47 protein-coding genes and 1 pseudogene (1 of these 48 running past the window's edge) are annotated in these 57,671 nt (G+C 43.4%); 20 read left to right on the top strand and 28 right to left on the bottom strand.

The features are described 5' to 3' along the window. The 5 genes from GCHA_RS00570 to rluF all read left to right on the top strand — a co-directional run. Nucleotides 1–748: the 3' portion of an alanine/glycine:cation symporter family protein gene (locus GCHA_RS00570; RefSeq protein WP_007984010.1), read on the top strand. Its footprint begins 926 nt before the window's first position; the window shows 748 of its 1,674 coding nt (coding positions 927–1,674); its start codon lies off the left edge, out of view; it ends in the stop codon at nucleotides 746–748. A 94-nt stretch (nucleotides 749–842) separates the two neighbouring features. Beyond that, nucleotides 843–1,169 (top strand): zinc ribbon domain-containing protein, encoded by a 327-nt coding sequence (locus GCHA_RS00565; protein WP_007984009.1) that lies wholly within the window; start codon nucleotides 843–845, stop codon nucleotides 1,167–1,169. Next, the gene (locus GCHA_RS00560) at nucleotides 1,169–1,450 is read left to right on the top strand and encodes a YeaC family protein (protein ID WP_007984008.1); all 282 of its coding nucleotides are present in this window, start codon (nucleotides 1,169–1,171) and stop codon (nucleotides 1,448–1,450) included. The genes GCHA_RS00565 and GCHA_RS00560 overlap by 1 nt, the downstream gene beginning before the upstream one ends. Beyond that, the gene (locus tag GCHA_RS00555; RefSeq protein WP_007984006.1) at nucleotides 1,440–4,238 is read left to right on the top strand and encodes a DUF349 domain-containing protein; all 2,799 of its coding nucleotides are present in this window, start codon (nucleotides 1,440–1,442) and stop codon (nucleotides 4,236–4,238) included. Before GCHA_RS00560 ends, GCHA_RS00555 begins: the two co-directional genes overlap by 11 nt. A gap of 85 nt (nucleotides 4,239–4,323) precedes the next feature. Further along, nucleotides 4,324–5,244: a 23S rRNA pseudouridine(2604) synthase RluF gene (gene rluF / locus GCHA_RS00550; RefSeq protein ID WP_083881805.1), complete on the top strand. Its 921-nt coding sequence runs from the start codon at nucleotides 4,324–4,326 to the stop codon at nucleotides 5,242–5,244. Between the two features lie 123 nt (nucleotides 5,245–5,367). Here rluF and GCHA_RS00545 read toward each other — a convergent pair whose 3' ends face one another. The 7 genes from GCHA_RS00545 to putP form a co-directional block, all read right to left on the bottom strand. Beyond that, nucleotides 5,368–7,095 (bottom strand): SLC13 family permease, encoded by a 1,728-nt coding sequence (locus GCHA_RS00545; protein ID WP_007984001.1) that lies wholly within the window; start codon nucleotides 7,093–7,095, stop codon nucleotides 5,368–5,370. 18 nt (nucleotides 7,096–7,113) lie between these two features. Continuing rightward, nucleotides 7,114–8,523 (bottom strand): sulfate adenylyltransferase subunit CysN, encoded by a 1,410-nt coding sequence (cysN, locus tag GCHA_RS00540; protein WP_007983999.1) that lies wholly within the window; start codon nucleotides 8,521–8,523, stop codon nucleotides 7,114–7,116. Nucleotides 8,524–8,525: 2 nt separating this feature from the next. After that, the gene (cysQ, locus tag GCHA_RS00535; protein ID WP_007983997.1) at nucleotides 8,526–9,314 is read right to left on the bottom strand and encodes a 3'(2'),5'-bisphosphate nucleotidase CysQ; all 789 of its coding nucleotides are present in this window, start codon (nucleotides 9,312–9,314) and stop codon (nucleotides 8,526–8,528) included. After that, nucleotides 9,314–9,910 carry an adenylyl-sulfate kinase gene (gene cysC / locus GCHA_RS00530; protein ID WP_007983995.1) on the bottom strand — a complete coding sequence of 199 codons (597 nt, stop codon included), beginning with the start codon at nucleotides 9,908–9,910 and terminating at the stop codon, nucleotides 9,314–9,316. Before cysC ends, cysQ begins: the two co-directional genes overlap by 1 nt. Then, complete coding sequence (gene cysD / locus GCHA_RS00525; protein ID WP_013754073.1) at nucleotides 9,910–10,824, bottom strand: sulfate adenylyltransferase subunit CysD; 915 nt, start codon at nucleotides 10,822–10,824, stop codon at nucleotides 9,910–9,912. Before cysD ends, cysC begins: the two co-directional genes overlap by 1 nt. Before the next feature lie 142 nt (nucleotides 10,825–10,966). Further along, a complete protein-coding gene (locus GCHA_RS00520; RefSeq protein ID WP_007983990.1) occupies nucleotides 10,967–12,187 on the bottom strand; it encodes an EAL and HDOD domain-containing protein in 1,221 nt (406 codons plus the stop codon). A 20-nt stretch (nucleotides 12,188–12,207) separates the two neighbouring features. Beyond that, nucleotides 12,208–13,743, bottom strand: coding sequence for a sodium/proline symporter PutP (putP, locus tag GCHA_RS00515; protein WP_007983988.1), 1,536 nt, complete (start codon nucleotides 13,741–13,743; stop codon nucleotides 12,208–12,210). A 104-nt stretch (nucleotides 13,744–13,847) separates the two neighbouring features. Between putP and GCHA_RS00510 the strand changes: the two genes are divergently transcribed. Continuing rightward, nucleotides 13,848–14,300, top strand: coding sequence for a GNAT family N-acetyltransferase (locus tag GCHA_RS00510; RefSeq protein ID WP_007983986.1), 453 nt, complete (start codon nucleotides 13,848–13,850; stop codon nucleotides 14,298–14,300). 108 nt (nucleotides 14,301–14,408) lie between these two features. Here GCHA_RS00510 and GCHA_RS00505 read toward each other — a convergent pair whose 3' ends face one another. The 8 genes from GCHA_RS00505 to GCHA_RS00470 all read right to left on the bottom strand — a co-directional run bounded on the left by GCHA_RS00505 (nucleotide 14,409) and on the right by GCHA_RS00470 (nucleotide 22,994). Further along, on the bottom strand, nucleotides 14,409–15,116 hold the full coding sequence (locus GCHA_RS00505; RefSeq protein ID WP_007983984.1) for a DUF3379 family protein: 708 nt from the start codon (nucleotides 15,114–15,116) through the stop codon (nucleotides 14,409–14,411). Further along, nucleotides 15,109–15,666, bottom strand: a complete 558-nt coding sequence (locus GCHA_RS00500) for a sigma-70 family RNA polymerase sigma factor (RefSeq protein WP_007983982.1) — start codon at nucleotides 15,664–15,666, stop codon at nucleotides 15,109–15,111. The genes GCHA_RS00505 and GCHA_RS00500 overlap by 8 nt, the downstream gene beginning before the upstream one ends. A 146-nt stretch (nucleotides 15,667–15,812) precedes the next feature. Next, complete coding sequence (locus tag GCHA_RS00495; RefSeq protein WP_007983979.1) at nucleotides 15,813–17,555, bottom strand: BatD family protein; 1,743 nt, start codon at nucleotides 17,553–17,555, stop codon at nucleotides 15,813–15,815. 5 nt (nucleotides 17,556–17,560) lie between these two features. Next, nucleotides 17,561–19,549 carry a VWA domain-containing protein gene (locus GCHA_RS00490; RefSeq protein ID WP_007983977.1) on the bottom strand — a complete coding sequence of 663 codons (1,989 nt, stop codon included), beginning with the start codon at nucleotides 19,547–19,549 and terminating at the stop codon, nucleotides 17,561–17,563. Further along, a complete protein-coding gene (locus GCHA_RS00485) occupies nucleotides 19,546–20,562 on the bottom strand; it encodes a vWA domain-containing protein (protein ID WP_007983975.1) in 1,017 nt (338 codons plus the stop codon). Before GCHA_RS00485 ends, GCHA_RS00490 begins: the two co-directional genes overlap by 4 nt. Then, the gene (locus GCHA_RS00480) at nucleotides 20,555–21,058 is read right to left on the bottom strand and encodes a DUF4381 domain-containing protein (protein ID WP_007983973.1); all 504 of its coding nucleotides are present in this window, start codon (nucleotides 21,056–21,058) and stop codon (nucleotides 20,555–20,557) included. The genes GCHA_RS00485 and GCHA_RS00480 overlap by 8 nt, the downstream gene beginning before the upstream one ends. Then, complete coding sequence (locus tag GCHA_RS00475) at nucleotides 21,055–22,026, bottom strand: DUF58 domain-containing protein (RefSeq protein WP_007983972.1); 972 nt, start codon at nucleotides 22,024–22,026, stop codon at nucleotides 21,055–21,057. The genes GCHA_RS00480 and GCHA_RS00475 overlap by 4 nt, the downstream gene beginning before the upstream one ends. Before the next feature lie 11 nt (nucleotides 22,027–22,037). Continuing rightward, nucleotides 22,038–22,994 (bottom strand): AAA family ATPase, encoded by a 957-nt coding sequence (locus tag GCHA_RS00470; RefSeq protein WP_007983970.1) that lies wholly within the window; start codon nucleotides 22,992–22,994, stop codon nucleotides 22,038–22,040. Nucleotides 22,995–23,402: 408 nt separating this feature from the next. Here GCHA_RS00470 and fadI point away from each other — a divergent pair, with 408 nt between their 5' ends. Continuing rightward, complete coding sequence (gene fadI, locus GCHA_RS00465; protein WP_007983968.1) at nucleotides 23,403–24,713, top strand: acetyl-CoA C-acyltransferase FadI; 1,311 nt, start codon at nucleotides 23,403–23,405, stop codon at nucleotides 24,711–24,713. A 10-nt stretch (nucleotides 24,714–24,723) separates the two neighbouring features. Next, nucleotides 24,724–26,874 (top strand): fatty acid oxidation complex subunit alpha FadJ, encoded by a 2,151-nt coding sequence (fadJ, locus tag GCHA_RS00460; RefSeq protein WP_007983966.1) that lies wholly within the window; start codon nucleotides 24,724–24,726, stop codon nucleotides 26,872–26,874. A 204-nt stretch (nucleotides 26,875–27,078) separates the two neighbouring features. Here fadJ and GCHA_RS22970 read toward each other — a convergent pair whose 3' ends face one another. The 3 genes from GCHA_RS22970 to GCHA_RS00450 all read right to left on the bottom strand — a co-directional run bounded on the left by GCHA_RS22970 (nucleotide 27,079) and on the right by GCHA_RS00450 (nucleotide 35,084). Further along, nucleotides 27,079–27,231: a hypothetical protein gene (locus GCHA_RS22970; protein ID WP_007983961.1), complete on the bottom strand. Its 153-nt coding sequence runs from the start codon at nucleotides 27,229–27,231 to the stop codon at nucleotides 27,079–27,081. A gap of 368 nt (nucleotides 27,232–27,599) precedes the next feature. After that, on the bottom strand, nucleotides 27,600–32,114 hold the full coding sequence (locus GCHA_RS00455; protein ID WP_052017955.1) for an EAL domain-containing protein: 4,515 nt from the start codon (nucleotides 32,112–32,114) through the stop codon (nucleotides 27,600–27,602). A 189-nt stretch (nucleotides 32,115–32,303) separates the two neighbouring features. Then, nucleotides 32,304–35,084, bottom strand: coding sequence for an insulinase family protein (locus tag GCHA_RS00450; protein ID WP_007983954.1), 2,781 nt, complete (start codon nucleotides 35,082–35,084; stop codon nucleotides 32,304–32,306). 118 nt (nucleotides 35,085–35,202) lie between these two features. Between GCHA_RS00450 and sixA the strand changes: the two genes are divergently transcribed. Both sixA and GCHA_RS00440 read left to right on the top strand, forming a co-directional pair. Next, nucleotides 35,203–35,664, top strand: coding sequence for a phosphohistidine phosphatase SixA (gene sixA, locus GCHA_RS00445; RefSeq protein ID WP_007983953.1), 462 nt, complete (start codon nucleotides 35,203–35,205; stop codon nucleotides 35,662–35,664). A gap of 69 nt (nucleotides 35,665–35,733) precedes the next feature. Further along, nucleotides 35,734–35,925 (top strand): hypothetical protein, encoded by a 192-nt coding sequence (locus GCHA_RS00440; RefSeq protein WP_007983951.1) that lies wholly within the window; start codon nucleotides 35,734–35,736, stop codon nucleotides 35,923–35,925. Nucleotides 35,926–35,946: 21 nt separating this feature from the next. On the opposite strand, the gene GCHA_RS00435 is transcribed toward GCHA_RS00440, so the two are convergent. Both GCHA_RS00435 and GCHA_RS00430 read right to left on the bottom strand, forming a co-directional pair. Next, the gene (locus tag GCHA_RS00435; RefSeq protein WP_008303054.1) at nucleotides 35,947–37,236 is read right to left on the bottom strand and encodes an HlyC/CorC family transporter; all 1,290 of its coding nucleotides are present in this window, start codon (nucleotides 37,234–37,236) and stop codon (nucleotides 35,947–35,949) included. A gap of 104 nt (nucleotides 37,237–37,340) precedes the next feature. Continuing rightward, on the bottom strand, nucleotides 37,341–38,129 hold the full coding sequence (locus GCHA_RS00430) for a cytochrome C assembly family protein (RefSeq protein ID WP_007983947.1): 789 nt from the start codon (nucleotides 38,127–38,129) through the stop codon (nucleotides 37,341–37,343). A 232-nt stretch (nucleotides 38,130–38,361) separates the two neighbouring features. Here GCHA_RS00430 and ffh point away from each other — a divergent pair, with 232 nt between their 5' ends. The 3 genes from ffh to GCHA_RS00415 all read left to right on the top strand — a co-directional run bounded on the left by ffh (nucleotide 38,362) and on the right by GCHA_RS00415 (nucleotide 41,716). Then, the gene (ffh, locus tag GCHA_RS00425; protein WP_007983946.1) at nucleotides 38,362–39,738 is read left to right on the top strand and encodes a signal recognition particle protein; all 1,377 of its coding nucleotides are present in this window, start codon (nucleotides 38,362–38,364) and stop codon (nucleotides 39,736–39,738) included. Between the two features lie 370 nt (nucleotides 39,739–40,108). Further along, the gene (locus tag GCHA_RS00420) at nucleotides 40,109–40,354 is read left to right on the top strand and encodes a Rho-binding antiterminator (RefSeq protein ID WP_007983945.1); all 246 of its coding nucleotides are present in this window, start codon (nucleotides 40,109–40,111) and stop codon (nucleotides 40,352–40,354) included. 165 nt (nucleotides 40,355–40,519) lie between these two features. After that, nucleotides 40,520–41,716 (top strand): GAK system CofD-like protein, encoded by a 1,197-nt coding sequence (locus tag GCHA_RS00415; RefSeq protein ID WP_007983944.1) that lies wholly within the window; start codon nucleotides 40,520–40,522, stop codon nucleotides 41,714–41,716. Nucleotides 41,717–41,742: 26 nt separating this feature from the next. Here the strand turns inward: GCHA_RS00415 and GCHA_RS00410 are convergent, their stop codons facing one another. Further along, a complete protein-coding gene (locus tag GCHA_RS00410; protein WP_007983943.1) occupies nucleotides 41,743–42,651 on the bottom strand; it encodes a LysR family transcriptional regulator in 909 nt (302 codons plus the stop codon). Nucleotides 42,652–42,806: 155 nt separating this feature from the next. Between GCHA_RS00410 and GCHA_RS00405 the strand changes: the two genes are divergently transcribed. Next, nucleotides 42,807–43,805: an NADP-dependent oxidoreductase gene (locus GCHA_RS00405; RefSeq protein WP_007983942.1), complete on the top strand. Its 999-nt coding sequence runs from the start codon at nucleotides 42,807–42,809 to the stop codon at nucleotides 43,803–43,805. 108 nt (nucleotides 43,806–43,913) lie between these two features. Here the strand turns inward: GCHA_RS00405 and GCHA_RS00400 are convergent, their stop codons facing one another. From GCHA_RS00400 to GCHA_RS00380, 5 genes are all read right to left on the bottom strand, one after another. Continuing rightward, nucleotides 43,914–44,813: a LysR family transcriptional regulator gene (locus GCHA_RS00400; protein WP_007983941.1), complete on the bottom strand. Its 900-nt coding sequence runs from the start codon at nucleotides 44,811–44,813 to the stop codon at nucleotides 43,914–43,916. Nucleotides 44,814–44,891: 78 nt separating this feature from the next. Continuing rightward, the gene (locus GCHA_RS00395) at nucleotides 44,892–45,587 is read right to left on the bottom strand and encodes a pirin family protein (RefSeq protein ID WP_007983940.1); all 696 of its coding nucleotides are present in this window, start codon (nucleotides 45,585–45,587) and stop codon (nucleotides 44,892–44,894) included. A 146-nt stretch (nucleotides 45,588–45,733) separates the two neighbouring features. Further along, nucleotides 45,734–46,183 carry a DoxX family protein gene (locus GCHA_RS00390; RefSeq protein ID WP_007983939.1) on the bottom strand — a complete coding sequence of 150 codons (450 nt, stop codon included), beginning with the start codon at nucleotides 46,181–46,183 and terminating at the stop codon, nucleotides 45,734–45,736. Between the two features lie 533 nt (nucleotides 46,184–46,716). Beyond that, nucleotides 46,717–48,096 (bottom strand): M28 family metallopeptidase, encoded by a 1,380-nt coding sequence (locus GCHA_RS00385; RefSeq protein WP_007983938.1) that lies wholly within the window; start codon nucleotides 48,094–48,096, stop codon nucleotides 46,717–46,719. Between the two features lie 217 nt (nucleotides 48,097–48,313). Continuing rightward, a complete protein-coding gene (locus tag GCHA_RS00380) occupies nucleotides 48,314–48,991 on the bottom strand; it encodes a hypothetical protein (protein ID WP_039991890.1) in 678 nt (225 codons plus the stop codon). A gap of 292 nt (nucleotides 48,992–49,283) precedes the next feature. Between GCHA_RS00380 and GCHA_RS00375 the strand changes: the two genes are divergently transcribed. Together GCHA_RS00375 and GCHA_RS00370 are read left to right on the top strand one after the other, a co-directional pair. Next, nucleotides 49,284–50,852, top strand: a complete 1,569-nt coding sequence (locus GCHA_RS00375) for a GGDEF domain-containing protein (protein ID WP_007983934.1) — start codon at nucleotides 49,284–49,286, stop codon at nucleotides 50,850–50,852. A gap of 71 nt (nucleotides 50,853–50,923) precedes the next feature. Beyond that, on the top strand, nucleotides 50,924–51,751 hold the full coding sequence (locus GCHA_RS00370) for a phytanoyl-CoA dioxygenase family protein (RefSeq protein WP_007983932.1): 828 nt from the start codon (nucleotides 50,924–50,926) through the stop codon (nucleotides 51,749–51,751). Nucleotides 51,752–51,759: 8 nt separating this feature from the next. Here the strand turns inward: GCHA_RS00370 and GCHA_RS00365 are convergent, their stop codons facing one another. Continuing rightward, nucleotides 51,760–52,035 carry a peptidylprolyl isomerase gene (locus GCHA_RS00365; protein ID WP_007983930.1) on the bottom strand — a complete coding sequence of 92 codons (276 nt, stop codon included), beginning with the start codon at nucleotides 52,033–52,035 and terminating at the stop codon, nucleotides 51,760–51,762. Between the two features lie 334 nt (nucleotides 52,036–52,369). Here GCHA_RS00365 and GCHA_RS00360 point away from each other — a divergent pair, with 334 nt between their 5' ends. The 3 genes from GCHA_RS00360 (at nucleotide 52,370) to GCHA_RS00350 (ending at nucleotide 55,966) form a co-directional block, all read left to right on the top strand. Beyond that, entirely contained in the window at nucleotides 52,370–53,137 is a 768-nt protein-coding gene (locus GCHA_RS00360; protein WP_007983926.1) for a class II aldolase/adducin family protein, read from the top strand. A gap of 49 nt (nucleotides 53,138–53,186) precedes the next feature. Further along, the gene (locus GCHA_RS00355; RefSeq protein ID WP_007983924.1) at nucleotides 53,187–54,362 is read left to right on the top strand and encodes a mandelate racemase/muconate lactonizing enzyme family protein; all 1,176 of its coding nucleotides are present in this window, start codon (nucleotides 53,187–53,189) and stop codon (nucleotides 54,360–54,362) included. A gap of 281 nt (nucleotides 54,363–54,643) precedes the next feature. Then, nucleotides 54,644–55,966 (top strand): aminotransferase class V-fold PLP-dependent enzyme, encoded by a 1,323-nt coding sequence (locus GCHA_RS00350; RefSeq protein ID WP_007983920.1) that lies wholly within the window; start codon nucleotides 54,644–54,646, stop codon nucleotides 55,964–55,966. A gap of 119 nt (nucleotides 55,967–56,085) precedes the next feature. On the opposite strand, the gene GCHA_RS00345 is transcribed toward GCHA_RS00350, so the two are convergent. Next, entirely contained in the window at nucleotides 56,086–56,637 is a 552-nt protein-coding gene (locus GCHA_RS00345; RefSeq protein WP_007983914.1) for a hypothetical protein, read from the bottom strand. Between the two features lie 496 nt (nucleotides 56,638–57,133). On the opposite strand from GCHA_RS00345, the pseudogene GCHA_RS22830 reads away from it, so the two are divergent. Next, nucleotides 57,134–57,283, top strand: a pseudogene (locus GCHA_RS22830) (aminotransferase class V-fold PLP-dependent enzyme); the annotation flags it as partial. Nucleotides 57,284–57,671 lie beyond the last annotated feature (388 nt).

The following is a 57,671-nucleotide window of genomic DNA, read 5'->3' as shown; positions in this document are numbered from 1 at the left end:
TGACACCATTATTATTTGTACTATCACAGGTTTGGTTATTTTGTCGTCAGGGGTGTGGAAAGAAAAGCATCAAAACGTCTTTGACCGCAGTGATATGATGATAGTAGCTGGCACTTACACGGATACGGATGACAGTGATCGCCAAGCCTTGTATGCGTATATCAATGATCTTAATACCTCAACCGTCGAGCCTTTTAATGGCGAGATTCAAATCGTTAATGGTAAATCCATTAGCAGTGGCTATACGTTATTGAACGCACGCTCAGTAGCTGAAGAGGTTAAATTTACTTTCGGTGAAGATGAAGATTTATTCACTGGTAAATTGAAAGTCGTTGATGGTGGCCTGATTAAAGACAACATAGTCGTCTCGGGTAAGTCGCTGATCCATTCAGCGAGTCTTACGGCTCTGGCATTTACCAAAGGGTTCTTTGGTGAATCAGGAAAATACATTGTATCGATTGGCTTGTTATTGTTCGCGTTTTCAACGGCGATAGCGTGGTCCTATTACGGTGACCGCGCGATGACCTATTTATTAGGGCCGCGATCAGTCATGCCATATCGAGTGGTGTACGTATTCGCCTTTGTTTGGGCGGCCGTATCAGATACCACTTTGGTATGGACACTTTCTGCCGTCGCCATAGTCGTAATGACATTACCGAACTTATTAGGCATATTTTTACTGCGTAAAGAAATGAAAGAATCAGTCAATCAATACTGGGATGATTTTAAGAAAGAACATAAATCGTAATTAGTGTGATAGTGCACCAAGCGCGGCATTGTCCGCGCTTTTGCGATCTGATGTTAAGGTCAAATAGTTAACCATAAAAGTAGTGGAGTGAATAATGGCATTAATTGATTGCCCATCGTGCAATAAAAAAGTCTCTGATAAAGCCGAAGAATGTAACCATTGCGGTTTTGCTTTAGGCCAAGCAAGCGAAGAGGACATTGCTCGTAAACGCAATTTACAGAAATACTTGAAGTCACAAAAAATTCAAACCCAATCAATGATAGCCATGCTCATGTTTGTAACAGGGTTTGGTTTTATGTATTGGGGCGGGGCTGTACCAGGTGAATTGCAATATAACATTGCAGTGGGCGTGGCAGTCATTGGCTTTGTTTGGTACATCGTTAATCGTGTGCGTCTCGTTTTCGTCAAGAAGTCTAATTAATGAACCCAGAAATGTTACTTAGATCGATGACCCCAGAGGTTTATCAAAAATTATTGCAAGCGGTTGAAACCGGTAAATGGCTGGATGGCAACCGATTAACCGAAGCACAGCGCGAAACGACTATGCAGGCTGTGATGTTATATCAAGCGAAAGTGCTGAAATCTGATCAGCATATGACGGTCGGTGCAAGCGGTGAAATAGTGCAAAAAAGTCGCCAGCAATTCAAGCAAGAGCTTAATGACAAAAACACCATAGCGCGGTTTACCGAAAATGATATTTAAAAAACTGTTTCGCCCTAAGCACCAAGACCCTAAACCCGCGGTGCGGATTGCTGCAATTGATTCTTTGTCTGGTGAGGTGCCAGAACAAAAGTCGATTTTACATGAACTGGCCTTTAATGATGAAGATGTGAACGTTAGTTTGGCTGCTTTAAGCAAGTTAAACAGCTTCGTGCTCTGGTATAAAATGTCTGAAATTGCTAAGAGCGAACGCGTCTTAAAGCGCGCTCAGCAAATGGTCGAAAATACCTTATTTGGCGATGATGAAAGTGTGTTAAGCCAACAAAAAAAGCGCGAGTTTGCGTATGAATGCAAAAACAATAAGCTACTAGAGCGCTTGATTAAACAGCCTTGGGTGCAGCAAGAGCCTAAATTAGTGCTGCATATTTTGTCAGTGTTGAACAAGCCGCAATTAGCATTACCTATATTATTAGCAAGCCAAGATAGTGATTTGCAACAGGCGCTACTGGTATACGCTGATAGCCCGGCAAGCTTACAAAAAATCATTAAAAAGGCGCCTGGTGAGCATATTAAGTCTTTAGCAAAAAACAAACTCGAGCAAATAGAGTTTGCCAAAACACAGCCTGTTGCCGTAGAAAAGAGCACTCGCCTTGTGTTGTCGCGCTTGCTGGCCCTTAGAGATCAGCGCGATTATGCTAAGTTGCTGGACACACGCAGTAAACTAAATCAAGAATATGCCCTATATTCAGCTCAATTTGATTGTCTTTCAGCTGATAAACGCCAAGAGTTTATAACGAAATTCGATGAGCTTAGTAGCAAGTTAGACATTTTGGATGCAGAGCTGGCACCCTTGTACCACGCAGAACAAAAGAAACGTAACCTAGCAGACGCTGTTCAACATGCCACTGCCGATACGCAAGCCATGCAGGTTTGGTTGTCTGACATGCTCGCAGGGGATATTTCGAGTATTACCCTGGCACAAACTGAGCAAGCGCAAACAGAGATTCAAAACCGCACTGGCCGAATTGAAAACTTGATACTGGAAGCTGATTCAGTGGGCATGGCATCACAAAAGGCTGCGTTAAATTCGTTGCTTGTTGCATTGCAAAAGCGCCAGCATACCTTTAATCATCTTCCCGCATTTCAAGACTCACTGAAACAAGCCGATGCCTTAATAACGGAATTTGCTCAAATGGCGGTTCCCGAGCAAGCGATTGACGTGCAACAAGCGCAACACGTGCTTAAAGAAAAGCAGGGGCAATGGCGTAAATTGCGTGAGTCATATCAGGACAGCTGGCCTAAAGCACTAGATAAACAATTTAGCGCTTTGCAGCAAACCTGGCAAAGCGCAATTAAAGCTCTGACTGTTGGCATCTCAAAAGAGGTTAGTCGTATTCGTAGCAAAGCCAAAGCCATCGAGGTACTTATCGAACAAGGTAAGTATAAAGCGGCAATAGGACTGTTTGCTAAGGTGAGTAAGTGGTTTGATGCCTTACCTGAGCAAGAAAAAAAGCGTAACGAACGTACGTATGAGCAGGTTAGTAGCAAAATAGAAGAGTTGAAGTCGTTGCAGGCCTATATTGCTATGCCACGCAAACCCGCCTTACTTGAAGAGGCAGAAGCGTTAGTGAAAGCAAACCTGTCGGTGTCACTTCGCGCAGAACAAGTCAGAGAGTTACGCCGGCGATGGAATAGCTTAGGGGTGTTAAATACCCCAGAGGATGATGCGTTAAACGCGCAGTTTGACACGTTAATTGAGCAAGCGTTTGCACCTTGTCGTGAGCATTTTGAAAAGCAACAAGCTCAGCGCGAGAGCAACCTTGTGCAAAAGCAAGCATTGATCGTTGAGGTTACTGACCTAGCAGAGCAAAGCTTAGAAGCAAGTGAGTTGAGCAAAGTGGTTCAACAGCTGCAACAAAAATGGCAAAAAATCGGCGATGTAGACTTCACTGTTAAGACAGAATTAAACAACGCATACCGTCAAGCACTGGCCCCCCTTAAAAAGCAAATTGAGGTGTATTTCAATGAAAATGCTGCTCAAAAGCAGGCATTGATTACCCAAGCTCAAGGGTTAAGCTCAGTAGACGATGTCACGCAAGCCATCGAACAGGCAAAGGCGTTACAGGAAAAATGGAAGCAAGTAGGGCAGGTACAACGTAAGTCTGAAAATTTGCTGTGGAACCAGTTTCGTGAAGCTAACGATGCCGTGTTTGCGAAGCGAAAAGCACACAATCAACAACAGAAACAGGCCAATGACGCCCAAGTTTCAGCGGTCAATGGGTTATTGGCAAATATGCAGCAGTCAGTCAACGCCGCACAGAGCATCAGTGAACTGGATGAAACGCGCGCTGCTGAAGCTGAGTTAGAAGCACAACTATCAGCGTTACCTAAGGGCCTAAGCTCAGGTTTGTATCGTCGTTTAACAGGGCTGGGTGAGGAGCGCCAAGCAAAACGCGCCAGCTTAGAGCTACAAGCGAAGACACAAAGTTTTCGCAAGTTGTTTGATGTGTTGAAACGCTGGGAAACTCCTGCTTTACCTGAGGAAATAGATAGCTTACCTAGCCAGTGGCAGCAATCGTTTAAAGCGTTAGCGCAACATGATGTTCCGCGGCTGAATTTAACATTGATGCTTGAGATCGTTAGCGATGTTCCATCACCCCAGACGGACGATTCATTACGCAAAGAAATACAGTTGCAACTGATGGCGGATAAACTGCAACAAGGTGTTGAGTATGATAAGGCGTCCTTATTAAAACGTTGGATACAACATGGTCCTGTTGCTCAGCAAGAGCAGGTTTTATTAACTCGTGCCCAACGATGCTTTGCGTAACTTATCTTTTCTAAGGTTTCACATTCGTTTTGCCTAGCCAGCCTGGGCAAAACGAATGGCATTAACCAACATATAGTGAAATAAATTGAATACTTCGAATACAACCTCTTCCAGCATTCGTTTGAACAAGTTCATCAGTGATTCTGGTTTTTGCTCTCGCAGAGAAGCAGATAAATTAATTGATAGCAACCGAGTGACTATCAATGGTGTTATTCCCGAATTAGGCACTAAGGTGTTGCCAGGTGACGAAGTACGAGTGGATGGCAACTTGGTTAAAGCAAGTGCAGAAAATAAGTCAGACAGAGTATATTTGGCTTATCACAAGCCGGTTGGTATCACCTGCACCACAGAGCGCCATGTGAAAGGGAATATTATTGATGCGATTGGCCATCGGGAGCGCATTTTCCCTATTGGGCGCTTAGACAAACCTTCTGAAGGGTTGATCTTTTTGACCAGCGACGGGGACATAGTCAATAAAATTCTGCGCGCCGAAAACGCCCATGACAAAGAATACATAGTGACGGTGGATAGACCGCTTACCGAGCGCTTTATACAGGCTATGGCGGCTGGTGTGCCCATACTCGACACTGTCACCAAACCCTGTACGGTAACCATGCAAAGCAAATTCGTCTTTCGAATTATTTTAACGCAAGGCTTAAATCGTCAAATTCGGCGTATGTGTGAGTACTTAGGCTATGGCGTGACTAAGCTAAAGCGCAGTCGCATCATGTCTATTCGTTTAGCAGGGTTAAAAGTAGGACAGTGGCGCAATTTAACGCCCGATGAAATGCACGAAATCAACAGTGCGGTGGCGGGCTCGACGAAAACAGCCGAGGACGCTAAGCACAAAACGGACACTGCCGTGCCAGATAAGCGTACAAATCATGTTGCAAAACGAAGCGGTAATCGAGGATTGAAGTCGGATAGAGGACCAGAGCGAAGCCAAGTGAAAAATCACTCTGCATCATCAGCTAAAACTAGCTCCCGCCGCGCGCCAAAAAGATAATAACTACACTTATATCAAGCTTAGAAAAAGACGAGAGCAGTAATGCTCTCGTCTTTTTTTGACTCAATGGTTCGCTATTTTTCAAGCGTGAGAGTGTCTATATGATTGAAGCTGTTAACAGCATTAGAGCTGGTACGTGTATTTCAACAGAGATAGCACGATAGCGGAATAACAAATCGAAATTGGCAGGCCAAATTTCACAAAGTGCTTAAATTTATAATTGCTTGCGCTAAATACCAGTAAATTTGTTTGATAACCGTAGGGTGAAATAAAGCTTGCGCTTGCAGCAAATGCGACGGCTAAGGCAAAGGGCATTAACGGCACACCTAAACTTTCTACTAAGCCATAAGCAAAGGGGAACATTAATGCTGCCGCAGCATTATTGGTGACGACTTCGGTTAATAGTAGAGTGGTGAGGTAAATAATGACCAGAGCGATAAACGGGCTTGAGCTTGTCATATAAGGCTCAAGAACGTTAGTGAGCAAGGTAATAACTCCAGCACCTTCAAGCGCACTGGCAAGGCTCAACGCGCCAACAATCACGATGATAAGCTCTAAAGGCAAGTGACGTTTTACTTCGTTCATTGACGTGACATGGGTTGCTACTAACACTGCTAGGAAAAAGAGTAATCCTGTGGCTAGTGGGACAACGCTCGCTGCCGCTAGCGCAATTGTCAAAATAAACCCACCTAGGGTTATCCACTCTTGTTTATTGAGTAGTTTTTTCGCGACCTTTTTCTCAGATAATATAAAAAAGTTCTTGGTTAAATTCTGACGCTGAACAAAGTCAGGGCCAGTGGCCAGTAATAAAAAGTCCCCAGATTGAAGTTTTATTTCCCCCAGTTTACCGGACAGTGTTTCCCCATCTCGGCGAATGGCTACAACCGCCGCGTCAAACAATGCCCTGAATCCGATGCTTTTAAGGGTTTTCCCAATAATCTGTGCGCGGTTTGAAATAATCACCTCTGTGAGGTTTTCGCGTAGTAAACCATTTGACTCAGCAAACAGAGACAAACCTTTAATGTGACTTAGGTTATCTACTTTTTGGATATCACCAGAAAAAATCAATTTATCGTTTTGTTGTATCACCAGGCCCGGATTGACTGGGCTAATGAGTTGACCGTTGCGAACCACTTCGACTAAGAATAAATCAGGTAGGTTTCGCAAGTGATTTTGTTCAACGCTTTTACCGATTAACTCAGAATCCGCTTCTACTTTAGCCTCGATAAAATAACTGTTGTATTGGCGGTTTTTATTTTCGATTGAAGGCAACATAGGGCTGAGCAGAAACATCAATAAACCACAGCTGAGACCGGCGATAAGACCATACAGCGTGAAATCCCAAAAGTTAAAGCCAGCGTGACCATGCTCACGCATAAAACTATCGACGATCAGGTTTGTTGAGGTACCAATTAGCGTTACCGTGCCACCTAGAATAGCTGCATAGGAAAGCGGGATAAGCAAACGTGAAGCAGGATGGTATTGATTCTGTTTTGTCGGGCCGATCAGGCTGGCAACCACCGCTGTATTGTTTAAAAAAGCGGATGAAACAAAAGTAAGCCCGAATAATCGCCAATAGCTGTGTTTAAAGTTTGCCACTATCAAAGTCCGGCCAAGACGTTTTACCAACGACGTTTTGTCTACGGCGGTGCTGACAATGAGCAACAGCACCAAGGTAATTAAACCTTGGTTAGTGAAATTATTCGCTATGTTTGAAAGAGACAGTTGCTGGCTCAATAAGAGCGCGAGCAGTGTACCTGCAAAAATAGAAGAAGGGCGCTTATTCGTCAGAATAAGCGCCGCTAATGTACCGGTAAATATTGCTAATACCAGAAACTGGTTTATGTCCATATAGTATCGACGTTGCGCCTACAGCTTAGTGATATCGGTAGCATTCCAATGAGGGAAGTGCTTTCTGACTAACGCGTTAAACTCAAGTTCAAATTCCGAAAATTCAGCTTTTGCACTTGATTCTTGCGCTGTGTCAATCACCATACCGGCGCCTACTGTGCTGTTAGTGAGACGGTCGATGATAATGAATGCACCTGTTTCACGGTTTTTCGTATACGGATCACAAGCGACAGACTGGGTCAGTTTAATTTTACCGACGCCAATTTCATTTAGATTAAGGCGCACTGCCTCCTTGTGTTCCATGGTGTTAACGTCAATCTGATAATCGATATTCGTTACGCTACCAGGAACAAACTTAGTGGCGAATTTGAAACCATACTGCTTGTTAGGCATTAATGGGGATTCATCCATCCAGACTAAGTTGACTTCATAGGCGCTACTTTGCAGCGGCAAGTTGTCAGACTTAACAATCATATCACCACGTGAAATATCAATTTCATCTTCAAGGGTGATTGTGGTTGTCAGCGGGGTATGTGCTATCTCTTGCTCACCTCCGAAACCAACGATAGAGCGCACCGTCGATTGCTTACCTGAGGGCAGGGCTGTGATCTTATCGCCTTTCTTGATTTGGCCAGACACCACAGTGCCAGCAAAACCACGGAAATTAAGGTTAGGGCGGTTAACATACTGTACAGGAAAGCGGAAATCATCGACATTGGCATCACTGCCGATTTCGATATTTTCCAAGGTTTTCATCAATGTACTACCTTGAAACCAAGGGGTATTTTCGCTTTTGTTAACAACGTTATCGCCATCAAGCGCAGAGATAGGGACAAACTGGATATCAGGGATATCGAGTTGCTCAGAAAAGACCAAGTAATCTTTTTTGATGTTCTCGTATACTTCTTCGCTATATTCCATCAAATCCATTTTGTTTATCGCCACAATGACATGTTTTATGCCTAGTAGAGATACTAAAAATGAGTGACGACGGGTTTGGGTTTTAACGCCAGCGCGGGCGTCAACCAATATGATCGCAAGATCGCACGTTGAAGCGCCTGTTACCATGTTGCGGGTGTATTGCTCATGTCCAGGGGTGTCAGCAATGATAAATTTACGTTTATCCGTTGAGAAGTAGCGGTAGGCTACATCTATGGTGATCCCTTGCTCACGCTCTGAGGCAAGGCCATCAACCAACAACGCTAAATCTACTTTGTCGCCAGTGGTACCAGACTTTTTACTGTCTTTAGTAATAGCGGCAAGTTGATCTTCATAAATCATTTTCGAGTCGTGTAATAAACGACCAATTAAAGTACTTTTACCGTCATCTACGCTACCGCAGGTTAAAAAACGCAGCATGTCTTTCTTTTCATGCTGCTCAAGGTACGCAAGGATGTCAGATTGTAATAACGCATTTTCACTATTCATGATCAGCAACTCACAAGAAAATAAGGGTTTAAAACGGATTCTTTTTGATTGTAACTAAGAGGTTTAGCGTGTTCGTCGAACACATTGGTGGCACTTTCAATAATCGTCACTTTACCACCTGCAGCACGAACCACTGCGTCAGCTGCACCTGTGTCCCATTCGGACGTGGGGCCTAAACGCGGGTACAAATGTGCTGCACCTTCAGCAACCAAACATAACTTTAATGAACTGCCCATGGCGACAAGCTCAGGCTCTCCGCCAAGTTTGGCAAGTAGCGCTTGAATGTCAGGGCTTTGATGTGAACGGCTGCCTACTACGCGCCACTGTTCACCTTCGCTCTTTGTTTTAGGGCTAATGGCTGTGCGACTATCGCCTTCAAGCTTATAAGCCCCTTGGCCTACTACACCGACATAGGTTTGTTTTAAAACGGGGGCGAAAACCACGCCAAAGACGGGTTCACCATTATCAATCAACGCGATATTGACCGTAAATTCGCCGTTCTTTTTAATAAACTCTTTGGTGCCATCAAGAGGGTCTACTAACCAGTATTTATCCCACGTTTGTCGCTCTGACCAAGGAATATTGGCAGACTCTTCTGACAAAATAGGTAAATCTGATACGGCTTGTAAGCCGTTCACAATACAATTGTGGGCAGCTAAATCGGCCTCAGTCAGCGGGCTTTCATCAGACTTTTCATAAATGGCGAAATCACGCTGATAGATTTCCATTATGGCTTCACCGGCTTGGTGAGCAATCTGCGTCACTTTGTCTATTAATGTGCTATCTAGCATTAGTCAATCAATCCTTTTTGCTTTAATTGAGTGAAAAGCTGCTCAGCAGACTCCTGTGCACTTTGGCCACTAAAGTTGAGGATAACCTCTGGCGACTCTGGTGCTTCATAGGGGGAGCTTATGCCTGTGAAATCGGTGATTTCTCCAGCACGTGCTTTTTGATATAACCCTTTAGGATCGCGCTTTTCGCACTCCTCTAACGGGGTATCAACAAACACCTCTACAAACTCATTTTCTTGCAATAGATTGCGGCAATAGTCACGCTCACCTTTAAACGGCGAGATAAATGCAGTAATTACAATCAAGCCTGAATCTACGAAGAGCTTAGCTAGTTCACTGATGCGACGAATGTTTTCAACGCGGTCTTTATCGCTAAAGGTAAGATCGCCATTGAGCCCATGACGCACGTTATCGCCGTCGAGCAAGTAGGTATGTTTACCATTATCCGCTAGTTTTTTTTCCAATAAATTAGCAATGGTAGATTTGCCTGAGCCGCTTAACCCTGTTAGCCATACAACACACGGTTTTTGCCCTTTAGCCTGAGCGCGGCGCTGCTTGTCGACGTCATGTTGATGCCAAACAATGTTGTTTTCCATTAGAAGTAACCTTCCATCTTTTTCTTTTCCATAGAACCAGATGAATCGTTATCAATCACGCGGCCCTGACGTTCAGACGTCTTCGTTAGCAGCATTTCTTGGATGACTTCAGGTAACGTATTGGCCGTCGATTCAACTGCTCCGGTCAGCGGATAGCAGCCCAGTGTTCTAAAACGCACTGAACGCATTTCTGGGGTTTCACCTTCTTCTAAAGGCATGCGTTCATCATCAACCATGATCAGCAAACCATCGCGCTCAACAACGGGACGCGGCTTGGCTAGATACAACGAAGGAATTTCGATATTTTCCATGTAGATGTATTGCCAAATATCTAACTCAGTCCAGTTAGACATAGGGAATACACGGATGCTCTCGCCTTTGTTAATTTGTGAATTATAGATATTCCATAATTCAGGGCGTTGATTTTTGGGATCCCAGCGATGGTTTTCATCACGGAAAGAATAAACACGCTCTTTGGCTCGTGATTTTTCTTCGTCACGCCGTGCACCACCAAAGGCCGCATCAAATTTATATTTATTTAATGCTTGCTTAAGTCCAACCGTTTTCATTATATCAGTGTGCTTAGCACTGCCATGCACGAAAGGGCTTATATTCATATCAACGCCTTCTTGATTGATATGAACCAACAAGTCTAGGTCGTGCTTCTTTGCCATTTCATCACGAAAGGCAATCATCTCATGGAATTTCCACGTGGTATCAACATGAAGCAAAGGAAAAGGAATTTTACCGGGTGCAAAAGCTTTACGGGCTAAATGCAACAATACCGAGGAGTCTTTACCTACGGAGTAAAGCATCACTGGGTTATCAAATTCAGCTGCCACTTCACGAAAAATGTGAATACTTTCCGCTTCTAGCTGTTTCAAATGTGTAACGTTTGGAATCGACGAAGTCATAGAGTTTCTCGTGCTAGGTTAATGGATATACTAAAATCTTATATGCATAGAACAATATCACGAAAACTAGACGTCATGATATATTTTTTAAAAATATATCATGACAAAGTGACAGTAGATTGAATGAAGAGTGGTGTTGCGGTTAGGTCAGCGCTTGAAGTCTTTCTTTAGCCCAAAGCTGTGAACGTTGAAACATCGCAAATGCATCATCAAAATTGACATCAAGATTTTCACACAGCCTGTTCACGTCGCTCCACTGACCATTTTCGAAAAACTCACTCAACATAAGGTATTGAGCTTGTTCTCCTTGTCGCAGCACAATGCTGTCTTTAATGGCCTGGGAAATAGGCAGTTTCGCCATAAGCTCTGCGATGTCTGCGTCTAACATGGCGTCGAGTAAAGACAGAAGCCCTACAAGAAATGCAGATGCGATACCGTCACGCTGATTAGAATATTCCGTGAGTAATTCACAGTAATGCGCGCGAGACAATGACATGACGGTTAATTCAGCCGGTTTGCCTTCGCTAAACTGGGCAGTAAACAACAAAGATACAAACCGCCTCAATTCGTTTTGGCCTAATACGACTATGGCTTGTTTGATGGTTTCAATTTGCTTTGTGCGTTTGAATATGGGGGATTGGGCATAGCGTAAGAGTTTAAATGAAAGACTCACGTCAGACTCAAACGCCTGGGAAATGAGCTTAATGTTTGGCTCTTCTTTTGCCATTTCACCCATTAATTTGGCAATCGCCATTTGCGAGGGTGTTAACGCTGTGTTTTTAATTAACTCAGGCTTACTGAAAAAGTAACCTTGGAAATAACAACAGCCGTACTCTAACGCTTGCAAATACTCTTGATGGTTTTCGATTTTTTCAGCCAGTAATTTGATATTAGGAAAGGGTTTAATCGCTTCGATAATTTGTAGAATTTGATGATGCGAGGTCTCTTGATAGTCGATTTTAATGATGTCGACATAAGGGTAAAAATGCAACCAAACATTCTGATGAATATAGTCATCGAGGGCGATGATATAGCCTTTCTTTTTCAGATCGATACAGGCGTTTAACAGCTTTTTACCTGGCTTTACCGTCTCTAATATTTCCACGACAATTTGCTCTTTAGGGAGCATCAATGGGTAGCCATCCAGTAATGAATTGTGGGTGAAATTAATAAAAGCCAGGGTATTGGGTAATAAACTGTCTAGTCCCAAGTTAAATTGCAGACTTGCCACCATTTTCGCCGTGGCTTCATCCTCGTTTATATTTGGGAAAGTGTTTTCTAAACTATCACGGAACAACAACTCATAGGCAAATAGTGATTTATCTGCATGTAATATGGGTTGTCTGGCAGCATAAAAATTCATGTTAATTTCCTATCTAAACATCAAGATGCGTTTCCGCTGCCCGAGGCTGAGCCATTTAATCTGGCTTGTACTTTTTCAAATGTAGTAATAATAGCGCTGTCAGTTTGTTTCGACATTAGGCTTAGTACCACTATGGTTAAGCTAGATAATATAAAACCCGGTACAATTTCGTATAGCCAAGCACTTAGGCTTTGACCATTAATGGTAAAGGGTAAATAAATCCATAATAACACTGTTACAGCACCCACCAACATGCCACTTATGGCTGAGACCAGCGTCATGCGTTTCCAAAATAGGCTGAATAAAATTAATGGTCCAAATGCGGCACCGAAGCCTGCCCATGCATTACTCACTAAAGATAAAATACTGCTGTTTCTGTCATAAGCAAGTAAAATAGCAACCAAGGCAACGATGACTACTGATATGCGCCCTACAATAATTAACTCATGTTGGCTGGCATCACGTCTGAAAAAGGCTTGATAGAAGTCGCTGGTTAATGAACTCGAGGTCACCAGCAATTGGGAGGAAATTGTACTCATAATAGCCGCTAAAATTGCCGCTAAAAGAAAGCCCCCAATAAGCGGATGGAAGAGTAGTTGCGAAAGGTAGATGAAGATAGTTTCAGGATCGTCCATCTGCAAACCATGCTCGGTAACATAAGCAAGGCCTAATAGACCTGTTGCCAACGCGCCGGTAATGGCCACTATCATCCAGGTAATGCCAATTCTTCGTGCTGTTTTAATATCGCTTACGCTGCGAATTGCCATAAAACGCACAATAATGTGAGGCTGGCCAAAATACCCAAAGCCCCACGAAAGCATGGAAATAATAGCGATGGTAGATATCACTTGACCACTTGACGCACTAACAAACATATCAAGATATTGACCGTCTAAACTTGTTAGCGAATTGGTCACACCTTGCCAACCGTCAAGATCGATTAATACGACAACCGGCACAAGTACTAGGGCAATAAACATAATGCACCCTTGCACAAAGTCGGTAATGCTTACTGCCATAAACCCACCAAATAAGGTATAAGCCACTACCACTCCCGCGGTGATATACAAGCCCAACTCATAGTTTAAACCAAACGACGTCTCGAACAGCTTACCGCCGGCCACAACGCCAGATGAGGTGTATAACGTAAAAAACAACACGATAACGATAGACGAGACAATACGTAATACATGGCTTTTGTCATTAAAGCGGTTTTCGAAATAATCTGGAATGGTGATAGCGTTATTTGCCACCTCGGTATATACCCGTAATCGAGGTGCCACGAGAATATAATTAAAGTAGGCACCAATGACCAAACCAATTGCAATCCACGCACTGGCAAGGCCGGTCAAATACATTGCACCAGGCAGTCCCATCAACATCCAGCCGCTCATATCGGATGCACCAGCCGACAAAGCTGTTACTTTAGGGCTCAAATTACGGCCACCTAGCATGTAGCCTTCAACGTCTGTGTTCGCTTGTTTAAATGAATACAATCCAATCGCGAGCATCGCAAGAAAGTACAAACCTAAAGAGATAAAAGTGGCTGATTCCATGTTGTCCTTCAAATATAATGCAGATTAATTATTATTGTGTACGCTGTAGCAAATTAGCGCCCATTTTATTGCTCCATGCTACCAAGCAACCTAGGAATACACTAGTGCCTGAATGTTATAAAACCCAGGTTAACGCCTTTTATCAGCTGGAACTGAACGATTTATATGCAATTTTACGCTTACGTCAGGATGTTTTTATTGATGAGCAACAAAGTATCTACAATGATATTGATAATTTTGATCAATCTAGTCTGCATATATGCATATATTGTGAAGGCGAATTAGTAGCGTATGCTCGTGTGCGTGAAGCAAAAGTAAGTGAGCTTGCTAAAATAGAGCGAGTGGTTTGTACAAAGTCCCATCGAGGAAAAGGGCTAGGTGCGACACTCATTAGAGAAAGTCTTGAGCTAATAAAAGATAGATTTTCTTGCGTAGACGTTATGTTGTCAGCGCAAACCGTCGCCAGCGATTTCTATCTGCAATTTGGCTTTCACGTGCAGGGCTTACCCTATGATGACGGAGGGATAGAGCATATAGATATGCATTTGGCCCAATAGTGTTAACTAAGATAGCGTGGATTAAGAAGTGCAAACTAAACAGCAAAAAGGAGCTAAAGCTCCTTTTTGGGCAATCACGAATGCGTTAGCGAATAAACGAGCCGCAATCTATGCAGAAAAGGTCATACGTTTAGCCAGTCTATCTTTGGTTTGCTCAACGTCATGCACATTTTCACTGACAATCACTAAACTGGTGTTCTTTAACTCTACCGCTTCCGCAGTAAGATACCCATCGCTGGCTCTATCATTTGCTTTGTAGCCTTCTTGATGAGGAATGACAAATACGGTTACTTTGCCATTTTCCCCTTGCATCACCAAATGCAGACTTTTTACACCTTGGTACACACAATGATTGGCGTAATATATTTGGCCAACCTCATCATCTATATGCCCACCATACTGTGCAAGCTTGGCGTTAACCTGTTGCAATGAAAAATTCTCATTGGCGTCAAGCGCGTGTGGGCCTTCATGATAAACATGGGCTATAGATTGCGCTGACACATCAATATAATTTTGCTGTTGCCATAAGGTAAAACTCACACCAACAACAAATGCCAATGATGCAGCTAGTGCTAAATGCACGCGTGCACGTTTTTTGTCATGTTGATGGGTTTGCATGGTTTGGCGCAAAATAAGTTTGTTTGCTAAGTCATCAGGCACATCTACTTTCATTGCAGCCTTTAAACTTGCATCAATTCTTTTTTGCTCCGCCCAAAATTCTTGCTTTGCAGGATCCTTTGCTGCCGCTTCTTTGACTCGTTCGTCATTGCAATTCGGATCAGCATAAATGGTTCTGCGAAACTCTAAATCATCCATTTTTCCGTTCTCGATTGTCATTTGATTTCTCTAGTGCCTCTTTAATTTGGCTTCGTGCCCGAAATAAACGGGTCATTACTGTATTCTTGTTTAAGTCTAATTGAGCGGCAATTTCCTCACCGCTGTACCCAAACATGATTTGCAACATAAGTGGTTCTCTGTACTCTTCACTGAGCGATGCCATGATTTCGCGTAATTCACGATGTTCAATTTCGACCTCATGGGTCAATTGATCGTCTGAAATAGACACATCATCGATATCCACCAAGTCAAATTGTTTACGTTCAAAACGGCGAGCGTTTTCCCGTCGTAAGATTGTAATCAACCAAGATTTTGCTGCTTTTTCATCCTTTAACGAATCAAGTGATTTCCAGGCACGCAAAAATGTCTCTTGGACTATGTCTTCAGCGACCGCTTTATCTTTAACCAGCCAATACGCATAGCGGAAAATATCGCCATGTAATGCTTGGACCAAGGTTTCATATCTTTTTTGTTTATCTAGCATGTCACTAGAGACCGAGGCTTTTTTAAATTGCTTTCGCAAATTCATTATTTAATTCCGCCTTTATTATTTGTTCTTATTATTCGTTAAAGGAACACATTGTGCAATTCGTCCTTTGTTGCATTTAATGGCGAGCATTAGCGCAAAGTAGATGTTTATCTACTTTGCGCTTTTAGTGTGTATACTTTCGTACGTTAATAAAGGGGAGGGAGCTCACCTTTTGATTGGTCAACTGGGATGTTTTGACGAAGGGATTTTAATGTTGATATCAGTTCTTCACGCTGCCACTGGGTACTCTGCTGACTGAATTTAGCCCCATACAAAGCATTCACTGCTTTGTTCAATGATTCATTGTGTAGGCGTTGCTGTATAGCACTCAGAGACTTATTCGTGCTACCCAGTAAGGTATTTAACCAGATGGTTAATGCCTCAATGATGACATTACTATCTTGCTTCTCAATTGCCTTTTGTAGTTGTTTCCAAGCCTGATTTTCAGAGGTGTTTTTCGTTGCTGGAGTATTCAACTTTTGTGATGTTGCAGAGGCATTTACGTTATTCACTGAACCGCGACGACTAACATGTAATATCCAACCCAATAGGGTCAAAAGCCATAATGCGAGTAATATCCAGCTGCTCATCGACCACCAATTCTCTTTGTACACTACTCCTGTGCCATCAGTTAATGCCTTTGAGGTGGGAGCGGAATCTGTTGTTGGCCCTACAGTAGCGTCTTCATCTGGCTCAGACAAAGGCGATGAAGCCGCAGGAGAAGTACCTGAGGCAGCGGTAACCGTAATAGTACGCTTAGGCAAAGTAGCATATTCGACTTGTTCACTGACAATGTTAAACCACGGAACTTTCACCTCATCAATAGTGAACTGTCCTGCTTGACTGGGGATAATGGCAATGGTTTCTGTACGCTGGGCAATTAACGTTTCATCTTTTTCAATGGTTGTGGTGTTAGGTTGGTTGGGATACACCTTCACCCCTGACGGGTATTGGCTGTTTATTGCGGGTAATTGCGCTTCGTCTACTCCTACAGCAGTCAGTGTCAGGGTGCGCGTGATTGGCTCGCCTACAGTAAAATCGCCCGAATCTGGTTGCCACTCTTCATGTAACTCTACATATTCGCTGGGTAACCATGATCCAGAATAATTATCTGGGATTGGCTTTACGCTAATTTCTTGTGGTGGTCCAACACGATTAATCGTTTTGCTTCGGCTGAAAAAACCGAAACTTTGTTGTCTGTCTTGAACGACCTCTCCTTCAAAAACCGGCCCTTGGATGGTAAACGTGCCACTTTTTTGCGGGATCACAGAAAATGTACGTTCTATCACGCGATAGCGCTTTCCATCTACAATGTCGTTATATTCTGCGTCTTTTCCAATTTGGCGAATTTCACCATCCGTTAAGGTAGGGGTTGAAAGGCTGCCTCGCTGAAGATCACGCGCTAGGTATAGTTTTGCCGTATAACGAATTTGCTGTTGCAGGTAAGTTTCGTTGGTGTCAACTGATGTGGTGACATAGACGTCTCGCCCTTCTGTACTTTGACGGGCAGAAACAGGCAGCACCATCATATTAATCGGATCAGAGCGTTTCCCGTCAATGGTAAAAGCGGGTATGACAAAGCGCCCAGGTTTGCGCGGGATCAGAGTTGTTGTCCAAATTGTGGTGCGCGTCGTATCGAAATTAATCATTTGAGTTTGCGAACTGACAGAGGTTCTACCAACAATAAAATCTGTGTTTAACGGCGTAGCGTCGAATGCGTCGCGAGACGCGCTACCAGAAGCGACTACGCTCAAGGTGATTGATTCATCGGCAAGCACTGGGTTTTTGTCCACGGTGGCAGACAGCTCATCAATTTGTGCCAAAGCCATTGAAGAAAATGCCCACAACAATAAGCATGAACGGATGAAATAACGGATGAATAACTGCATTGTGGCTACCAATTCCTTTGTCGTTGAGTCGGTGTACGTTGTTGTCTACGCTTTTGGTTTTCTATCTGCATTTTGCGTTTTAGTAAAAAAGCGGGGTCGTCTGGCACGCGATTAAGTAACGTTTGCATACGTTGCATCTGTTCTTTTTGTTCGTCTGTAAGCTCTGCGGGTGACTGAACACCTGCTGGTGACGCTTGTTGCTCCTGAGCGTCTTGCTCATCAAGCTGCTGATCATCATTCATAGCGTGTGATGATTGATTGTTTGCCGAGGAGTCTTGCTCTTCTTGCTGCGCAGAAGCGTCTTTATTCTGTTGTTCCTCTGATGGCTCATCACCCTCATTTTCGCCTTCTTGCTCTCCTTGGTTGTCTTGCTCAGGTTGATCTTCAGGTTGAGAAGGGTTGGCATCACTTTGATCTGAGCTATTACCGTCTTGAGATTGCTCCAAGCCCTGACTTTGCTGTTGATCTGAGCTTTGCTCGTTTTGTTGTTCGCCTTGTTGATTGTTATCGCCTTGCTCGCTGTTATCGCTCTGTTGGCTGTTGTCATTTTGCTGACTGTCATCACCTTGTTGCTGATCAGAGTTATCCTGCTGTTGTTGCTCTTGCTGTTGTTCTTTTTGTTGTTCAAGCAGAGCTTTGTTCGCTTTGGCATCCTCATGAGCAGGGTCAATTTCTAAGGCTTTGTCATAAGCTACAATTGCTTCATCAAGTTTGCCTAGCTGAGCAAGGGTGTTACCTTCGTTGTATCTGGCTTGCGCACCTTTGGCTTGTTGGAATGCAGCAAGCGCGGCGTCGTAATCCTGTGCTTTGTATGCTGCTGCGCCGCGCCACATTGGGTCCTCAAAATGCTCTGCAGCCGCATTATAATTCTCAGCTTGAAAGGCTTGCTGACCCTGTTGGTTCTTGGTTTGCCACATATCGTCCCACCAATTTGCACTGGCTGTGGGTGTGTATGCAGGCAGTAGCAAAAACAGGGCGAATATACCGAGCAAGCCCCTGCGGAAACCATAAGCGGCGAGCGGCACTAAAAGAAGTAGTAAATAAGGGCCCATCTCTTGCCATTTATCGCCGAAGTTTTCATTAGCTTCGCCTTCTTTTTCCTCATCGCTAGAGATTACAGACTGGTTTTTAAGGTAATCGATATCACTGTCATCAGTACGCATCGCAATGTATCTTCCTTTCCCTTTGCGGGCGAGGATCTTCAAGTTACTTGCACGCAATCTGGGTACCACGACAGCGCCACTGCTGTCTTTTAAGAAATCGCCATTTAATAATTGAATCGGTGCTCCATCCGCGGCGCCAACGCCAAGCACGGAAAGACGATAGGGCGAATTTTCCAGTAATTTACTGACCTCCGCCACTTGCCTGTTCTCAATACCATCAGTGATCCAGAATATTTCACCTTTTTGATAACCGGCATTGTGTAACAAGTTAATGGCTGACTCTAAGCCCAGAAAAGGCTCGCTCCCTTCTACTGGCATGATTTCAGGGGATAAGCTGGGGATCAAAGTCGTCAAATTCTGCGCGTCAGAACTTAATGGGCTAATGGTGAATGCATCGCCCGCATAAGCCACAAGGCCAGTTTCACCTTCGGCTATGGCTTTTACTAAATCGATTGCTTTGTACTTTGCTCTTGTTAATCGATTAGGGGAAACGTCTGTCGCGCGCATGGAAAGCGACATATCCAATACCACGACCTTGCCGCTGTTAAGCTGATAAACAGGTTGCGGCAACCTAAGCCAAGTGGGACCAGCTAGCGTAACTGAGGCCAATATCCAGGCTGTGGTTAATATGTAAAAAGGCGGCTTGGCGGATTTGAGACCGTTTTGAGCTACTAAGTGTTGATATAGGTGTGTAGGGAGCACAGATTGCCAGCCACCACTGTGTCGGCTCATACGTTTGAGCACTACAACCAGCGCTATCAATGGAATAATAGCTAGCAGCCAGAAAGGACGCAAAAAATGAAAATCGGCGATATTCATATCAACCATCATTTGGCTCCTTTTTTGTTAGGGTGACTTATGTTGGATACCCAACTAAACACAAGCGGTTTGAGCGCGAGCAAGAACGTTATGAATAGGGCAAACGCTAAAGGGTAATAGTACAAAGCCTGTAATGGGCGCATTTGCCTGCTTTCTCGCGCAATGGGCTCTAATTCGTCTAGTTTGTCGTAAATGGCTTTTAAACTCTCTGCATCTCGGGCACGAAAGTAGCGTCCACCGGTTGATTCAGCTAGCTGGGTTAGCATGCTCTCATCTAATTCTTGTGAAGGATTAACTTGGCGACTTCCAAATATGCTTTGGACCATCATCTGATCTGCGCCAACGCCTATGGTATATAAGGTCACACCATTATTTATGGCTAACTCGTTGGCTTGTTGAGGACTAATATTACCCGCGGTATTTTGTCCGTCAGTTAATAAAATCAACACTTTGTTTGATTCTTTTTTGCTTTGGAATCGCTTAATAGCAAGGCCAATAGCATCGCCAATGGCGGTTTGCTCCCCCACTAAACCAATCAACGATTCACCAAGAAGTTGTGAGACCGTTTCGCGGTCATAGGTTAAGGGCGCTTGCAGATAGGCGGTATCAGCGAAAAAAATCAAGCCAAGACGGTCGCCAACGCGGCGTTGAATAAAATCGTGAAGCACTGATTTAATCATTTGTAAGCGGTCAACTTGGCGACCGTTAACTTGCATATCATCGATTTTCATACTGCCAGACAAGTCAACGGCAATCATAAGATCGCGCCCTTGTGCAGGTATGCTTACAGGCTCTCCTAACCACTGAGGTCGCGCGCTCGCGCCGACTAGGGCTATCCAAGCCAGTGCAGCAACGAGTAAAAATCCACGGCGGCTAGTAGGCGGCTTTGAAACCTTTTGTAGCCCTTGAGGTAAATGGGGCACTCTCAGGGCTGCTGATTGTACTTGGGCTTTGGCTGGTAGCCAATAAATTAAAAAGGGTAAGGGCAGGGCGAACCACATCCACCACCATGCAAACTCAAACATGGGCCGCTCCTGTAGCAGTTGAGGTTCGTTTTGCTGTGAATTTGGCACTTTTTAACCACACGTTAACCTGAGTGTGGATTTGCTGAAAGTCATCTGCATTTGGCGCATCAGGTCGGTACAATTGAGATTGAAAAGTACTAAAAGCGGTATTAAAAGAGGCTTGTTTAGACTCAGGCAATTGTCCTGATAGAAAATCCTGCCACTGTGAAGTATGCAGATTTGCCGCTTGCTCATTGGGAAAATAACGTAAGCACACCCGTTTGAGTAATGTGTTTATTCGAATAGGCCAATCTGTTTGTTTACTGGATATCTGTGATAGTTCAATTAATGCCTCACGTTTTGCACTATTGAAGCGACGACGTTTCATCAACACAAAAGTGATAACTGCTACTGCGAGGATGCATACCAAGGCAACTAACCACCATCCATAAGCGGGAGGCCATGCACTGACTTGCGGGGGAACATGAATGTCTTTTAATTGCTCTAACGGGTTCATACGTCTGTTTCACTACTGCGTTTTGCTAATTGGCGTTCTAATGAGAGACCACAACTGATCGGGACTACATTGGCTCGGCTTTTCTTTAACCTAGAATGAATAGAATTGAATCTTTGCTCATGTTCGGTTTGGTATTGGGTGGCAATACCTTGCTCGCCGATCAATATTTGTTGCTCGTTATAGCCGTCGGTTAAATTCAGCATTTGCTGGTACTTGCTTTGCGGAAGTGTGTGCTCAAACGGATCACTTATTGGGTAGGCTGTGACCTCGCAATGTCGGCTTAGCTGCGCTAAATGCTGTTGAGCAGTATCGTTTAATTGAGCGAAATCACTTAACACGAATACCAAACTGCCAGGATGCGCTAATCGGCGCAAGCGTGCGCAAGCATCTGCAAACGTCACATTCGAGACACTATTTTTATCCTGTATTTCATGAGGCTTATGAAGTTTCACCATTCCATTTAACAAAGACAATACGGCTTTTTGACGGGAAAAAGGTTTAAATTCTTTATGCTGAGTTTGGTTAAACACCAAGCCACCAATACGATCGCCTCGCTTATGGGCTGCCCACGCAATCAGTGCGGTTAAATGGGCAACCTGCACCGATTTGAACAGCAACTGCGTACCGAAATGCATGGAACTTGAAAGATCCGCTAATACGAACACTGGGCGTTCTTTTTCTTCTCGGTAGATTTTGGTATGGGTTTTCCCGGTTCGTGCTGTTACACGCCAATCTATAGCGCGGATATCATCGCCTGGCTGGTAGTGACGAGCTTCGTCGAACTCCATGCCTCGACCTTTAGTTTTAGCTAAATAGCCACCGGCAAGTTTTGCCTGCGCTGGGCGACCTAGTGCTAAATTTAATAAGCTGGCTTTGGTGCGATAATAAAGCAGCTCTTTTATCTGTAGGTTCACCCCATCGCTATGATGCGCGGCTAACCATTGGGGAATATCTTGGGATAACTGCATATACGACAGCCCTAAGGGACAGGAACATGTTGCAAAATGCTATCAAGTACTTGATTGCTCGAGACACCCTCAGCTTCAGCTTCATAACTAAGCAATAAACGATGACGTAACACGTTATGGAATACGGCTTGTATGTTATCAGGCCCTACAAAATCTCGCCCCATCAACCAGGCGTGGGCTCGGGCGCATTTATCGAGGGCAATCGTTGCTCTTGGGCTCGCGCCAAATTCAATCCAGCTGGCTAGCTGCTCGCTGTATTTTTCAGGTTGGCGGGTGGCGATAATCAGTTCAACGAGATAGCGTTCTAAGGCTTCATCCAAATGAATTTCTAGCACTGCTTTGCGGGCACTAAATATATCTTGCTGAGTCAAATTTGGCGCGGTAACCGGGGCGCTATGTAAAGACTCGTTGCGGGTTAGTTTGAGTACTGCAAGTTCTGTTTCAGCACCAGGGTAATCAATTTCCAAATGCATTAAAAAGCGATCTAATTGTGCTTCAGGTAAGGGATATGTACCTTCCTGCTCTATAGGGTTTTGGGTTGCCATAACCAAGAACAATTCAGGTAGTGGGTATGTTTTGTTACCCACGGTAATTTGTCTTTCTGCCATCGCTTCAAGTAATGCAGATTGCACTTTCGCCGGCGCTCGGTTTATTTCATCAGCTAACACCAAGTTGTGAAACAGTGGCCCTTTTTGAAAATCAAATTGACCGGTCTCAGGACGATAAATATCTGTACCGGTTAAATCTGCGGGTAATAAATCAGGTGTGAATTGAACCCGATGAAAATCTCCCTCAACACCATTGGCAAGAGAGTTTACCGCACGGGTTTTAGCAAGGCCGGGGGGGCCTTCAACTAATAAGTGACCATCTGCGAGTAATGCCACGAGAATATTTTGGGTCAAGGTTGTTTGACCGATAACTTGCGAGTCTAAATACGCTTGTAGTTGCGAAAATTGAGCTGAAGGCATGTGTTTTTATTATTCCTGCGTTGAATGGTGTACATAGGTGTACGGGAAAATAAACTGTGTTTACAGACAATGCTATCTATATAGGGTTCCCTTACTGAAAAACAATGTTACAAATGACAAAGTTGCGTTTATTTGTATGCAATTTAGAGCGTATAAGTCATTGTCTGGGTTACTAAATTGGATCAATAGTAAAACATTACCAAATTCGTGTATTCGTTAGTTTCACGTTCCACTGTGTGCTTAACGATATTGCGAGGTTGCATTGTGAACACGTGTTTAAGTGGCTATTGTAATTGCTTATAAATGACACAATATTATCTATACTTTCAAAATTTTCATTCTCCCTGTACAATTCATCAAAATTACAGGTCAGACCACTTGGTTTCGACTCAACATTAAGGTTAAATCATGACGGCAAAACAAACAGTAACAACTCGAAGCGGTGAACGAATCGCCATAGTGGCGGGGTTACGCACACCATTCGCTAAAATGGCAACCAACTTTCACGGTGTTCCTGCCGTTGATTTAGGCAAAATGGTTGTTAATGAGATGCTGGTAAAACACAACGTCGATCCGTTATCCATTGAGCAATTGGTATACGGGCAAGTGGTGCAAATGCCAGAGGCACCGAACATTGCTCGCGAGATTGTGTTAGGTACAGGTATGAGTGTGCATACCGATGCTTATAGTGTGTCGCGCGCGTGTGCAACAAGTTTTCAATCTACAGTGAACATTGCTGAATCAATGATGCTTGGCAATATCAGTGTGGGTATAGCGGGTGGTGCTGATTCGACGTCAGTTTCACCAATTGGTGTATCGAAAAACTTAGCCCGTGCCTTAACAGATCTGCAAAAAACCAAGACAGTCGGACAAAAGTGGAATGTGCTGAAAAAACTTGGCTTAAAAGACTTGTTGCCAGTACCACCTGCTGTGGCTGAATATTCTACGGGCTTGTCCATGGGACAAACCGCTGAACAGATGGCAAAGACCCACAATATTAGTCGAGCAGATCAGGACAAGTTGGCCCATCGCTCGCACTCATTAGCTGCGCAAAGCTGGAATGAAGGCAAATTAGCGGGAGAGGTGATGACTGCGTACCCTGCGCCCTATAAGAGTGCCTTCGAGAAAGATAACAACATTCGTTTCGACTCAAAGTTAGAAGGATACGCCAAGCTTCGCCCGGTATTTGATAAGAAACACGGGACGGTGACCGCCGCAAATGCAACGCCGCTAACAGATGGTGCTTCAGCGGTATTAATGATGACCGAAAGTAGAGCGAAAGCATTGGGTTATAACCCGCTTGGATACATCAAGAGTTATGCTTTTGCCGCAATCGATGTGTGGGAAGATATGCTCATGGGGCCGTCTTATGCCACACCCATTGCATTAGATAGAGCAGGAATGACACTGAATGATTTAACTCTGATTGAAATGCATGAAGCGTTTGCTGCACAAACGTTAGCGAATGTGAAAATGTTCGCCAGTGACAAATTTGCCCAAGAAAAATTGGGCCGCAGTAAAGCGACCGGTGAAATCGACATGGACAAATTTAACGTAATGGGCAGTTCACTCGCTTATGGCCATCCCTTTGCTGCCACAGGCACGCGCATGATAACTCAAATGCTAAATGAACTAACACGACGCGGTGGTGGCAGTGGTTTGGTAACCGCTTGCGCTGCAGGTGGCTTGGCCGCTGCAATGATCGTTGAAACTGAATAAGGGCAATATGATGACCAATGAAAATACAACAGAGCAACATGCCCCAAGCGCGTTTACCCTTACCAAACGTGATGATGGTATTGCTATTTTAAGTATGGATGTACCCGGGGAAACCATGAATACGCTCAAAGTTGAGTTTGGTGACCAAGTAGGAGCCATGCTTGACCAGATTGAGAGCGACAGCAGTATTAAAGGTGTGGTTGTTATCAGTGGAAAAGACAACTCTTTTGTAGCGGGCGCCGATATTTCGATGCTTGCAGGGTGTAAAAGCGCTGAAGAAGCACAAGCAATAGGCCAGGGGGGACAAGCTGTTTTCCAACGTATCGAAGATATGTCGGTGCCGTTTGTTGCTGCAATCCACGGACCTGCGTTAGGCGGAGGTTTAGAGCTGGCACTTGCTTGCCACATGCGAGTGTGTAGTGACGATGACAAGACCCAACTAGGCTTACCCGAAGTTCAATTAGGCTTGTTGCCAGGCAGTGGCGGCACGCAACGTCTGCCGCGTTTGATCAGTGTACAGCAGGCCATGAAAATGATGCTGACAGGGTCGGCGGTACGAGCAAAACAAGCGAAAAAATACGGTATTGTGGATGACATGGTGCCACGTTCGATTTTACTTGATGTGGCCATTGAAATGGCGAAGAAAAGCAAGCCGAAACGTAAACCAGTCAAGCTTGATCTTATGGGGCAGTTTCTTGAGCGCACCCCCATGGGCAAAAAATTAATGTTCAAACAAGCGCGTAAGCAAACCCAAGCCAAAACGCTGGGTAATTACCCCTCACCCGAGCGTATTATCGATTGTATCGAAACAGGTTTAGAAAAAGGTAATGCACAAGGCTACGCCCTAGAAGCTCAGCATTTTGGTCATCTTGTGATGACACCTGAATCAGCCGCTCTACGCAGTTTGTTTTTCGCCACGACTGAAATGAAAAAAGAGAACGGGGTTGAAGGTGTTGCTCCTAACGCATTGAAGAAAATTGGTGTGTTAGGTGGTGGCCTAATGGGTGGCGGTATCGCCTTTGTTACAGCAACAAAAGCGAAATTGCCCGTACGGATTAAAGATATTCGCAGTGATGGCATTGCCCATGCGATGAAATACTCTTATGACATTTTGAGCAAAAAAGTGAAACGCCGCTTCATGTTGCATTCTCAAATGCAATCTCAGCTTTCGCGTTTAACAGGCTCTGTTGATTATGTAGGTTTCGACAATACGGATGTTGTGATTGAAGCGGTTTTTGAAGATCTGGCATTAAAACAAAATATGGTTACTGACGTGGAAACACATTGTTCAGAGCACACTATTTTTGCTTCGAATACTTCCTCGATCCCAATTGGTCAAATTGCTGCCAATGCCAAGCGCCCAGAAAATGTTATTGGCCTGCACTATTTTTCTCCAGTAGACAAAATGCCACTGGCTGAAGTCATCGCCCATGAAGGAACGTCTGATCAGACTATTTCAACAACGGTTGAGCTAGCGAAAAAGCAAGGCAAGACACCCATTGTTGTAAAAGACGGAGCAGGCTTTTATGTTAACCGTATTTTGGCGCCGTATATGAATGAGTCGGCCGAAATATTATTAGCCGGCGAGCCGATTGAGCAAATTGATAGAGCCTTGGTGAAATTTGGTTTCCCAGTCGGACCTATCAAGCTGCTAGATGAAGTTGGCATTGATGTGGGGACGAAGATAAGCCCGATTTTAGTTGCTGAGTTTGGTGAGCGTTTTAGTTCAGCCCCAGGATTCGACAAATTATTGGCGGATGACAGAAAAGGCAAGAAGAACAAACGTGGCTTTTACAATTATGAAGGTAAAAAACCAGGCAAAGAAGTCGACGAGAGTGTCTATGATTTATTAAGTATTACACCAAGTAGCCGTTTAAGTGAAAGTACTATTGCAGAACGCTGCGTTCTATTAATGCTAAACGAGGCTGCAATGTGTCTCGATGAAGGTGTGGTGCGCAGTGCCAGAGATGGAGATATAGGTGCTATATTCGGTATTGGTTTCCCGCCGTTCTTAGGTGGGCCGTTTAGATACATGGATAGTTTAGGTATTCAACAGGTCGTAGAACGTTTAAGCCATTACCAACAACAATTTGGTGACAAGTTTACGCCAGCTAAGTGCCTAGTAGAAATGGCTGAGAATAACGCCACCTTCTACAGTTAGCCTTCCTTTTCATTGGTAAAAATAAAAAGCCGAACCTTGTTAAAAGGTTCGGCTTTTCTGTATTCTGGGCTGTCAGTACGGCATACCCTTTTCTTAATCCGTTCAGGCATAGTCGTTTTACTCACTAAATGACAGGCATAAAAAAAGAGAGTTCCTCTCTCTTTTTTGACTGAATAATGTTTATTCAGCTAAAGTCGACGTTGATTAAAATCTAACAGAACCTACTTTTATTGCTTTGTTTTCTACACTTGTTGTAGTGGTTTTAGCTGCTTCAGGTGCTTTTGCACTTTCAACAGATTGAGTAGCAACAGGAGCGGCAGTAGTAAGTGCTAGAGCGATTGCATAAGCTTTTAACATTGGATATTCCTCTTAATATTTTATTATTGACGTTTCGCTGACTATTATTTGTCAGTCGAAAGTATTAATGCTTATTACGTGCCAATGTGTATCAGGTAGAAAAAATATGCGTTTATATTTAGTGTTCAATTGATGAGTCACACGGGAAGTTGCTGATGGTTGGCCGTTTTAAAAAGGATAGAAAGAGGCGTCTCAAAAAATAAAATTTTGAATAGAATTAGCCAAATTGACCCATTCAAAAAATCACGACTTGTACAAAAAACAACCCGCTGGCCCATGTAGTATGGGGTTATTAGTTTTACCTGAAGAATTTAAAAGTGTGAAAATAGAAGAGTGCAAAAATATGAAAGGAAGCTATCGCGCTAGCATTAACTTCCTTGCAGTAATCTGTTTAGTTGATGATTTTCTTTGAGTAAACGTTCGAAACGAGAAGAGCTTAAAGGTTTGCTATAAAGATAACCTTGAAGCATTTCACATTCATAACGACGTAAAATTGACATCTGCTCTTCATGTTCTACCCCTTCGGCAACGACTTTAAGGCCAAGATTGTGCGCTATAGTGATTATAGCGGCAGTCATATGCCGGTCGACACTACTCGTGGCGATGTCATCAATGAAAGCTTTGTCTATTTTTAGCGTATTTAACGGAAAGCGCTTTAAATAAGCTAATGATGAGTACCCTGTACCAAAATCATCTAACGCTAGGTGTATACCGCGCTCACGTAACCGAGTCATCATGCGAAGGGCATTATCGGGATCTTGCATCAAAGTGCCTTCGGTAATTTCACATTCCAGATGAAGCGGCGACAGGTCGGCTTTTTGCAAAATATCAGCGATTTTCTCGTCTAAGTCAGGTAATTCAAATTGACGTGCTGAAATATTGACGGCTACGCGGCCGGTAAAGATGCCCGCTTTTACCCAGCGTTTCGTATCTTCACAGGCTTTACGTAAAACCACTTCCCCGATGTCAATAACTTGACCTGTTTGCTCTGCTAAAGGAATAAATTGCGCTGGGCTAACGATACCTTTTTCTGGATGCTCGAAGCGCACCAGTGCTTCCATACTGAGTAACTTACCAGTAGCAATATCAATTTTAGGTTGATAGTAAACGTTGAACAGGTCTTCTTTTAAGCCGTGACGAATTAGGTTTTCTATTTGTAATTGACGCACCGCATTTTGGTTCATTTCACCACTGAAGAATTGATATTTATTCCCTCCAGCGTTTTTGGCAAAGTACATCGCCGTGTCTGCGTTCTTAAGTAATTCTTGCGGTGAGCTACCATCTTCTGGAAAAAACGCGATACCAATGCTGGCGCCTAGTACAAACTCTTGATGGTTAATTAAGAATGGGCGGGCTAAATCATCCAAAATAGATTGTGAAAAGTGAGTGACGTTGTGAACATCTGTGTCTTTGTCGAGTAATATACTGAACTCGTCCCCGCCGAGGCGATAACAGGTGGCGCTTTTACCGGCCAATTTTTGCAATCGCCGCGCTATTTGTTTAATCAATAAGTCACCGGTTTGATGCCCCAGTGAATCATTGATTTTCTTAAAATTATCCATATCCAAGCAAATGAGTGCGTGCTGCGTTCCGCGGCGAACAATATTATTGTGGCTAGCTTGAAAAAATGAACGGTTGGGTAGGTCAGTTAACGGGTCGGTATTGGCCAACTTAAGCAATTCTTTCTCGGTGCTTTTACGTGGAGTAATATCGGAAAACACCCCTACATAATGACTGATTCTGCCATCTTCGTCGTTGATTGCATCAATGTTCAATTCCATCTCGTACTTTTCACCATTGATACGTCTAGATTCTACTTCTCCGTTCCAGTTACCTTTTTGGCGAAGTGACTTTTTCACCTCTTCGGTAAATGCCCCTGGGTATTGGTGGAACGTCAGGTAGCTGGCAAGAGCTTGATCACGGGTTTCACCTGTGTATTTGCAATATGCTTTGTTCACCGAAATATATCTAAAGCTGGTATCCGCAATAAACACGCCGTCAGAAATTGTCTCAATAGAACGCTTAAACAGTTTTAATTGCTCTTCTGCTACTTTTAAGTGACTGATATTTTTGAACGTACCTGTCATCCGAATGGGTTGATTGTTACTGTCTCGACTAACGACCTTGCCGCGATCAAGTACCCACAGCCATTCACCTTTAAAGGTGCTGGCGCGATAAGTTACTTCAAAATGTTCAGTTTTATCTTGCAGATGCTCATTTAGCGCATCCTGCACTCGCTTAATGTCATTTTGGTGAATGTTGGCTTGATACGCGCTGTTAACCCGAATGTCATCTTGGGGGAAGTCCATAATGCCCCAAGTATTTGAACGAAAGACTTGCCCTTGGTATATATCCCAATCCCAAAGCTCGTCACCACTACTCCAAAGGGTCAACTTCAAGCGCTCTTCACTTTCGGTGATGGCCAAGCGGGCGATACGCTTAGAGCGATATTGCTTAACAATGCTTAAGGCTATGAACAAGGCTAAAATGCAATATAGAACCAAGGCATTGCGATGAAGCCACAAAGGAGGCTCAATATTGATGGTTAACGATTGAGAATCTGACCAAGGATTCAGATTATAGCGACTTTGCACTTCAAACTGATATTGGCCAAAATCTAAGTTAGTAAAGGTTGCTTCTCGAGTACGTTTATCCGCATCTAGCCACTTATCAGAATAACCTTTTAATTTGTAACGATACGAATAGCCATTAGCGTTTAACGGGTTGAGTTGACCAAACGTTAAACTCACGTGATTAGAGCTGTTTGGTAAGGTAAGTTCATTAGTAAGGTAAATAGGTTTATTAAGGGGAGTGCCTACACTGTGAACTGTGACCCTCCTATTGAATAACCCTAAGTGGGTAATGATTGGCGGCGTCAGTAAACTATCATCTATTGGATCGGCAAATGATTTTTTATTCTGGGATACTTGTTCATGATCAAATAAATTAAACCCTTGAGAGCCACCAAAAAGTATTTTTCTATCAAGGGTAACTAGTCCTGCGCCTTCATTGAAATCATTGAAATCTAGTCGCTCTGGAGTGATTTGTTGAACAACCTGTTTAGATGAAATAGAGACTTCTTCGATGCCTCCGGCCATGGTCGTTAACCATATGCTGTCGTCCACTCTTAGCGCTTTAACAATTTGGTTGTCAAATAACCCCGTATTTACATTGATTTTCTGGGTTATTTGAAAGGTTTGCTTGTCTAAAACGATGAGACCGAATTCAAGTGATGCTAGCCAAAACTCTTCTGCTGTTTCAACGACAGAGCTAAAATTATTGCTAGTTAATAAGGGGTCGCTTGATAATTTCGTAAGTTTCTGAGAGACCAAGTCAAATATCAGAAGTTCGTTATTTCCTCTTAACCAAAGTCTTTCATCGCTGTCGATAAATATAGGATCTAGCGTTTTAAACCCAGTGCTTCGAAGTTGAATGGAGTGTTCACTAAAATCTTTTGTGTCAATCCATCGCAAATTATTATCTTGTGATTTAAGCCAAATTTTATTTTCAGAATATAAAACTCTGTAATAGAAGTTACCTGGAGATAACACTTTTAATAGTTTTAACTCTCGACTATTATCTTTTTCGTATATATAAATTCCACCGCTTGTGGCCAGCCAAAGACGGTCTTTTTCGTCAATAGTCATATCCCAAATGCTGTGTTCAAATCCTTTAAGCCAGGAAGTAAATTGCTCTTTTTGGGGAGAAAATTCAGATATACCTCCAGACTGGCTGGCAAGCCAAATTATGTTATTGCTGTCTTGTTTGATTGACCAGACCACATTTCCAGCCAAGGTATTCTCAACGGCTTGGTTAGCAACATAATGTTTAAAAAGAGCAGAGTCTTGGTTGTATCGGTAAACTCCAGCGGTGTGAGAGCCTAGCCATATAGTGTTATTGCTGTCACGGAACATGCTGAGTAGAAATATTCCAGCATCAGATTGAGTAGCCTGATTATTTAATCCGCTATCCAGAGGCACATGCTTAGTTACGTCTAGCGTCTCATTCACTATAGTCAACCCAGCTGATGTTCCGAGCCATACCGAGCCGTCATGCCCTGGCTGGATATTCCGCACTTCGTTTCCAAGAAGGTTAGGAGTACTTTCTGTGCTGAAATGATTCAGTGTATTGGTCGCTTGATCCCATGCGAAAGCACCTAATTCTGTTGCAAACCAATAAATGTCACCAATATGTTTAACGTCGAATAAGTATTCCCCTGGTACGGTTATATTAAGCGGGTTAGCAGTCTTAAGATCGTATAGTGTTTGGCTGTCGTTTTCTAAGAGAAATATACCATGACCATATGTGCCAATTAGCGTGTAGGCCTCTCCAGCAAGTATGGACTTAATTTCAGGTGGCAGACGGCCCGACGAAATTTCAACGGGGGTAAAGTCATTTGTCCGTTTGGAATAAAGATATAAGTTGGACTCATTTGCCACTAGTAAGCGGCCTGATTGAGAAAGACTCAATGCGTTAATAATATTGTTATTTAAACTACTATTGTGCTGATTGTAGCGGGTAAAATTATCATTCAGTGGGTTATACCGAGCTAAACCGTTCTGAGTCCCGACCCACAACGCTCCTTCCTGATCAATCTGTAATGTCCTAATAAAGTCATGAGGTAAAGAAGTTATATCATTGGGGTTATGTTGGTAGTTAACGAATTCATAACCATCAAAACGACTTAATCCATTTGCGGTCGCAAACCACATGAATCCGCGTTTATCTTCGATAATATCGGTAATCGTATTTTGAGTTAAGCCATCGGCTTTGGTGAGATTATCAAAAGAAAAGGATTGGGCGTGCGCTGTATTTAAAAAGCCCAAAGTAGTGCTTATAAGCCACACACAGCAAAAGAAGGATTGAATAGTTAAAGTATGCAATTAACACCTGTCAGCAGTTTTTCTGCTTTGTAATTATTAATATTTAGGAACCAATCCATTGCATCCATTAGGCTAAATATGCCTAAAATACGGGGCCTTAACAAGTTTTAATCGTTACTTTTTAACGCTAATACACAGATTTTACCTCAACCAGTGTTTTGTTCGGTCTATCGGCTGAATCTTAATGGTTTATTCTACCAAAGGCGTATGTTTTTTGAACTCCGAAACATCTGTCACCTGGGCTACGGATAACTCGCTTGCCGATATTTTATGATTGGGATCACTATACAATATTAATTCACCAGTATTTTTTCCGATGACTAACCCTTTGACGAATGTCATCAAGTCAGAAAACTCAATATTGGTTAACTCGTTGGCAGTATCTTTATTCTGAGAAAATGCATAATCTCGATTACCTAATGCAGACCACAGACGTTGGCTTTTCATACTTAAATTCGCATCGTTTTGACACAATTGTTTCATTACACCTTGTTTTATATCATTCCAATTTTTTTGATATTGCTGTAAATCAACGGTGAATTTTTGCAGAAAATCGCGGATTGTTTTGATTAAGTACTCGGCGGAATACTGTGGTGACTGAACGTAAAAAGCCATACCAGGATGTTGATTAAAGGGAACATAACCACTACCTACCAGATAACCCAACTGTGCTTGCTGGCGAGCAAAATTAAAGAACACAGGTGACACAAGCTGCTCTAATAAAATGGTCAATAAGGTGTCGCGCCGCTTTGCGTTAGGTGATTGGTAATAAATGACGACCGCCGCATCTGGGTGATTACAGGGCAGTGAATGTAATAGCGAGCGCTGCTGAGATAAATCAAACACACTGCGCGATAATTTCCCATGCCCTGTAAACTTTTGATGTTGCTTGTATAAACTAGATGAAAACTGTTCAGCCTCTGTTTTGTGCCAGTTACCAAAGATTAAAGATTCAATATACCTATTATTCAGCATTTGGCTTTTCACCTCATAGACCTGTTCTATGCTGGCTTTTTCTATCGCGTTAACCATGCTCAGAGGCGTGTGGGTATTTTGCTGCATCAGTGCAGATAATCTGGTAAATAAGCGGTTGATTGGCTTATTAAGCAGGTTATTGTGCAGACTTTGCAACTGCTGATGCTTCACTTGCTCGAAGTGCTTATTGAAGTCTTCGAACGTGTGAATCTGCTCAGTCAGTTCATGTGCAAACATTAATTGATTGGCGCTAAAGCCACTTGTATGAAGGGAAAAACCACATTGATGCGAATACAAGTGATAATTTAACCCAGCAACATTGGCCTGATAATAACGTTGCTGAAAATGGTTATTTAAAAGGGCTATCCATAATTTCTTTGTGGCCGCAGCCTCTACGCCTAACGTGGCGGCTTGGCAATCAAATGAAACGTAGCAATCTCCTCTAGGTAACTCAAATTGGTTATCTTGTCCGAACCACACATTAAAATCTGCTGTGTCAAATGTTTGTTGCGGAATAATAAATTGTGCATCTGTTGCTATCCGCGAATGGTTACGACTAAGAAACGGATTTTTCTCGGGTAATTTTAATAATGGGTTACACGAGGCGTTTTGCAGTTTTTGCATTAAGCTCGATGGAATCGCGGAAACGTTATATGGGGTCTGGTACCACCGACTAACAAAAGTTGTTTTAGGGTTTGGTGAAACCACTTTGACCCGCATATTCTCCGGGGTGAAAAAATTTAGCACTTCGTCGACAACAGCAGGATTCGGCTTATCCAGAATATATTCTGACGCAATGAGGTGCTCTGGTGGATAAATAAAGATGCTACTCGATAAGCTGATTGCTTCGTCAGTGGGCTTTATGGCGTCAGCAAATTGCCAAATTTGGGAGAGCAGTGTGCTTTTTTCATCGAAGTAGCGAATTTTATTGTGCTGCTTTATATGTTCAATATATTGAAATATCGTTTCCAGCATAAGGTCAATATTGGCTAAACCTGCTTCGGTTAACTGTAAGTTGACGTTGAAATCTCGAAAGTTACTGCCTTCAATACCCCCACCTACACTAATATTTGTCGCAAAACCCTTTGCTTTAAAATGCCCAAGCAAACCGTCAGGACCTTCATCTGCTAACAACTCACTAATAATGCAAAGTGGTTTGGTTCGATAAAGATGTTGCATAGAGGGCAAAGCGAAGGTCACGATAAGCCTTCGTGCTGATTTCAGTGGTGCAATATCAATTCTGATCCCCAACTGCTCATCTAAATAAAGCGCTGGGAGTGGGGCCGCATGGGGAGCTTGCCTGTTTGCAAAAGACCCAAAATGCGCCTTAACAAGCTCTAAGCAGGTTTGCGTGTCAAAGGGGCTGATGATGCACAACGTCATATTGTGGCTAACGTATTGATTTTGATGCAAAGCAAACAAACGCTGTTGAACTTCTTTAAGACTCAACGTGTTTAACGTGCTGGCATTACCGACGGAAAATTGACTAAAGGGGTGTTCAGGGTTTGATGTTTCTTTATGGACTTCATACAGTCTACGTAAATCGTCATTTATTTTTAATGAAAATTCAGCGTCAATAGCGCTAATTTCTTTTTTAATGGACTCAATTTCAAATAATGGTTGGGTTAATAAATGGCTGAAATGATCAAGCGCAGTCGAAAGATTTTCATTATTTACAGAAAAATAGTAGTGGCTGTATTCTGAGCCCGTGGCAGCATTTACCGTACCACCATGCAAAGAGAGAAACGTATCAAACGCATCAACTGTCTTATATTTCTTATTCCCTTGGAACAGCACGTGCTCCAAAAGGTGACTTAAGCCGAGGCAATCAGCAGGATCACTAAAATGCCCATTGCCTATGGTCGCCGCCACAGAACAGGTTTCGCTGGTTTGATCTTCGACAAGGATCACCTTCAACCCATTCTCAAGTTGAGAATACAGGTAGTGACGATTGTCGAGATGATGAGTAAGCAAAATATTAGATCCTGTTGTCATATATTGCGCTTAAATAGCATAACTTAAAAAACACTCAACTCTCGGATTTTCAAACATTTATTTGTTATATTAAGCGTAACAAAGTTTGTTAACTATTCAGCAGTAATTTATGCAGATTATGATCATGCGCCACGGCGACGCAGAACCAGTACAAGATGACGACCGTTCTCGTGAGTTAACGAAGTTTGGCCAACAACAAGCTATGGTAGCAGGGCAGTGGTTAAACCAGCGCTATTCAGACGGCATTGAGATGAGCTTGGTTAGCCCTTATGTTCGGGCGCAGCAAACATTAGACGCCGTTAGCGAAAATGTGGATGTTCATCATCACGCCGTATCAGACGATATAACACCTGATGGCAATATCTGGCTGACGCATGACTATGTTGATTACTTACTAGAGGTAAAGAAAGTCTCTGATTCATTGTTGATTGTCAGTCATATGCCCTTTGTTAGTTACTTCCTAGATGAAATAACCAAAGAGCAACATTCGTTATTTTTTGATACATCGAGTATAGTGTTGCTTGATTATCAACCAGCTACACACTCAGGGACGGTGCTGGACATTTATCACCCATCATGAAGTTAAGGGATAAACTTCCACTATAGTTTTGAGTATGAGAACCGATAACTCGTTAGAGAGGTTAGATTCATGCCAGGCAAAAATTTACCTGCGTATTTAAAGCAGGTACTAGAACATCACGTATCAAACGCGCAACTGACTCACGACACTGAGCTTCAGAGTATTTATGATCGCCTGACAAACCTGAACGCAAAAGTAGAGTTAGCTAAAGAAAAAATTCGCCAAAATAGACTGGCAAATAATTCTCTGCCAAAATCCTGAGTAACACATTTTTAATCAGCTCTAATCAGCTTTATTATTATCTTGAGCCAAATAGAACTGCGGCATGATACGCACGGTTTTTACCACATTATCTTTCATTTCAATGATTTCAAGTGGGTAACCGGCTAAGCGCAAACTGATATTGGCTTCTGGAATATCTTCTAAATATTCTAGAATGATACCATTGAGGGTTTTTGGTCCCTCAGTAGGGAAATGCCAATCCATTTCTTTGTTCAGTTCTCTCACGTTTGCACTACCGTCAACTAAAACACTGCCATCTTGTTGGGTATCAGCTTCTTTACTGTGATCAGGCACCATACTGGTGGTGAAATCACCAATAATTTCTTCAAGAATATCCTCTAGTGTCACTAAGCCTTGAATATCACCATACTCATCTACAACTAAACCGATTCGCTCTTTCACGGCTTGAAACTTGTACATCAAGGTATGTAACGGTGTCGACTCGGGGGTGAAGTATATTTCTCGAACGGCTCGCAACAGACTGGATTTAGTAAATTCATCTTTAGACAACAAGCGCAGGGCATCACGCACATGGACGAATCCAACTGCATCATCAATGCTGTCACGGTATAGTAAAACCCGAGTGTGTTGTGAGTTTATTAGTTGTTTCTGTATGTCTTTCCATTCATGGTTGATATCAATCGCCACAATTTCATTGCGGGGTACCATGATGTCCTCGGCAGTGACTTTTTCTAGGTCTAGAATACCGACTAACATATCTTGGTGCTTTTTGGGGATCATCGCCCCCGCTTCATGTACAACGGTACGCAACTCTTCTCTACTGAGGCTACCACTGTCGCTGTCATCTGTGCTGATCCGCAATAATTTAAGAATAAAGTTGGTGATCCCGTTAACTAAAAATACTAATGGATATAGCACCTTGAGCATGGGTAAAAGAAAAAATGATGCAGGGAAAGAGACTTTTTCAGGGTAGAGCGCAGCAACTGTTTTAGGGGTAACTTCAGAAAAAATAAGAATAACCAAGGTTAAAACCACTGTGGCGATTGCGATCCCCATGTCACCGTACAAGCGCAAGCCCAAAACCGTCGCTACGGCAGATGCGGCAATGTTAACCAGATTATTACCAATAAGAATTAAACCAATTAGCCTGTCAGGTCGCTCAAGCAATGTCTGGACGCGCAACGCCCCTTTGTTGCCTTCGTTACCCAGGTGCTTAAGTCGATATCGATTGATCGACATCATACTGGTTTCGGAGCTAGAAAAATAAGCGGAAAGTAATACTAAAATACCAAGTAGAATAAATAGACTACCTGTTGATATATCGTCCAACTAAGGATTCCCTAAAGGTTGTTAAAGCGAAACTTTAAGGGCAAATTCCCCACGTTTCAAGCAAAGTTGGCTTATTTTACTATAGATAAAGGCTAAAAACAGGCTCAGCTCAAAATTATTTCTTTGACAAAACGGCTGCCAAAATAGGCCAAACTTAATAATAATGAGCCTGCAATAGTAGCGAAAATAATAGGCTTACCACGCCAACCAAACTTAAAATGCCCAAATAGCTCAATAGAAAACACCAGCCAAGCCAATATAGATAAAATAGTCTTGTGGGCTTGCCCTTGAGCAAACATGTTTTCTAAAAATACAAACCCGCTTATTAGCGAGAGCGTTAGTAAGATTGTGCCAACGGTTAGGAGTTTAAACAGAATACCTTCGACCATCATTAAAGGAGGTAAAGAAGAATGAAGTAAAGAAGCCTTTTTTTCTTTTAAGCGCATATTGATATACGCCAATTGTAACGCGTATAACAAAGCTATGCCTAAGCACGCATAGGCAAATAAGGCTAAGCCTATGTGTATCATTAGTTCTGGGCGCAAGCCAATGTGCATAATATGAGCATCAGGGATAAACAGATCCAGCAGAATGATAACCCCAGTAAAGGAATACACCACAGGCAGCAATATCGTATTGGGCATGGTGAAGGCCGCCAGCAACATAGTTAAACTGATAAGCCAAGCAACGAGTGAGGCAACATTAAGCATGCTTAGGTTTTCGCCAAGGCCGACAAAAATATCGTTATTCAATAGCCAAGCATGACCTGCTAAAGCAAGCATCGCGAATACGTAAGACAGCTTTAGATTAGGACCTTTATGGTCAAAAAACTTCAATAATATAACGCCAGCAGCGCCAGCATATAGGCAAAAGCAGATTAAGCCTAACAACATGATCTAACCTCGATTTTGGTATTGATGTTGAGCGATTTTACGAGCGAAGCCGAAGGGCAAAAACGCGCACGTTAAATGCTTCAAGACGTCGGAGTATAACCATTATGCCTTGTCATACCTAGTATTTAACAATAATTCTCATTAACTTTATTTGTTGTACTGCATTGGTTCTTATCTGCGTGGAATTTAGGTATCATTAGTCTATCTGAAATTAATATTGTACCCATTTGCTATGTTTGAAAATTTAACAGAACGCTTAGGCAAAACGCTCAAAGACATTAGCGGCCGCGGCCGATTAACTGATGACAACATCAAAGACACCTTGCGTGAAGTTCGCATGGCGCTACTTGAAGCCGATGTCGCCTTGCCTGTAGTAAAGAGTTTTATTGAGCAGGTGAAAGTGCGTGCGGTAGGCACCGAGGTTTCGAAAAGCCTAAATCCGGGCCAAGTGTTTATCAAAATCGTGCAAGCGGAATTGGAATCTGTCATGGGGCAGGCCAATGAAGGATTAGATTTAGCTGCCCAGCCGCCAGCTGTTGTTCTAATGGCTGGTTTACAAGGTGCAGGTAAAACCACCAGTGTCGGTAAATTGGCGCGGTATTTAACCGAACGCGAAAAGAAAAAAGTCCTTGTGGTCAGTGCTGATATCTATCGTCCTGCAGCGATTAAGCAACTTGAAACCCTTGCGACAGAAATCGGAGTGGAATGTTTCCCGTCTACGATTGAACAAAAGCCAATTGATATCGTTAACGATGCTGTTGAGCACGCAAAGAAAAAATTCTTTGATGTGTTGCTTGTTGATACCGCCGGCCGTTTACACATTGACGCTGAGATGATGGGAGAAATTAAAGACCTTCATCAAGCTATCAAGCCAATAGAAACGCTGTTTGTGGTAGATGCCATGACAGGACAAGATGCGGCCAATACAGCCAAAGCATTTAACGAAGCATTGCCACTGACCGGGGTTATTTTAACCAAAACCGACGGTGATGCTCGCGGTGGTGCAGCGCTGTCTGTTCGTCATATTACGGGCAAACCGATTAAATTTCTGGGGATGGGAGAGAAAGTCGACGCCCTTGAGCCGTTCCATCCAGAGCGAGTAGCTTCGCGCATACTTGGTATGGGAGATGTGCTTAGTTTAATCGAGGAAGTCGAGCGTAAAGTTGATAAAAACAAAGCGCAACGCCTTGCCAAGAAGGTACAAAAAGGCAAAGGTTTTGATCTGCAAGACTTCAAAGAGCAGTTAGAACAAATGCGTAACATGGGCGGTATGATGTCTATGATGGACAAACTGCCCGGCATGGGGAACATGACTGCTCAGGTAAAAGACAAAGCCAATGACAAGTCGTTTAACCAAATGGAAGCAATCATCAATTCTATGACGCCACTTGAGCGCGCAAAACCTGACACCATAAAAGGCTCACGCAAGCGAAGAATTGCAATGGGCTCAGGCACGCAAATTCAAGACGTAAACCGCTTATTAAAGCAGTTTACGCAGATGCAAAAAATGATGAAAAAAATGTCCGGCGGCGGCATGAAAAAAATGATGCGTAATATGAAAGGTATGATGCCCCCAGGCGGGCCGGGTGGCATGTTTCCTCCGCGCTAAGGCAATCGCTGATCGAAAGTTTATAATAGCTCACATTGTGGGCTATTTTTTTAACGTTAAATTTTACCAAATTGCATTAATTAATTAACCACTGGGCGAAGATTTAAAAGGACTTAATCAAGGCGCTTAAACGATAGCCCTTTATTAAAAACTAACCTGTGCTCTTTCGAGTTTGAGCAACACAGAGTGAGATCTTTTAAAATTCGCCCGAAGGGAATTCCCCAGCGGGTTTTGCACTGCGTTCTCGGTATTTGAAAGGGAACAACCATTACTGCACACCGACGCCTTGTTCAAAACGCGCCGGATGAATTCTGAAAGAACAATGATTTAATGGAATTGGTTTTAATGTAAACCCGCTAGGAGGTGACGAATGAAGTGTGCTGAGCAAGATTACATTGAGATAGCTTGTTTGTATAAAATGCCTATCGCTTTAACGCTAGACAATAGCAATAAGGTTGAAGGGGTAGCAAAGGACACTGTATATAATGAGCATAAAGAAGAATGTATCGTGCTTGATACCGCCGATGGCGAGCTAAGCATTACACTTAATTTAATTCATTCAATGCAAGCCTTGAAAGCAAATCCGCATTTTACTTTAGTTAAATTTACCAAGTGACACGCTAGTTTTACTTGGTGAGAGGTTGACGAAGCGGTACCGATAGAAGCCGCGTTTTTACTAAATCGTTTTCTCCCTTGGCTTTTCTATCTGAAGGTGTAATCTATTATACATAATAATAGCAATATTCTCAGGGTTAGCCTCCTCATATGAATGCATCTCTTTATGCGTGTTAAGCAGACTCAGCAAGTCAAATCCGTATCTCGGGTTACTCCCTTGAAAGCTCAGCAATATCTTGCGCATCAAGGTAAAAAATTGTTGTTTTTTAGTGGTGGCAGCGCATTGCGCGGTTTTTGTCGGCCATTAAGTGCGACAACACATAATTCAGTGCATCTTGTAACGCCGTTTGATTCAGGTGGTAGTTCAGCAACTATTCGGCGACACTTTACGTTACCCGGAGTAGGGGACTTAAGAAATCGCTTACTTGCCCTTAGTCACAACGGAACACGAGAGCAAGACGTTGTCTCTCGGCTGTTGGGGTATCGACTTTCTTCAAGCGCATCTCAGCAAGCACTACGTTCACATTTAAAATTAATGGCTGAAGGAAAAGACCCTCTCGTATCTTCATTACAAGCCAATAAGCGCCAACTTTTTTGTCAAAAAATCGCCCGTGTGCTTCAGTGTTTGCCCCAAGAGTTTGATTTAAAAGGCGCGAGTATTGGTAATTTGCTGTTTGTCGATTCTTACTGTGTTGGCGATGAAAGGCTGCAGTGTGGCATTGATTTTTTTCATCAAATGCTAGATATCCGCGGTACAGTAAGGCCTATTGTCGAAAGTAATTTAAACATAGCGGCAGATTTAAACGACGGTAGCACAGTCGTCGGGCAACACTTATTAACAGCAAAAGAGACGCCAGCGCTGCGCAGTGCAATCACCAAACTTTACTTGTGTGAGAGCGAGGAAAACCCCGAACCAGTCGACTGCTATTTATTAAAGAAAAATCGCCAATATATTGAACAAGCCGATCTGATTTGCTTCCCCCCAGGCAGCTTTTTTACCAGTATTCTAGCCAATCTCTTGCCTGTTGGAGTGGGAGAAGCCGTGGCCAACAACCCTAACCCTAAGGTGTATATTCCTAATCTCGGTCACGATCCTGAACAGCTGGGCATGACGTTAGAAGATTGCATTTTGACTCTATTAAGCTATTTACGTAAGCATACAGAGCAACCACTGAAGCCATCACAATACATCAGTACTATTTTGCTTGATGTAAATGAAAAATATTACGCAGGGGGCATACCATTTGAGCGTTTACGTGAAATGGGGATTAACGTTGTACAACGTGATTTAGTCACCATGCGCAGTGCGCCTTACTACAATGACGACTTATTATTAAAAAATTTGTTAGCTATTGGCAACTAAACTGCGGCACGTTTCGACAGACCTACTCAGGCATGTATTTGCTTGATGCGTGCGACTAAAAAATCCACAGCGGCCTTCACTTTAGGCACCAAATATCGCTGTTTTTGATACAAAAGATAAATACCAAAATCACTGCTCGAGGTAATGTTTACAGTCGGGGTCAGTGTTAATTCTTGCAACTCTTCAGCATCTAGATATTCGTTAAGCAGCCATTTTGGGGCCATCATGATGCCTTGGCCCGCTAATACCTTTCCTAAAAGCCATTTACCATTATTTGAAACAGCGATTGGCGGTGCGGATACATCTTGCCATTGACCATTTATTTCACTTACCCAGCGCAATGGGCCGTTCGGCGTGCGGTAGTACAGTCCTTTATGATTTTTAAGCTCCCAAGGGCAAGTTGGGGTGCCGAATTGCGTTAAGTACTGTTGACTCGCTACGGCCACGAATTGGTTTTCCATCAGTTTAATCGCAACGACTCGTTCGTTCGGTGCATAGCCACCACGTATCGCAATATCGACTTCATCTCGGGTTAATGCCGACAGTTCATCACTAAGACGAACATCAAGCACAATTTGCGGATAGCGCTGTGAAAACTCTTCTAATAAGGGGAACAATATTGGCTCCCCAAATTCTACCATGGCGCTTATTCGAAGTTGTCCTGTGGGCACAGTTTGATAACTACGCACGGTATCGTTGCTGAGCTCGAGTTGTCGAAGAATGTCATTGACCTGTGCGTAATAGGTACGTCCAATTTCTGTCAATTTTACTACTCTAGTCGAACGTTTCAGCAAGGTGGCCCCAAGACTTTTCTCTAAATCAGCCACTCGGCGAGACAGCGAAGAGGCAGGAACGTGAAACGCTTTGGCGGCTTGGGTAAAGTTGCCGGTCTCAACCACTTTGCAGAAGTAGCGAATGGCTCTGAGTTGATCCATAGATCCTCGATAAGCTAGATTATTTCTATTGTTGTCTTTAAGGCAATAAAGATTGGTCGTTTATGGGGGTTATATTAACAAAATAATGCCTAATAATATATTTAACGCTGCTAAAGCAGTGAATATGTCTAAATGTATTAAATTGGAGATAAATTATGTCAACCTATACTGCTGTTAATCTTATTCAACGCCCCGAGCCTGGCCCTATTCCAGCATCAACGTTTGAAGTGGTTGAAAAAGCCATGCCAAGCCCCGGCCCTGGAGAAATCTTAGTAAAACAAACTTACATGTCTCTCGATCCTGCGATGATTGGTTGGATGAGCTCAGATACAAAAAGCTATATTCCACCTGTGGCCCTAGGCGATGTTATGCGTTCCTCAGGTATTGGCGAAGTCATTGAAAGTAACCATCCTGATTTTACCGTGGGCGAAAAGGTAATGGGAATGACCGGCTGGACGGAGTATTTCGTCAGCACAGGTCAAGGTTTAAATAAATTACCGGCTGGTGTCGGTGAAGAGCAAGCTCTATCTGTTTTTGCTTTACCTGGGTTGACCGCCACCCAAGGCTTGTATGGCGTGGCTAAACCGAAAGAGGGGGAAACGATTGTTGTCAGCGGTGCTGCAGGTTCGGTTGGTTCCATTGTTGGGCAGCTAGCAAAAGCAGACGGACTTAGCGTAATCGGTGTGGCAGGCTCTGATGAGAAGTGCCAATGGTTAGTTAACGAGCTGGGCTTTGACGGTGCAATAAACTATAAATCAGATGATATAAACGCCAAATTGACAGAGCTTGCACCTAAAGGTGTTGATATCTTTTTTGAAAACACAGGTGGGGCGATACAGCAGCATATTTTCGAACACATGAATGCCCATGGTCGTATCGCGGTATGCGGCATGATTTCTGATTACGCGACCAGTGAGCCTAGCCCAGGGCCAAATTGGATCCCAATTATTAAGAAGCGTTTGAGTATTCAAGGTTTCACTATGCCTGACCATTATGCCCAAGTGCCTGAGTTATTGGCGAAGTTAACGCCCTATGTGATGAAAGGACAAATTAAACACCGAGCACATGTACTCGATGGCTTAGCATCAGCGGTCGATGGGTTGAATATGTTATTAACTGGCCAAAATAACGGCAAATTGATGGTGAAACTATAAGGTTTAGGCCGTTATGCTGGGTAAATGACGAGAAGCGAGCAGCCAAGCTGCTCGTTGCTTGCACTCTGCTAGTAGCTAATAATTGGCGCCGCTGCTAGCCTAAGCGTTTTATTGAGGGTTGAGCCAATCATGTTGGTTCAACCTTTGCCAGAACCACTGGGCGGCCTTACCTGAGGTTGATTTTTCCTTGGCAAAATAAATTGAAATAGGCGGTCTAGGTAAAGAGGTTGCTTTGGCCACTAAGCTGCCGTCATCTAGAAACGGTTTGGCAATATGAATAGGTAAAAAACCCACCCCAATCCCAGCTGCTTGGGCATGCGCTTTACTATACATACTGCTCACGCGGATTAATTGCTTGTTGTCAAACAAGCCGCTGGTGCGCCCAGGTAATGTACGAGAGCTATCTGCCACAACAATATACGGATATTGACGGATGTGCTGCCCCTCAATTAATCCGATAAAATCCGCCAGTGGATGGTCAGCACTCACTGCAAATACAAATTCTAATTCACCTAAAAGGGCAACGTCGTATTGGCCCTTGGGTAATTCACCTGTCACCCCCAATGCGATATCGGCACGATTTGATTGCAGCGCGTCCCAGCCACCGCCTAACGCTTCTTCGATAACTGTAATTTCGACGTGTTTATCTAATGAACAAAATTGTGAAATCAATTCAATCAGTGGCGCCTCACTAATGATAGTGTCTTTGGCGATCACCAATTTTGATTCCCAACCAGACTCTAACTGTTGAACACGTTCTTCAAGATCACTCGCAGCCCTGAGTATTTCAATGCCTTCGTCGAGTACGAGTTTTCCCGCTGGTGTTAATATGGCTCTTTGCCCTTTTCGGTCAAATAGTGCGACACCCAAATCATTCTCTAACTTGCTGACGGTGTAGGTCAGTGCCGAGGGTACTTTGAATAGTGTTTCAGCAGCAGCTGCAAAACTGCCTTTGTTATGAATAGCCTCGAGTACTCTAAGTGCGTCAAGGGTCACTGCGTGGCGCATATTTTCTCCATAAAACAAAATAAGCTGCCTTGAAGCGGATCAAGGCAGCTAGGTTGGCTTAATTGTACTTTATCTTCATCAAGGAAGGTCAAACATTAAAGCCACACTTGGAACCTTGCTATTGTTTGCTAATAGCAGCGTGTCCAGTTGAGTTACTTGTGCCCCATCCCCAGGGTGCAAACGCTGCTGATTAACTTCAAGTGTGCCGTCAACTAGGTGTAGATAAATATGTCGCTGCTTATCGATGTCAACACGTATGCTGGTTCCAGGCGCTAACCGTACCTGATTTAATCGAGCATCTTGTTTGATTGCCAAGGTGCCATTTTCACCTGTCGGGGTCACAATTTGGGTAAGCCCTTGGTGCTCGCCGAAATTTTTTTGCTGGTAGCTCGGCGTGCCTCCTTTACTGTTAGGTACTATCCAAATCTGCAATAAATGCAACGGCTCACTTTGTGAGGCATTGTATTCACTGTGTGTCACGCCAGTACCGGCAGACATCAGCTGAAACTCACCAGCAGGCATGTTAATCACATTGCCCATACTGTCTTTATGGGCAATCACGCCTTGGGTCACAAAGCTAATGATCTCCATATCTTTGTGCCCGTGAGTACCAAAGCCTGCACCTGGCTCTATTTCATCATCGTTGATCACGCGAAGTGCCGAGTAACCCATATACTTTGGATCGTGATATGAGCCAAACGAGAAGGTATGCTTGCTATCTAACCATCCAAAGTTTGCATGTCCGCGATCTGCTGCTAATCGGATATCAATCATGGTGTCCTCCGTCAGTGTTTAATCAAAAGTAACTTGTATCAAAAGTAAGCCCCATCGAACCGATGTTTTATCCAGGATAAGTTCCTTCGAAAATAAGCGTCGTTGGGGAAAAAGTCGTGGAAAAAGTGTTATGGAAAAAAGCGCCGCTATTGCTCACTACGCGCGGCTATAGCGGAATCAATTGATGATTTACCTGCGCCAGAAAACATCAAGGACACAGATGCAGCCAGTAAGGCTAAGGCGTATTCATAACCGTTATTTGCCATAAATAACCCATTGCTAATGTGCACGCTAAAAATAGCGACTAGCATAGTAATAGCGAGAACCACTGCCGCGGGGCGTGTTAACAAACCAACAAGTAACGCTATGCCGCCAAAGAACTCGGCACTACCAGCTAAAAAGGCAAGTGTGTAGCCAGGCTCTAAGCCAATAGATGCCATCCATTGGCCGGTGCCTTCAAGGCCATACCCGCCAAAGGCTCCGAATAACTTCTGGGCCCCATGAGCAATAAAAATAATGCCTACTGGAATTCTCAGTGCTAGTGCTGACAAGCCCGCTTGAGATGAGAGTAATTTGTTCAAAAATGTGCTTTTCATGATGCTTCCTCAAAATATTTGATGTTAATAGTGTTCAATCTTATCAATCTGCCATGCATTTTAGTCTTATTAACTATTAAGCTGCGGCGATGGGGTAAATGTACCTCGCCTATAAAAGAAATGAAATTAGAATGATTTGAGATGTTCATTCAAAAAATTTGAACTACCTGGAATGCTTAGTAATTAAAGTAGCGAGAGCAAGGTAGACGAGGCCAAACGCAAAACACAAAAGACCAAGAAATGACGAGTACGCTAGCGCTATTTTACGGCGAATTTTCAATGTAGCCTATTTCTACTATGACAAGGGGCCAACTGGACAACTGGACAAGGAGATATGTGGAGAAAAGTATAAGTAAACTGTTGAGGGAGTTATATTTACCGAGATAAGTATGTTGCTGGGTTAGGTATGTTTTCGATTAGATAGCTGGACCGATTAAACATGTTTGGTAGCTCAGATAATACGCTACCAGTGTCTTATGCATAACGCAGGCGCCTAAGGCACCTACGTTGTAAGAGAGCTATTACGTACCCATTTATTCGCCAAACGCCCCTGCGGCACCTGGAAATACAACGGGGCTTTCTGCGCCATCTTGACTCACACTGGCCACACCAAAGAAGTAGTTGTCGATCACTATATTGTCTAACGTGTAGCTATTCACATTGCCCACAAAACGACTGAACTGCCATTGCGGTGCATCTGTGTAACGCCAATAGATTTTATAGCCTTTAAGTTGTGGATTTTGTTTAGGATCTAGCGCTTGCCAATTTAAGGTGGTGCTTGGTTTGACAGCGCCATTAATCTCTACTTTCGCAGGAGGGGCGGGAGCCCATGCCATACCAGCAAGCGATACTGCGTTAAGCGCAGTCAGCTTTGCCGCATACTCAAAGTTAACCCCTTCGATAGTATCCCCATAATCGATACCGTTTTCACTGCGAATGTCTTGGTGTTGACGATTGTAATTCTCGTTGGTTTCCATAATTCGCACACCCGGATAACCCAAGTCATTGAATGGTCTATGGTGACCGCCGCGACCAAATCTATCTAATCGATAAATAACCATGGTATCTAAATTTGGAATGTAGCGATCTGCCATCAGGTCTATATAACGGGCTAAATTGCGACTTGGTGAGTCAACTTCGCCACCTGTAAAGCGTCGAACTCGGGCTTCTTCAGGTGTCTCTGTTTGGCGGGTGCCTTCAGCGAATATGCGGGCAGTGGTGTTGTTAATCACCCCGTTAATGCCTTCTATGTTGCCAATCATGTCGTTGTTCAGCACGGCTTTGATGCGCCAACCGTCTTTTTGAGCTTGTTCGGCCAGTATTTTACCTCCGAATAATCCTTGCTCTTCACCTGCTAACGCTGCGTACACTATGCTGCCATTGAATTTATACTTTGATAACACGCGAGCTGCTTCTAAAGTCCCTGCGACACCAGACGCGTTGTCATTAGCACCAGGGGAAATAGAGGTGCTGTTCATTACGTCAGAGACCCGAGAGTCAATATCGCCAGACATCAACACATAGCGATTTGGATCGTGACTTCCGCGCTGTACAGCGATAACACTGACCACCTCGGTAGCGTCAGGAATTCGCGTTTCACCACTGATGGTTTTCGCTTGAAAATAGACCTCTAAACAGCCACCGCAGGCTTGGGATATCTGTTCAAACTCATTTTTTATCCAGCGCCGTGCAGCGCCAATTCCTTGGGTATCTGATTCGGTTTCAGATAACGTATGGCGAGTGCCAAAGCCGACTAAAGTTCGAATATCGGCCTCAATACGTTCAGGTGAGACAGCTTTGGCGATATCATGCAGTTTTGCTTGGTCTTGATAGTCAGTGGTGCTCTGGGCCAAGCTCATAGTGCTGGTCAAACTGAGAGCCAACATGACACTGGCGACATGGAAGTGTTTCATTCATACCTCTTCTTATTATATGTATAACATTGCTTCGCATAATATCGTTATTCTATCATCGAAGTATCACAATGCGCTCAGTCCCCGAGATTTAAAGACGAATACCAATGCAATCTTAGGTTTATACAATAATTAATCTAAAGTGTTCTGTTGGTATGTTTCGGCGCATTGGTTTTAATGTTGGCATAAAAGATCGTCTAGCGATTAAAAAGACACGCTATTGCGCATATTCCAATGACTCGGTATTAAAGTGAATTTGAAGCAAAGACGCAGAGTTATCTATTTCTAATGTCGCTAAACCATTAATGACTAAGGTACCAAGAATACGTACATTTTCGCCAATATGTACTCGTGGTAGCGTATTTGTCAGTTGAACGTGACATGCATCACCCTCGTGACAATGACTTAGAGCGTTTGGATAGCCAAGGACCACGTCTCCGTATATCAATGTATTTCCACTGAGAGATATGTCGCCGTATTGGCTTTTAATATCTCCTGCCACTGTCACACTATCGAGTAAAACCTTGCCTTTGTGCGTGCTGATGGAGCCCGCCACAACACTGTTGGCTCCTAGGGTAATGTTGCCACTATCTGTAAAAATACTTGATGAAACATAAAGTTCAAACGGGCTATAAATATTCCCGTTCACTGATGATATGCGCCTGACCGATGTGCCTGAAGGTAGGCCGACGTGAGCAACGTTAGACTGAATTGATTGCGTGGCAAAGTACGCCAGGCCGAGTTCGGTATTTCTTTGATTAAAAACCTCGGGGCTCTTACTCAAATGTACGGGGCTTAAATGTGTGCGAGGAGCCTGTAAAGTCGGATGCGCTGTATGCGTTGTTGGACTAAATGCCAATACACTTAGTACTGATATGACAGGTAGAATAGCCATGATCCCTCATTGTGTGTTCAATGTTTATTATGATGAGTAGGCAGTTGCTATGCCAATTATCCAACTTATTGTTTTTAATAGTTATTTGTTGTTTTCAGACAGCTAAAATAATGTGGGTTTACAGATTTTTTGTGAGATTAACTAAAAGTTAGTCAAATATTAACTGATATTATTTAAATTTTACTGAAATTAAGCGCGTGTAACATCTTGATGAAATTGAACAGGAAAAAGTGCTAATAACGTGTATATATTAACTATGACGTACTTTCATGTTCTGCGTAAGCTAAGTGTCATGGCACTAAATATAGGTGCACACTTTCGTTTATTAAGCCTTCTTTTGATAGGGTTTGGTTTGTTTAGCTACTCTGTATCTGCCCAGCCATTAGACCGCTGCCAATTATTGAGTGATAACAACAAGACTAAGGTGTCAGACTTAACACTTGCCGCTGCGCTTAGCCTTCCAGTTACGCAGTTTGATAATCTATTTTCATTTCAATGCTCCCTTGAACAACCGCGAGTGTTAATGACTAAAGATGGCTTTATTCGACACAGTGTCCTGCTGATAAATGGCGTTGAGCAGCGCGCATTGGCTGCAAATCAACTCGCTTACGCGTTGCCACAAGGAAATTTTAAGCTTGCTTTTCAAATCGATGCTGAGAAAGATTTTACCGCCAGTTTACGCCTACAAAGCTGGCGCGATTACGCGCTAGTGGGGCAGCAACACAATTTGTTGCTAGGGTTGTTTTTTGGCTTGTGCATCACGCTGGTTTTCTATTTGTTCTTTATGGGACGTAGCCTTAACGACGAGCGTTTTCATTACTATTGTTATTACGTGCTTTGCGCCGGTGTATTCTTTCTTTTGCAAGAAGGAAACCTCGATCTTTTCCTCAATGGCAGCTCATTTAATAATCGTTCAGTTAATTTACTTTTTGCTGGATTGACGGTTTTCAGTGGCACCATTTTCGTGGTCGCCTTGCTTGATTTACAGCGTCGCTGGCCTCGATTTACCCGTTTTACAGTTGTCTATCCTGCGGCATTTGTCTTAGCTATATCTATCGCGTTGCAGTTTATAGCAAGGGGGCAATTATTCTCTTGGCTTTCTTCAGTGATGTCGATTATCACTATGCTGCTGATGCTGTGTACCTTTGCGTTAATTGGTTACGCTTCTTATTTACGGGTTCATACAGCCCGTTTAGTGCTATTGGCATCTTGCATCGTATGTTGTGCCATGGTCTTTCGCTTATGGTTCGGCGACGTGAGTCCTTTTATTGAGCGCTACGGTTTAATCTACTCATTTGCAATTGAGAGTTTTTTACTGGCGATAGCCACATCGGAGCGGATCAAGCGGATTAACAACGATAAAATATTTGCTCAGGCGCAGGCTATGACCGACTCCCTCTGTGAAGTATTAAACAGGCGAGGATGGGAAAACGCCGCGCAAAAAATGCTTAGTGAACATCAAGCGAACGGCGGGGTGTTATGCTTGTTGTATATTGATTTGGATAATTTCAAACAAATAAATGACAGCTATGGCCACAAAGCGGGAGACGAAGTTTTACAAATTATCGCTAAAATTATTCGCAAGCAAATGCGCGACCAAGACGCAGTAGGGCGCCTAGGGGGAGATGAATTCGTGGGATTGGCGCGATTTGAGGATGAGTCTTTACCAATGGCGCTTAAGGCGAGAATGACTCAGCGTCTTCACAATATAAAAATCAGCACTGACAGTGTGCAAATTAAGGTAAATGCCAGTGTAGGCTGCGTGACTTTTGCTCACAGTGACATCAGCGTTAGCGATATGCTGCATAAAGCAGATCATGCGATGTACATTCGTAAAAGAGAAAAGCAAAGTACAATTTAACCTCTGCTTGCTTGTCGTAAATCTTTGCCAATATACTGTTAAACATTTTGTAAACGACAGTGAGGTCTTGCGTGTTAACTACTGAACAAAAGCAACTTTTTCAAACTAATGGATACGTGGTGCTCAGCGAATACTTTTCAGCGGCAGATATGCAATCCTTGAAAAGTGAAGCGCAAGCGATAGTGGAGCAATTCGATCCGAATTCAACTCGCGCTGTATTTTCTACCCAAGATCAAAGTAAATCTCGAGATGATTATTTTTTGCAATCAGGCGATAAAATTCGCTGTTTTTTTGAAGAAGAGGCCTTCAACGAAAGCGGTGAATTACAGCAAGAAAAAGCAGTTAGCATCAATAAAATTGGTCACGCATTACATACTTTGAACCCCGTGTTTAAAAAATTCAGTCACGACCCTCGTATTCGCCAAGTCGCCAACGATGTTGGTTTGCTGGCGCCACAAATTCACCAGTCTATGTATATTTTCAAACAACCAAAGATTGGCGGGGTGATCCGCTGGCATCAAGACGGTACCTATTTTTTAAGTGATCCTTTGTCCGTGGTGACATTCTGGATTGCAGTGGAAGACGCTACGATTGAAAATGGTTGTTTACAAGTTAAAGCTGACGGCAGCGATACGCCACTGCGCGAGCAATTTATGCGCTTTGCTAATGACAGCACAGAGCTAAAGGTGCTGGATGACACGCCTTGGCCGAAAGATGAAGACGCTAGACCCCTTGAAGTTAAAAAAGGCTCGCTGGTGGTTTTTGACGGTTTACTGCCACATTTTAGCGCGCCAAATCGCTCAGCTAAATCGCGCCACGCGTTCACACTGCACGTGACCTGCGCCACGACTCAATATGATCCGTTAAATTGGCTGCAAGCTGAGCCGAGCCCATTGTAAGGGGGGAATTAACTGCGATATAGGGTTTTGATGAGGTGGAAACCGAATTGAGTTTTCACTGGGCCATGTATGGTTAAAATGTCCTTTTTAAACACCACGTTATCAAATGCCTTGACCATAGTACCCGGGCTAAATTCACCCAAATCGCCGCCTTTTTTACCTGATGGGCAAAGTGAATGCTTTTTCGCTAGTTGCTGAAAGTTCGCACCTTTGTCCAATTGCGCTTTAAGTTGCTGTGCTTCTTTTTCCGTTTTGACCAATATGTGACATGCACCTGCTTTCATTGTTTATCACCTTTTATTCTGCTCGCTATGTGGGCACGTGGGGAAATGTGCTTTGCTTCGTGCTCGGTTGGAATAGTTGGGTATTGTGCCACGCTTGATGCATTTGAAACAGAAAAAGCAAGTGAATTAAGGATGCAAAACCTTCTCCTGCTATACACAAAACCTATAAGCTAAACGCCTAAGGTATCGGATATTCTTCGCGTTTCAGTTACTATAAATGGGTCAATGGCGAAATGCCCTAACAGCAGCCGAGTTGGCGTGTATAGCGGGGCAAATATACTGCTTATCAAATGGTAAGTTGAATCTGTGAAAGACAATCAAAAAAGGAGCGAAGGTGTTTGCGTTATCCGATAGAAGCTTAAAAGGGCAAGTCTCTGACCTTGAGTGGCAAACTCGAGTAGATCTTGCTGCCTGTTACCGTTTAGTGGCTGATGCCCGCTGGGGAGATCTCATTTACACCCACATCTCAGCACGTATTCCTGGGACGGACGAATACCTGATTAATCCTTTTGGGCTGACTTTCGAAGAGGTTACCGCGTCTAATTTAGTCAAAGTAGACTTAGACGGTAATATTCTTGATGACTCAAAATACACCATTAATCCTGCAGGCTTCACTATTCACAGCGCAATACATGAAGTGCGTCATGACGCCCAGTGCGTGATACATTTACACACTAAAGCCACCATTAGTGTTGCCAGTTTGCAAGGCGGTTTGCAGCCTTGGAGTCAATATGCCATGTTCTCGTTGTCATCAATGAGCTATCACGAATATGAAGGCCTTGCGGTAAATGCTGATGAGAAAAAGCGCTTGCAAGATGATTTAGCTAGCAACAATCATATGTTGTTGCACAACCATGGTGGCCTAACGTTAGGTCCGACTGTGGGGGACGCTTTTATGCGTTTTTATGACTTGCAGCGCGCCTGTGAAATTCAAATGGATCTGTTACAAGCAAATCAGTCTGTTATTGAAATACCGCAAGCGATTGTCGATGGGATCTATGCCCAAGCTAATGTGGTACATAGTGGGCAAACTGGTGGCCAAAAAGCCTGGCCGGCTATGCTACGCAAAGCCTATAAACTCGATCCGTTATTCTGTGAATAATCCCCGATATTACTCAATTTATTAAAATTTACTTTCAGGAACAGCATAAATGAAAATTACTCGCGTCGAAATTTTTGATATTGAATGCCCTAAACGCCCAGTGTGGAACCCGGTTTTTATTCGTATCCATACGGATGAAGGCATCGCTGGGGTTGGCGAAGCGGGCCTTGCATACGACTGGGGACACAGCGCTGCTGCGCATATGATCAAAGAAATCGCTGAGGCATTATTAATCGGTTTTAATCCAGTCAACACAGAATTGTTGTGGAGCAAAATGCTCAGAGAAGGGTTCTGGGGTTTAGGTGGCGGCCCAGTATTTTATGCTGCCATGAGTGCGATAGATACGGCACTTTGGGACATTAAAGCCAAAGCGCTAAATGTACCTTTGTACCAATTGCTGGGTGGTAAAACAAACGGCAAATTGCGTACTTATGCCAGTCAGTTACAGTTCGATTGGGACAAAGAAGTAACGCGTTTGAATGATCCGGTTGACTACGGGCGTGCAGCAGAAAAAGCCGTCGCCGAAGGCTATGATGCAGTAAAAGTAGACCCAATCGTGTATGACAAAACCGGAGCAGGGCACTTTGACCGTACCAAGTTATTTACCCAGCCTGAAATGCGTTTATTTAGAGCACGACTGCAAGCCATCCGCGACGCAGTAGGCGATGACGTAGATATTATTTTTGAATGCCACAGTCTACCTGGGGTGGCCACGGCCATTCAGCTAGGTGAAATGGTAGAAGACATCGGCTGTTTGTATTACGAAGAGCCAGTGAATTACTTAAACTCTAAGTTACACGATAAGGTCGCAAAGCGCGTCAATGTGCCCATAGCCGGTGGCGAGCGCTTATATAACCGTTGGGGTGTTAGACCCTATCTAGAAGACCAGAGCTTAGACGTATTACAGCCCGATATCGGTTTATGTGGTGGTTTTACCGAAGCGAAAAAAGTGTGCGACTATGCTGATGTGTACGACGTGCGCATTCAGGCCCATGTATGCGGTGGTCCTGTAGCAACGGCGGCGAGTTTGCATCTAGAAACGGCCATTCCCAACTTTTTAATTCACGAGCACCATACCTACGCCATTAAAGACTGGAACCGCGAATTGTGTATTCAAGATCCACAGCCGGTAAATGGCTTCTTTGAAGTCACTGAAACTCCAGGAATTGGTATCGATCTGAACGACGAAATCGTTTATCGCTCACCGCATATGGAAGTGAAATAAACCTCGCAAGCCTAGCACAAGCGCACAGTGCCACCATTCAGAGGCACTGTGCTGAATAATTCAGTACTCTTCTTTTATCGATTTAACCTTCTGCTGTTAGTGACGTCATTCTTTGTTCAGTTCGTTCTGAACAAGTGTACTTTTGACGCTTTTCTGCACTGTAAAAAGGCGAAATTTCGACTTAGCTCCTACACTTAACTTTCTTACTTCATGGCTTAATTCGTTGTAGATGCATTGCTAGCCATAGGAGCGGCGAAAAGAATGATAAAAGGGAGAATCAGATGTTAAGACGTCAATTTTTACATGCATTAGGATTGAGCGCAGGGGCAGGTTTGGTCAGCATATCGTCTGTATTAAAAGCGGGACCAAAAACAGCACCTAAGGTAGCAGACGCAAATAATGCTCTTGAGCCGGGAGATTGGCAGGCGCTGCGTAACTTATTTCCACTAACACGAGATTACATCCAGTTATCTACTTTTTTATTAGCTTCTCATCCCAAACCTGTATCCCAAGCCATCGAAAAGCACAGACAAGCATTTGATGAGAACCCGTCCGATTATTGGCATCAGCACTTTCTTACCATTGACGGTGAAATAATGCAGGCTGCCGCTGACTATATGGGAGGTGAAGCACAACACATCGCCTTAACAGACAGCACAACCATGGGGCTGGGCCTGATCTACAGTGGGCTAAAACTTCAACCTGGGGATGAGATACTGCAAACTGTGCATGATCATTACTCTACTGATATGTCGTTAGCGCATCGTGCCAATCGCACAGGGGCACAAGTAAAGCGCATAGCATTGTACGATCAGCCTTCACGAGTAAGTGTTGCCGATGTGCAAACGCGTTTGCGCGACGCTATCACTGATAAAACAAGAGTGGTGGCTGCTACATGGGTGCATTCATCCACTGGCGTAAAGCTGCCTATTCGGGCTATGGCAGACATTATTACTAAGCTAAACCGTCAGCGTAAAGTTGACCAACAAATACTATTTTGTGTTGATGGTGTTCATGGTTTTGGCATAGAAGATCAAGATATTAGTCAGTTGGGCTGTGACTTTTTTGTTGCCGGCACTCACAAGTGGATCTTTGGGCCAAGGGGCACAGGCGTGGTGTGGGGAAATGAACGAGCATGGGCCCAAAGCGAACCTGTTATTCCCAGCTTCGGAGCGTCTTACGATGTTTGGCTGGGGTCAACGACGCAAGATAAAGTGCCAATTGGCGAGCATATGTCTCCTGGAGGCTTTCACTCTTTCGAGCACCGCTGGGCATTGCCTGAGGCATTTAAATTACACCTTCAATTAGGCAAGGCAAACGTGCAAAAGCGTATTCATCAATTAAACACGCAAACTAAACAAGGCCTAGCAAAAATGCCTCATGTGACTTTGTATACACCGAGTGACAGTTCACTTTCATCTGGCTTAGTGTGTTTTGATGTGAAAGGGGTAGCGCCCGAAACAGTGGTAGAAAAGATGCACGCCAAAGGCATTATCATGAGCAGCACACCTTATCGTCAAAGCTACGCACGCTTTGCACCGTCACTGCTTAATAACGAACAAGAAATAGAATTGGCGCTGGCTGAGATCCGAGCTCTTGCGTAATGTGGTGTATATTATTAACGCGCTTGCTGTGACCTGATTGTAGATTTCAATACGATGTGAAGCATTTAACAACGAGACGTATTCAATAACGAGACGTATCCAATAACGAGAATGGGCAATCAGTTTTTATGCTGGCTTAACACGCCAAATTTCTTCGCATGGGCTTTTTTATAAGCCTCATCAGCGCTATTAAATTCTTGTAATGATTTGGCAAAATCATCATTCTTTTCAAGAAGGCCGTTAATTTTTTCCAATAAATCTTTTTTTCTATACGTTTGTTCTTGGCTTCCCATGAGAGCGATTGCATATGCTCCGGTCTTGTTCCCTTTGGATACTTCTTCGTCTACTATTTCTCGGATAATACGCCATTCAAATTGGTTTTTGCACACTTCCTTTCGAATGTGGGAGCCAGTGGCGACTTGTTTTTTACATACGAAATGTAAATCTTCATCGTCAATTAAATCGTTAAACTTATGCATAAAAGCGAAACGCTTTTCGTGTCGTAACTTTAAAAGAGAACTTAATGGTTTAGAACCAAGCACTTCTACTCTCTCAATGTCTTCACTAGCTGATTTTTCATTTTGGTATGCTTGCTGAGCAGAGGCGTAAGCTAGTGGAATTGTAAACAGTATAAACATAAGATTGAATTTTCTAAGAATAATGACCAACACGTTTTACTTTCCAATTGCAAAATTGCTTGTACGCTACTAGCGTACAAGCCTGTTAATAGAGCTAATATCCGCCGTGTAGCTCATAAACAAGGCTCCCAAGTCTGGGTAACTTGGTCGTGGCTCTGCACGTAAGTCACGCCTCCCTCTGCTCGAGGGCTGGGGAGCACTACAACACAAGTAGTTGAACTTGTGCGAGAGATGCTAGCTGGACACTCAGGGTAGTAACTATCACCAGTCAAAGTGTTTTCGACGGGTTCTTGAAATTTACCCGACGGCATATATCCACAAATCTTAGTAAATGCTTGGTTTGCAATTACTATTGGCAGGGGGCAGATAAAGCAAAAAATAGAAGTTTACTAACTTTAAACGTAATACATTCCTTATATCATTTGAGACGCTCCATATAATGAGTAAAATAATACTCATTCCGTAAGCCGTCTTTGTCAAGCAAAATCAGCCGTGTAAATGCGGCGGCAAATTTGTTTGATTCATGCCGCCCGAAACAGTGGTAGAAAAGATGCACGCCAAAGGCATTATCATGAGCAGCACACCTTATCGTCAAAGCTACGCACGCTTTGCACCGTCACTGCTTAATAACGAACAAGAAATAGAGCAGGCACTGGCAGAAGTTAGCGCTTTGGCCTAGCGCTAACATGTGTAATACCAATCCGCATTAATAAGTGACCTCCTCAGAATGCGTCCAGCGGTTTTTGATTAAGGCGTCGCTATGAAGTAATGGTTGTTCCCTTTCGAATAGTGAGAACGCAGAGCAAAAGCCGCTGGGGCATTCCTTGCAGGCGAGTTTTAAAAGGGCTTACACTGCGTTGCATGACTTCGAAAGAGAACAACTATTCATTCAGTCATGCGCCTTGTTTAAGCCCTTTTAAACTCTCGCTGAGTCATCACTTATGAACGTGGAATGGTATAATTGAAAAATATCTATAAACAGCAAAAATAAAAAAAGGGGATGATATAAATATCATCCCCTTTTTGCTTCCCCGCCTGCTGTTATGCGGCGTTATTTTGCGGCTGAG

It is taken from the genome of Paraglaciecola chathamensis S18K6, assembly GCA_000314955.1.
Taxonomy (GTDB): Bacteria; Pseudomonadota; Gammaproteobacteria; order Enterobacterales; family Alteromonadaceae; genus Paraglaciecola; species Paraglaciecola chathamensis.
This window is presented reverse-complemented; position numbering and strand designations above follow the sequence as displayed.

Coding starts and splice junctions, on each gene's coding strand:
- GCHA_RS00430 (WP_007983947.1), bottom strand. CDS start 38,129: ATGTTGTTAGGCTTAATCTGCTTTTGCCTATATGCTGGCGCTGCTGGC.
- sixA (WP_007983953.1), top strand. CDS start 35,203: ATGATCATGCGCCACGGCGACGCAGAACCAGTACAAGATGACGACCGT.
- GCHA_RS00545 (WP_007984001.1), bottom strand. CDS start 7,095: ATGGACATAAACCAGTTTCTGGTATTAGCAATATTTACCGGTACATTA.
- GCHA_RS00490 (WP_007983977.1), bottom strand. CDS start 19,549: ATGATGGTTGATATGAATATCGCCGATTTTCATTTTTTGCGTCCTTTC.
- GCHA_RS00555 (WP_007984006.1), top strand. CDS start 1,440: ATGATATTTAAAAAACTGTTTCGCCCTAAGCACCAAGACCCTAAACCC.
- GCHA_RS00375 (WP_007983934.1), top strand. CDS start 49,284: ATGGCACTAAATATAGGTGCACACTTTCGTTTATTAAGCCTTCTTTTG.
- cysN (WP_007983999.1), bottom strand. CDS start 8,523: ATGAATAGTGAAAATGCGTTATTACAATCTGACATCCTTGCGTACCTT.
- GCHA_RS00495 (WP_007983979.1), bottom strand. CDS start 17,555: ATGCAGTTATTCATCCGTTATTTCATCCGTTCATGCTTATTGTTGTGG.
- GCHA_RS00450 (WP_007983954.1), bottom strand. CDS start 35,084: ATGACAACAGGATCTAATATTTTGCTTACTCATCATCTCGACAATCGT.
- GCHA_RS00395 (WP_007983940.1), bottom strand. CDS start 45,587: ATGATTGATATCCGATTAGCAGCAGATCGCGGACATGCAAACTTTGGA.
- GCHA_RS00400 (WP_007983941.1), bottom strand. CDS start 44,813: ATGCGCCACGCAGTGACCCTTGACGCACTTAGAGTACTCGAGGCTATT.
- fadJ (WP_007983966.1), top strand. CDS start 24,724: ATGACCAATGAAAATACAACAGAGCAACATGCCCCAAGCGCGTTTACC.
- GCHA_RS00485 (WP_007983975.1), bottom strand. CDS start 20,562: ATGTTTGAGTTTGCATGGTGGTGGATGTGGTTCGCCCTGCCCTTACCC.
- GCHA_RS00565 (WP_007984009.1), top strand. CDS start 843: ATGGCATTAATTGATTGCCCATCGTGCAATAAAAAAGTCTCTGATAAA.
- GCHA_RS00500 (WP_007983982.1), bottom strand. CDS start 15,666: ATGAATTTGCGAAAGCAATTTAAAAAAGCCTCGGTCTCTAGTGACATG.
- GCHA_RS00420 (WP_007983945.1), top strand. CDS start 40,109: ATGAAGTGTGCTGAGCAAGATTACATTGAGATAGCTTGTTTGTATAAA.
- GCHA_RS00385 (WP_007983938.1), bottom strand. CDS start 48,096: ATGAAACACTTCCATGTCGCCAGTGTCATGTTGGCTCTCAGTTTGACC.
- cysD (WP_013754073.1), bottom strand. CDS start 10,824: ATGACTTCGTCGATTCCAAACGTTACACATTTGAAACAGCTAGAAGCG.
- GCHA_RS22970 (WP_007983961.1), bottom strand. CDS start 27,231: ATGTTAAAAGCTTATGCAATCGCTCTAGCACTTACTACTGCCGCTCCT.
- ffh (WP_007983946.1), top strand. CDS start 38,362: ATGTTTGAAAATTTAACAGAACGCTTAGGCAAAACGCTCAAAGACATT.
- GCHA_RS00470 (WP_007983970.1), bottom strand. CDS start 22,994: ATGCCTTCAGCTCAATTTTCGCAACTACAAGCGTATTTAGACTCGCAA.
- GCHA_RS00390 (WP_007983939.1), bottom strand. CDS start 46,183: ATGAAAAGCACATTTTTGAACAAATTACTCTCATCTCAAGCGGGCTTG.
- GCHA_RS00355 (WP_007983924.1), top strand. CDS start 53,187: ATGAAAATTACTCGCGTCGAAATTTTTGATATTGAATGCCCTAAACGC.
- putP (WP_007983988.1), bottom strand. CDS start 13,743: ATGGAATCAGCCACTTTTATCTCTTTAGGTTTGTACTTTCTTGCGATG.
- cysQ (WP_007983997.1), bottom strand. CDS start 9,314: ATGCTAGATAGCACATTAATAGACAAAGTGACGCAGATTGCTCACCAA.
- fadI (WP_007983968.1), top strand. CDS start 23,403: ATGACGGCAAAACAAACAGTAACAACTCGAAGCGGTGAACGAATCGCC.
- GCHA_RS00405 (WP_007983942.1), top strand. CDS start 42,807: ATGTCAACCTATACTGCTGTTAATCTTATTCAACGCCCCGAGCCTGGC.
- cysC (WP_007983995.1), bottom strand. CDS start 9,910: ATGGAAAACAACATTGTTTGGCATCAACATGACGTCGACAAGCAGCGC.
- GCHA_RS00475 (WP_007983972.1), bottom strand. CDS start 22,026: ATGCAGTTATCCCAAGATATTCCCCAATGGTTAGCCGCGCATCATAGC.
- GCHA_RS00350 (WP_007983920.1), top strand. CDS start 54,644: ATGTTAAGACGTCAATTTTTACATGCATTAGGATTGAGCGCAGGGGCA.
- GCHA_RS00560 (WP_007984008.1), top strand. CDS start 1,169: ATGAACCCAGAAATGTTACTTAGATCGATGACCCCAGAGGTTTATCAA.
- GCHA_RS00415 (WP_007983944.1), top strand. CDS start 40,520: ATGCGTGTTAAGCAGACTCAGCAAGTCAAATCCGTATCTCGGGTTACT.
- GCHA_RS00480 (WP_007983973.1), bottom strand. CDS start 21,058: ATGAACCCGTTAGAGCAATTAAAAGACATTCATGTTCCCCCGCAAGTC.
- GCHA_RS00410 (WP_007983943.1), bottom strand. CDS start 42,651: ATGGATCAACTCAGAGCCATTCGCTACTTCTGCAAAGTGGTTGAGACC.
- GCHA_RS00365 (WP_007983930.1), bottom strand. CDS start 52,035: ATGAAAGCAGGTGCATGTCACATATTGGTCAAAACGGAAAAAGAAGCA.
- GCHA_RS00440 (WP_007983951.1), top strand. CDS start 35,734: ATGCCAGGCAAAAATTTACCTGCGTATTTAAAGCAGGTACTAGAACAT.
- GCHA_RS00520 (WP_007983990.1), bottom strand. CDS start 12,187: ATGAATTTTTATGCTGCCAGACAACCCATATTACATGCAGATAAATCA.
- GCHA_RS00505 (WP_007983984.1), bottom strand. CDS start 15,116: ATGGATGATTTAGAGTTTCGCAGAACCATTTATGCTGATCCGAATTGC.
- GCHA_RS00380 (WP_039991890.1), bottom strand. CDS start 48,991: ATGGCTATTCTACCTGTCATATCAGTACTAAGTGTATTGGCATTTAGT.